The sequence below is a fragment of the Gluconobacter thailandicus F149-1 = NBRC 100600 genome (assembly GCF_000964465.1).
Lineage (GTDB): Bacteria > Pseudomonadota > Alphaproteobacteria > Acetobacterales > Acetobacteraceae > Gluconobacter > Gluconobacter thailandicus.
The window spans coordinates 114,651-172,148 of the sequence record NZ_BANH01000028.1; the positions used below are offsets into that span (position 1 = coordinate 114,651).

A 57,498-nucleotide genomic window follows, 5' to 3' on the forward strand; every position below is an offset into this window, starting at 1 on the left:
AAACAACCAGCCCGAGCGGAACGCCGACAACGAGACCAACACTCCAGAGAATGATCCTGCGGGCGCGCATCAGAAAGTCTCCCCAAGACCGATATAGAGTTCCCATTTGTCGCCATAAGCAGGGCGGTTCATTGGGAGAGCAACGTCAACACGGATAGGGCCGATCGGCGTGAAGTAACGAACGCCCGCACCATATCCGACACGGAGCGTTCCCTGCCCCGGCCGGGAGCCAGTGCCGACCTGACCGGCGTCCACGAAAGCCGCCACACCCAGATTCATTGGCAGCCGTTGGCGGAACTCGACCGTTCCTGCATCCAGAGACGTACCGCCAATGGCATATTTCGTGTTGCCATATTGCGGACCCACGCCCTGATACCGGAAGCCACGAACCGTCGCAGGTCCACCGGCATAAAGTCGCTGATCCGGGGGGATCTGGTAAGTGGATGCACCCTGAACCGATCCGACAGTGCCACGCACGGCAATGACGCTCTTGCCGGGTTTGGTCAGCCCAATCCGGGCAAGGTCAAAGTATGTGGAGACCTGCGCGGACAGGAGTGTGAAGAAGGATGTTCCGTTTTCCAGTGACACCGACGGAGAAGCAGACAGGGAGGCACGGATGCCGTGAGTCGCAGGGTCGATCGGGTTTGAAAGCTGGGTACTGTCATAGGTCGCGCTGAGTGGTGCGGACACGATGAAATAATTCCGTGTGTCGCCAAACTGCTGAATCTGCTCCTGCATTCCCATGAGACCGCCTGACACGTACCAGAATTTGCCCAGGCGTCGGCCAATACCCCCGCGGAGGATAAAGGCTGTCTGATGATAGGAATAAAGAAGCTGCCGCACCGCTTCCACACGCAGGCTCAGGTTCTGGTTCTTATGCAGGAAGTCTGGCTTGCTGAAATCGGCATAAACATCGTAGCCCAAGCCCTGCTGGGCTGAACCGCCGAGGCCTGTCAGCAGAGCTGTCAGCTTGAGCTGCTCGGCATTTCCGAGAAGGTTATGATGCGTCCAGGTCACACCGGCGCGCCCACCCAGATCGGTTGAATAGCCGGCCTGAACCGCGACGGTGCGCCTTTTGGCTTCCTTGAAATCGAAATCGACAGGCATGGCCTGGGAAACGCCGGGCACCAGGGTTTTACCCGGCCCAAGCGTTACGATTGGCGGCGCATTGTGCACCTGAACTGAAGAGAATACTCCGACGGCTGCAAGATCCTGTCGGGCAGCCTCAATCTTGGACGGCTGATACAGTTCGCCTTCCTTGATCGTCAGGCGCCGACGGAGGAACGACTGGTGCACGCGCTGCAATCCGTCCATCCCGACAGGGCCAATAACGACCTTGGGGCCTTTTCCGACCCGGAAGACCACATCCAGCGTATTATCATGAGGCTGAAGATAGGCGAGCGGCGTAGAGACATCCGCCACGGCATACCCTTCTTCCTGCAACTGTGTGAGCAGATTGCCCTGTGCCGCGAGCACATCCGAAGCAACGGCAGGTTGACCGGATTTGAGCTTGAACGCTTTCAGTTCGTCGGCAGTCAGTGCAACAGGTTCGCCTTGAGCAGCAGCGTCTCCGGTCGTTGCCGGGACGCCCATCTTGTCCGCTGTCTGCGCCTTGCTGGTCGCGGGAGCTGCACTGCCCTGTGGGGATGGCGCCTTTGCGGGAGCGTCAGACGGTTGAGCCGCTGTAGGTGGCGGCGTGGTCAGGGTGATCCTGCCAAGATGGAACTGCGGCCCTATCGTAGCCGATACCGTAATGCTGACCTTGCCGTCTTTGGGGAGCGCCTCCAGAGCGTCTGGCAGAGCCGGATCACGCCCGTCCAGTTCCTGATTCCCGACCTTGATACGAATTGTAACGGTACCCGCATAATAGCCCTGTGACTGTAATGCGGTATCCACACGGTCGTAATCCGCACGGATACGCCCCGCCAGCGCATAAGGCCCGACGGCGTGCGTCGTCTTCAGCGTCTGAAGCTGGGATGAAGCCTGTATGGCAGCATCAATCTCAGCATTCTTGGTTGGCTGGATAGTGACGGAATACGGAACGGTTTTTTCCGCCGCCTCACCACTGGAGGGAGCATCTGCCCATGCTTTATCGACATGACAGCAGGGTGCCATGGCTCCAAAAGCGAGGGAGAGAGAAACGACTGACGAGCGACGGCCTGGCTTCACCGGAGGTCCTGAAAATCCGTTTTGAGGGGTGATCGAACCGGAAAGGATCGAACCTTTGGAGCGGACCCGCAAAAGACGGCCGCATACCCTTCTGGCTGTATCCTGAACCTGCACGTCAAGTCCACCGTGGAACACCTTTTGTCACCATCGGTAAATACGCCTGTGAGACAAACAAGATTGTCTAGGCTCTCCGAAATCCGTATCACTCAGCACCCATGTCCCATCGTGATGCCCCTTCACCTTCCGGCCGTAGACGCCATAGCCGACCGATTATTGATGAAAGTGTCAATTTTCCGGCTGTTCAGGCAACAACGCAGTCTTCGGCCTTTAGTCGCCTGAGCTGTATCGGTCGTCTTGCGGCCGTTCTCATATGGGCGTTCTGGGCCGGGTGCCTGCAGACCATTTTTATCCGCATCCCGGGGCCTGCCAAGATCCGGCTGCCACGCTTTTTCTGGCGCACAATTGCCCGTATTCTCGGGTTGCAGCTTCGCGTTATCGGGCAAAGCGCTGGCGGAATCCGTACCGCAAAAGACGTTCAGCGAGGGGAGCAGCCGATCGTTTACGTCGCCAACCACTGTTCTTGGCTGGATATCATCGCCGTTGGGGGCGTGCTGCATACGGTGTTCGTAGCCAAGGGAGAAGTTGGCACCTGGCCGCTGATTGGCACAATCTCACGTCTCGGACGCACGATCTTCGTCAGCCGCAACCGCCAGAACACGGGCAAGGAGCTCCATGACATGGCGGACCGTCTCTGGGATGGAGACGATATCGTGCTTTTCCCGGAAGGGACGTCGTCAGATGGCAGTCGCGTCCTGCCGTTCCTGTCGTCTTTCTTTGCCGTGGCCAAGCCGGGCCGTCTTGAACAGGCAGGAATGCCGAAGCCCCCGCCGGTTCTGGTTCAGCCTGTCTCCATTGTGTATGACCGGCTTGAAGGCCTGCCTGTCGGGCGCAGTCGCAGATCCGTCTTTTCATGGTACGGGGATATGGATCTGACGCCGCATATCTGGTCATTTGGCCAATGGCGTTCGATGCGGGCAACGGTCCTGCTGCACCCGCCGCTCAATCCGGAAGATTTCAAGTCCCGGAAAGAGCTGGCCAACGCAACATACAAAGCGGTGCGTGATGGCGCGGCACAGCTTCGACAGGGGCTCGTACCCGACACTCAGGGCTGAACGCCTGATATCTTTTACAGTTCACAAGGTTTGTCTTGACTTGCCCGGGGCCGCGGCGTCACTTTTATCGTCAATAACGGGAGCACTTTTGCGTCCGTCCGGAGATGATGATGCCGCTTCAGGCCAGTCTGACATGCCGACATGACACCATGTTTGATCTCTCCCGCGTCTGGAAAGGCTTGACCGCACGGTCGCCTGCCCTGATGTGTGTGCCTGTTTCTGCCAACCCCGGATCGAGACCGTGACTTCCGAGACTTCTGCCGCCGCACCTACCCCCGCTGATCGTGCCCCCACTGATCATATCCGTCATGGGCTGCATGTCATTACATGGGGCTGCCAGATGAACGTCTATGACAGCGCCCGAATGGCCGATGTCCTGCGTCCGCTTGGCTATGGGCCGGTTGAGACCCCCGAAGAAGCGGATATGGTGATCCTCAACACCTGTCATATCCGCGAACGCGCTACGGAAAAGGTCTTTTCCGAGCTGGGGCGCCTTCGCAAGATCCGTGACGAGCGTATGGAAAACGGGCTGGACCGCAGCATCATCGCTGTTGCCGGGTGCGTTGCGCAGGCAGAGGGCGAGGAAATCCTTCGTCGTGCACCCTATGTTGATCTGGTGCTTGGTCCGCAGACCTATCATCGCCTGCCGGAAATGGTTGCGCGTGCAGCACGGGCTGGCGGTGCGGTCATCGAGACTGATTTCCCTGCCGAGCAGAAATTCGATTTCCTTCCCAATGAGGCCGCGCCGCAGTCCGCCGGGAATCTCACGGCTTTTCTTACCATTCAGGAAGGTTGCGACAAGTTCTGTTCCTTCTGTGTCGTACCTTACACGCGCGGCGCCGAAAGCAGCCGTTCGGTCGCATCCGTTATGGCCGAAGCACGGCGCATGGTGGAGGCTGGCGTACGGGAAATCACGCTGCTGGGTCAGAACGTCAACGCGTATCATGGCGATAACGGCCGGGGCGGCAGCGCCACGCTGGCGGAACTGGCTGAAGAACTGGCGCGCCTGCCGGGTCTGGACCGTATCCGGTACATGACCTCTCATCCGCGGGACGTTGACCAGACCCTGATCGACGCCCATCGCGACAATCAGGCCCTGATGCCATTCCTGCATCTGCCGGTTCAGAGCGGCTCAGACCGTATCCTGAAGGCGATGAACCGCGGACATACGGCAGATGAGTACCGTGAAAGCGTCCGTCGCCTCCGGGAAGCACGGCCGGATCTGGCATTGTCGTCTGACTTCATCGTGGGTCATCCGGGTGAAACGGATGAGGATTTCGAAGCCACGATGCAGCTTGTGCGCGATATTGGCTTCGCCATGGCCTACAGCTTCAAGTATTCCCCACGTCCCGGCACCCCTGCTGCAGGTCAGCCTTTTCAGGTGGCCGAAGACGTGAAGGACCGTCGCCTCGCCGAGCTTCAGGCGCTTCTGCGTGAACAGCAGGATGCGTTCAACGCGGATATGGTCGGGACGGTTCAGGATATCCTCATTACGGGAAAAGGCCGCAAGCCGGGTCAGCTTTCCGGTCGTTCTCCGTATCTCCAGCCTGTTCATTTCGAAGGGCCGGAACATCTGATTGGCACCATCGTCAAGGTTGCCATCACAACTCGCATGACCAACTCACTTGGTGGAACCCTCATCCGGGAGACAGCCTCCGCTTGCTGACAACACCCCCGACGCGCTCCGTCGCCACCACTGGTGGCACCGAAGGCAATCGCACCGTCGCATTGCGCTTCAATGACAACATTCTTCTCCAGAGACTTCTGGGAGATCACGACCGGCACCTCGCCCGACTTGAAGACGGGTTTGATGTCCGGCTGTCCTGCCGCGGCAACAAGATCGCCATTTCGGGAGAGACGGATGCCGTAGGTCGGGCACAGGCCGCCATTGTCGCGCTCTACAATCAGCTCGAACAGGGCGGCACCATCGACAGTTCGCAGGTTGACGGCGTCATCCGCCTCACGGCACTGCCGACCCGCCACCAGGAACGGCAGCGCGCTGCTGTCCCGCCGCCACCTCCGACACAACACTCCCAGAAGCAGCATCCCCGCCGGGACAACCACCATCGGACGGATGCCCGCTCCCCGCAGCAGGCGCCCCCTTCCTCCGCCCCCCTGACGGACCTCCCCGCCATTCGCACCAAACGGGGCGTGATCGCGCCGCGGTCTCATGGCCAGGCGGCGTATATGGAAATGCTGGCCCGCACTGATATGGTCTTCGGGATTGGTCCGGCTGGAACGGGCAAGACCTATCTTGCAGTCGCGCAGGGCGTCGCCATGCTGCTGGCCGGGCAGGTTGATCGCATCATTCTCTCCCGTCCGGCAGTGGAAGCCGGCGAGCGTCTGGGCTTCCTGCCGGGCGACATGCGGGAAAAGATCGACCCTTATCTGCGGCCGCTCTATGATGCCCTGAATGACATGATGCCGGGCGATCAGGTCGTGCGCCGGATGGGCACAGGTGAGATTGAAGTCGCACCACTGGCTTTCATGCGCGGCAGAACCCTCGCCCACTCTTTCGTCATTCTGGACGAAGCTCAGAACACGACACCGGCCCAGATGAAGATGTTCCTGACCCGTATGGGTGAAGGGACACGCATGGCTGTTACAGGCGACCTGAGCCAGATTGATCTGCCCAACGGGGTATCATCTGGGCTAAGGGAAGCCGTCGAGACCCTCGAAGGCATCAAGGGAATCGGTATTACACGCTTTACATCTGTTGATGTGGTGCGCCATCCGCTGGTCGCCCGTATCGTCGATGCCTATGAACAGAAAGCGCCTGCCCCCCTGGACAGTTTCAGGGATCGGCCGCGCCGGGAAAACAATGGAACCTCCAAGTCGTCACGCCGGTACTGACATCATAATCGAGGACGCCAGATGGCGCTCCTCGGTTCCTGATACAGAACGCGCGATCCGTCGTGCGCTCACCGCCGTCGCCCGTCAGGGCGGCCCGGATTTCAGCCGGTCTCCCGCTCCATCGATTCTTCTTTCGACGGACCGGATCGTAAAGCGGCTTAACGCCCGCTTCCGCAACAAGAACAAGCCCACGAATGTGCTCACCTTTGAGCCGGTCTCGCCCCTGCATGGCGGAGACATCATTCTGGGGTATGAGACCGTCCGGAAGGAAGCGGATGCTGCCCATCGCAGCATGCGTGCCCATCTGTCACATCTTGTGGTTCATGGTGCCCTGCATCTGGCAGGATACGATCATTATCAGCCCGGAGAAGCCCGGGACATGGAAGGCGTTGAAACGCGCACGATGCGTCAGCTAGGTTTTGGCGATCCGTGGCGGCAGGCAGGAAGACGGGCATGAGCGAAGATATTACTGACCGTTCAGACGACGGCAGGAAAAATTCCCGAGGCCTGTTCGGACTGTTCGGCCGCCGTGGTCGCGATCAGGGCCTGCGCGAATCCATTGCCACGCTCGTTCATGAAGCAGCACAGCCTTTTGAGGAAACGGGCGACGAGCCTGAGCTCGATCGGCAGGAACGTGCCCTCATCATGAACGTGCTGCGCCTGCGGGACATCACGGCGGATGACGTCATGATCCCGCGCGCAGACATCATCGCCATGCCGGAGAACATCTCCTTCAACGATGCTCTGGACCACATGCGCCGGGAAAATCATTCCCGGATGCCCGTGTATCGCGGGCAGCTCGACGATATTGCGGGCATGATCCATGTAAAGGATCTGGTCGCGTATGTGGACGATCCGGAGGCGTTCGATATCCGCCCGCTTCTGCGTCAGCCTTTGATGATTGCACCGACCATTCCGGTTCTGGATCTGCTTCTGCAGATGCGTCAGCGCCGGATGCACATGGCTCTCGTGATTGACGAATATGGCAGCATTGATGGCCTGGTCACGATAGAGGATCTGATCGAGACGATCGTGGGCGATATTTCGGACGAGCATGACGATCCGGTGACGACGCCATGGGTCGAGCGTGCGGACGGGTCTTTCGATATCGACGCGCGCCTCCCTGTTCGCCATCTTGAAGAACGGCTTGGTTCCGTTCTGACGGATGCCGAAAGAGAAGCGGAAATCGAGACGGTTGGTGGCCTCGTTTTCCGTCTGGCAGAGCATGTTCCGGCAAAGGATGAAGTCCTCACTCATGAAAGTGGGCTGGAATTCCGCGTTCTGGATGCCGATGCGCGCCATATCCGTGCCCTGCGAATGCGTGTTCCGGAAGGATGGGAAAAGAAGCCGCTTCCTGATACCGGACAACAGGATGATGAGCGCGGGTCTTGACGCCTGCGCCAGTTCAGCGTTGTGAGTAGGACACCCTGTCCGTAATGGAGACCCGTCCATGACCCTTGGCCGCCGCGCATTCCTGGTTGCGGGCCCTGCCTTTGTAGCAGTGACCTCTCTTTCTTCTGCCCATGCAGAAGAAACCGGCCTTCCTGCGGGGGACACCCGTATGGGGCCGCGCGTCCTCGGGTCACCTGAGGCGAAGGTTCAGGTGGACGAATGGTTCTCCATGACCTGCTCTCACTGTGCGCACTTCGCACAGACGGTCTTCCCACAGGTGAAGGCAAACCTGATTGATACTGACAAGATCCGGTATCGCTATCATGATTTCCCGCTGGATCAGATTGCGCTTCTAGCCGCCATGGTGGCGCGCTCTTTGCCCGCAGACCGCTATGCGCCTTTCGTGGATGATCTGCTCCGCACGCAGGATCAGTGGGCTTTCGCCCAGAACATTGATCCCATGCAGGAATTGAAGAAGCGTGCCGCCCTGGCGGGCATTTCGGCAACTGACTTCGACAAGATCAACGCTGATAATGCCCTGCGCGAGGCTATCGTGAACCGGCAGGACCGCGATGGTGCTTTCCTTCAGATCCACGGTACCCCTTATTTCCGCATCAATGACGCTCCGGCGCCGGATGTCGTTTCCAGCTATGATGCGTTCGCCAAAGCAGTTGCAAAGGCTTCCTGAATGACCCGTCCCATGATTTCCCGCCGCTTCATTCTCTCCGCAGCTCCGGCTCTTGCCGTGGCTGGTACGGCGGCCCGTGCGGCCGATGCGCCGCCAGCCCTTCCCGCCAATGACCCGCGCATGGGACCGCGCGTCATCGGCAACCCGAATGCCAAGGTGCTGGTGCAGGAATGGTTTTCCCTGACCTGCACACACTGCGCCCATTTTGGCACGGAAGAATTCCCGAAGATCAAGGAACAGCTCATTGATACGGGCAAGATCCGCTATCAGTTCCATGACTTCTGTGGTGACCGCGTCGGCCTGACGGCAGCCATGGTGGCACGCTCCCTGCCGGAAGAACGGTATGTCCCGTTCATCGAAGCGCTGCTCTCAAGCCAGATGCAGTGGGCCTTTGCTTCGGGTGGCGACCCGATGCAGCGCCTGCAGCAGATGTCGGCTCTGGCTGGCGTCTCAGCGGCGCAGTTCAAGAGCATCAGCGAAGACACGGCGTTCATGCAGGCCATGTTCAATCAGGTGCAGAAGGACGCTGATACATACAGCATTCAGGGCACGCCCTATTTCCGCTTCAACAACACGCATTACGATCAGGATCCGGAAACCTACGAAAAGTTTGCTGATCTGGTCGCCAAGGCGTCCTGATCGCTTTCCGGACGTTTCATAGACACCGATGTCAACCCACACCACGACGATCAGCCGCCTGACGATCGGCGGCTTTAAAAGCTTCGCCGATGAGGTGCGCGTTGACATCCTTCCGGGCCTGACGGGCATTATCGGCCCGAATGGCTGCGGCAAATCCAATGTCGTTGAAGGCCTGCGCTGGGCTATGGGTGAGACCTCTGCCCGCGCCCTTCGGGGTGGAGAGCTGGACGATCTGATCTTTGCCGGAACAGGCGCACGTTCCGCCCGGAACATCGCTCAGGTCACGCTCCATCTGACCGGCGCGAAGGGTCTTGCCCCTGCTCCGTTTCAGGATGCTGAAGACCTCGAAATCACGCGTCGTGCAGAGCGTGGCTCGGGCAGCGAATACCGCATTAACGGCCGCGTCATGCGTGCGCGTGACGTACAGACGCTTTTTGCTGATCTGGCGTCCGGTGCGCGCAGTTCCGCCATCGTCAGCCAGAACCGTGTCGGCCAGCTTATTGCTGCCAAGCCGGAAGAGCGCCGCCTTCTCTTGGAAGAAGCTGCTGGCATCACAGGCCTTCATGCTCGCCGCCATGATGCGGAACTGAAACTCCGTCAGACCGAGACCAACCTGTCCCGTGCGGAAGACCTTCGCCTTCAGATTGAAGAACGCCTTGGCAGTCTTGAAGAACAGACCGTCCAGGCGCGGAAATATCGTGAGATCTCGGAAAAGCTGCGTGAAGCCGAGGTTCAGCTTCATGCCCTCTTACACGCCCGCGCCAATCTTGCTGTGCAGCGCAGCAAGGATGATCTGGCGAAGGCCCGTGAATCTCTGCGCAAAGCTGAACAGGAAGCCGAGCACGCGACCCTTGCGGAGTTTGAAGCCCGCAAGGCTACGCCACAGGCCCGAGAAGAAACAGACCGTCTCCGCAGTGCTTTAGAGCGTCTGAAAGTCCAGTCCGAAACGGCACGGGTGGATGTCACGCGCGCCAGGGAAGCAGAGGCCGAAGCACTGGCGCGCTTCCAGCAGGCCGAAGCAGACCTTGCCAGAAGTACGGAACGGCTTTCACAGGATCAGGCTGCCCACGCAACTGCCCTCACTGATCTTGAGGCTCAGGAAAAGGAACACGCCCAGCTTCCTGAACAGCGCGCTCAGGCCACCGAAGAGCAGAACCAGCTCGCAACGCTCGAACGCACTCAGGCCGCGTCTCTGGAAGAAGCAATCCGTCTGCGAGATGCAGAAGCCATCCGCCGCGATGGGCTGAAAAGCGCTCTGGATGCTCTGACGACGCGACTTGATGCTGAGACAGGGGCTCTTCAGGCACTTGAAGCAGAACTGGCTGCGCTGGAGAAAGACCGGCCTGACGATGATGTTCTTGAGAACCTGCGCCAACAGGTTGATGTCGCCATCCGTGAGGCTGAGGATGCCAGACAGACTGAAGCAGACGCTCTTTCGAAGCTTCAGGATGCACGTCTGGCGATGGAACTCCAGAGCCGAACCCTCGCAGAAGGGCGGCAGCGCCTGAATGTTCTGGAAAAAGCCGAGGCAGATCTGAACCGCCGTCTTCAGGCCGCGACAGCTCGTCTGACTCAGGACCGGGCAGCCCATACCCAGACGGCCACCGCTCTTTTGACGGACGAGCGACGCGCCGAGCTTCAGACTCAGCGTGAAAAGACCCTTCAGGCATTGGAAGAGATTTCCGCTCGGGAACGTGCAGCGCGGCAGGCTCTGGATGAGGCCAATACCGCATGGCTGGAAGCACGCGCGAAGGCCGAGGAAGGCGTTCAGCGGCATAAGGGCCTTCTGCGCGCGAAAGAAAGCGCGCAGCAGGCGGCCACTCAGGCAGCCCAACGCGCGGAAACAGCTCTTCGGGACCGTGACACAACCGCGAAAGCGCTTGTTCCTGAGAGTGAGGTGGCAGTCCTGCGAAAGGCTGTTACGGATCTGGAAACGCGACTGAATGCCCTTCAGGATAATCTTTCTGAAGCCGAAAAAGCTCTTATTTCCGCATCTGAGGCAGAAAGCTCAAGCCGCGACACACTGAGCCACACCGAAAGCACGATCCTACGACTTCGCTCGGAATGTGAAGGGCTTGAACAGACCTTGGCGGCCATAGCCGCCCAACCGGACCCGCTTGAAGACAAGCTTGATATTCCTGCGGACCTGGCACGGGCCGTCGCTGCGGCATTGGCAGATGGGCTAGACGCTTCTCTTGCGCCTGAGACCGTAGCAGCCGACCGGCGATGGCGTGCACTCGCAACGATTGATAGTCCGCAGATTGACTCCTGCCCGCCCCTTTCCTCTCTGGTTGCAGCCCCTGAACCCGTTAGACGCTGTCTGGACGCGGTTTTTCTGTTGGATGACCCGGCCAGAGGGGCCGCCCTTCAAACGCATCTCCAGCCCGGTCAGGCGCTTGTCTGCCGGAATGGTGCTCTATGGAGATGGGATGGCTTCATTCGCTCCGGAGACGCGCCTGATGCCGGAGCGACCCGTCTGGAGCAAAGACAACGTCTGATGGAGGCGCGGGCCCTTCTGGCCGAACAAAACAAGGGGTTTCCGGCCGTCAAGAGTGCTTTCCAGGAGGCACAACGCACCCGGCTTGAAGCAGAACAGACCTTGCAGCGTCTCAGGTCGGAGCGTTCAGGGCTGGAACCTGAACTGAGCAAAGCCCGCACCCAGTTTTCGGCACGCGAACAGCAGGCTGCACTGGCAAAAAGTCGATGGGAAGAAGCAGAACGTCGTCTTGCAGACGCAGAAACTGCTGCAAAAAATACACGTCTGGACGCTGAAAAAGCGGCGGCAGACTATGACGCCCATCCTTCCCCGGCAGCCCTGACCGACGCAGCCGAACAGGCTGCTCAGATCGTGGAGGCAGCCCGAACGGCCCTCACGGCGCTTACGCGGGATCTTCAGACTGCCCGGACCGAGGCCGAACAGGCTGATCGTAGTTTGGATCAGGCCGTTCTGCGTCATGAGACGGCACAGATACGCCTTCAGGAACTGGAAGACGCTCTGAAACGGCTGGAGCGGGACATCGATGCTCTTCAAACTGAGCTCGAAGCTACAAAAACCGCTACAGACCGCCCGGACCTTCCGGATCTGGAGCGCCGTGAAGCCGCAGCCCGTCAGCAGCATCATGAGGCCCGGCAGAAACTCGAAACGGCCAGCAAAACCACGGCCAACCTTCGCCAGCGAGCCGATCAGCTTTCTTCCGAGTTACAGACTCTGGATCAGTCTGCCACGACCGCCCTCGCCCGGCGCACAGCTCTTGCTCCACGAGCGGCGGAACTGAGAGCACTCGTCGAGAAGCTCACGAAGGAGCATCAGGCACAGGAATCCGCTATTGCAGAACGTCCGGATCCCGCGCTGCTGGAACGGAAGGTCCTGGAGGGCACCACCGAACTGGAGGAAACGCGGAAGGCGCTTCAGACGGTCCGGGAGACCCTGTCTCATCTTGCCCTTGAAGATATGCGTCTGAACGGGAGCATCGCGGCCCTCAGAGGACGATTGTCCGACCTACAGGGACAGATTTCCTTGGCCACTCAATCCCACGCAGAATTGCAAGAGCGCCGGAACACACTGGAGGACGCCTGGAACAAAGCGGCTCATAGTCCAGTTCGCCTCGAAGCCGCACTGAAACAGCAGGATCTGGATCTTGAGAAGGCCCAGACAGCCTATGATGAAGCCCGCGCCAGAGATGAGGCCACCGATCAGGCAGGTCAGGCTGCGCAGGAACGTCGTCGGGACGCAGATCTGGCTCTCTCTTCCGCCCGCGAAGCCATTGCGCGCCTGACGGAACGCGCCGAGCAGGCGGTGGCTGCCCGTGAACGGTTGCTGACCGAAAGCGATCCACCGGAAGGTGGTGTTTATCCATCTGATCTGTCCGAGCAGGCCGAAACGTCCACCCGGCGTAGGCTCGCCCGCCTCACCCGTGAGCGGGACGATCTGGGAGCCGTCAATCTGCGGGCCGAGACAGAGTATCAGGACGCCAAGCAGACAGCCGAGACCATTGCCCGCGAGCATGAAGAGCTGACGGCAGCCATCAACCGACTGCGCGGCGGCATTGGAACCATCAATCGTGAAGGACGCGAAAGACTTCTGGCCGTCTTCACGGAAGTGGACCGGCATTTCCAGTCCTTGTTCTCACGGATGTTCGGAGGCGGTCGCGCGCATCTGGGTATGGTCGGGAGTGATGACCCACTGGAAGCCGGTCTGGAAATTTTTGCCCAGCCGCCGGGGAAAAAGCTCTCCACCCTTTCCCTGCTCTCTGGCGGTGAGCAGGCTTTGACGGCACTTTCCCTCATTTTTGCGACGTTCCGCTGTAATCCCGCACCAATCTGCGTGCTGGATGAAGTCGATGCGCCTTTGGACGATGCCAATGTGGAGCGTTTCTGTTCTCTGCTGGCGGACATGACCAAGGAAGCCGGAACGCGCTTCCTTGTCGTGACCCATCATCAGCTCACCATGGCCCATATGGACAGGCTCTATGGTGTCACAATGCAGGAACGTGGTGTAAGCCGGGTTTTGTCGGTTGATCTGGGGCGCGCCGCTGCCCTTGTCGAAGGCTAACGTCTTTTTTCTTCAATCGAAAATTGACGTTAAGGCGTTGAAGCCTTTTGATAGACAAAACGCCTTGAAAGATCGAACCCATTTTCGTCGAACCACCTCTCCCCGCCCCGATCATGACGCGAATCCGTGAACACGGTATTCGTGTGGTGGGAGACGTGCATGGTGATCTGAACGCTTTCCGGCATGCGACCGCGACCGAGCGGTTTGTCATCCAGCTGGGAGATCTGGTCGATCACGGGCCAGACAGTGCCGGCGTGATGGAGCTGATGCTCGACCTGCTGGAAACACATCGCGGGCTTTTTATTCTCGGCAATCATGACCGCAAGCTGGGACGAGCACTGGAAGGCCGCCGCCTCCGGCGTGATCCGCCCCTGGAAGAAACACTCCGGCAGTTTTCCCTGCCGGAATATGAAGGGCTTCAGCAGCGTACCTATGAGGCGATTGCGGCTGCTCCAACATGGCTGCGACTTGGCCGGGCGCTCTTCGTGCATGGAGGGTTCCATACCGCCATGTTGTCCGAAGCGCCTGTTCCGGGTCTGGGCGAAATGTCCGCGCCTCTCTCCCGCGCCCTTTTTGGTGAAACCACCGGCCGCATGCAGCCGGATGGATACCCTGAACGCCGCCTGACCTGGATCAACCGTATTCCCGAGGGAATGACGGTTTATGTCGGCCATGACCGCCGCTCTACTGATGGACGCCCCTGGCGCCGGATGGGGAGACTTGGCGGCACGGCTGTCTTTACGGATCTGGGTGCTGGAAAAGGCGGCCACCTTGCATGGATCGACATCAATGACTTCTGACAGCTCTTCCGCCCTCGCAGAACTTGAGCGCCTGCGTGCCAGCATCGACAATATCGACGCCGCCCTGATTCATATGCTGGCAGAGCGGTTCCGCTGCACCAAGGCAGTTGGCGAACTCAAGGCAAAATCCAGCCTCCCCGCCGCAGATCCTAACCGTGAAGCCCGGCAGATCGAACGCCTGCGCCAGCTTGCACGAGACGCTCATCTTGATCCGGATTTTGCTGAAAAATTCCTGGCTTTCGTCATCCGCGAGGTCATCCGTCATCACGAGGCCATTGCCGCTCAAACCAACGGTTCGCACTGATGTCTGAGCGCCTGCTTCTTATTCTGCGTCATGCGGAAGCAGGCCCTCATCTTTATTCAGGAGCGGGCGATATCGAACGCCCTCTTACCGCAGCAGGGCAGGAACAGGCTAGGCGAATAGGGCAGAAACTTACCCATCTAACCCTACCCCAGCCCTTGCAGGTCTTGTGCAGCCCCGCGCGCCGAACTCAGGAGACGGCCCTGGGCGTTCTCTCCGGCATGCCTGACACAGTTGCTCCAAAATTTGAAAACAGCCTCTACGGCGCGGATCTCGACACCTTGTACGGTTTCATTCATGGCACCGCAGATGACGTTCGGACATTACTCCTGATCGGCCATAATCCCGCTATTGGGGCACTGGCTTACGATCTTGCAGGGCCAGCCGTGCAGGACGAAGCCTTCGCATCCCTGAGAAGGGGCTATCAGCCTGCAACTTTAACTATCTTCAAAACAACGGAAGACTGGATCAATATCCGGCCTTCCACTGTGCAGGCCAGTCAGGTTCTTACACCCTGACTGACGACTTTCTCTGCTTTCAAGCGCAGAGAAGGCGAATGGTCTGTCTGGCAGGCTGAGCCTTCACATAAGGCCCGGCTGCAAGAACTTCGATTTCCAGAACACCCGTTTCGGCGGCTGAACGTGCTCCCAGTTCAAGAAGTGCGTTGCCGTTGGTCCAGCGGGCGCCAGATGCGTCTGCGCTGTACCAGCCGTCGATCTGATTTTCCGTGATCTTACGCATCACCTGTCCGTCCCAAAGACGGATCATACCGACCAGAACACCAAGCGAGCGGCGGTCATCCACATAAGGCCCGGTCACATCGCAGGGGCGAGATGCTCGTGACATCAGACGCACCACATCGACGCCGGCTGGAAGTGAGAACAGAACGCGCCCGTCAACATTCCGCATTGGAGCAATGCGCATCCCAGAGCGGGTTTCGAGATGCAGATCATGAAGACTGGTGGTCTCAACGACTGGCGTAACAGTCAACCCAAGAGCCTCCGAGCGACGAGCCAGGCGGGCATGGATCGGCTCTACAACCGCGCGATCCGTTACCAATGGCGCCGATGCATCATGCTCCCAGCTTTTTGCAGCCGTTGAGAGAACAGCAACATTTCCTGGTTGGGCGAAGCTGTTCCGATTTCCCGTGTCGAGATAGCTTTCGGTCATGAGACCATTGGCAACGATCACATCGTGATTGGCTGTCTCAACATGGTAATAGTCGTAAGCTGAAATATCTGTCGCATAAGCAATGCTGCCGCCATTCACGAGCATACGCACAGGAATGAAGGCACCATCCAGATAGAGGCAGTGCTCAGACGTCAGAAGCAGGTCTGTGTGAGGAACATTTTCGGACACGGCCCCAGCACGAATACGAACTGCATAACCTGCCTCGTCAGGATGCGGACCTTTACTGACCTGCGCTGTCTTACTGCCCACCCAGCTGACGCTTTCGGTCTGCTCTACACCGTCCCGAACGACAACAACGTCATCGCCAGCCCGCAGATTTTCAACGACCACTTCCCCAGCCGGCGTTTTGATCAGGCTTCCTCCAAGGAAACAGACCGGGCCAAGTGCAGCAATCGTTGAGCCATCCGTATCCCTCGTCAGGGTGACGCCATTGCTGCTGTAGTCACCCTGCATCCGTGTGGAATACACGACGTCTGCGCCGGATGTGACCTGAAGATAGTAGTTGCCGCCGCTGCTGACAAAGGACGCGCTCTCTCCCTGTGAGTAATCCAGGCCATTCAGATCAATCTGACCACCGGATGACAGGATGGTCTCATTCAGGGTTCCACCGCTTTCCAGCGTCAGCACGGCCCCCGAAGACACGACGGTCGTGTCCGCGACAGCCCCAGACGCAACATAGAACGAAGCGCCACTCCGGACTTCCGCATGATCGACCACAGAGCCTGAAAGAGCCGATAGCGTCGCCCCCGGGTTCAGCTGCGTGTGCGTCAGCTTCCCTCCGGAAGATACGATCTGTGCGCCGCCACTGCTGACAGCAACATAATAGGCGCGCCCGCCGTTCGTGATGCTCTGTAGCCCACCAGACAGAACAGTCGCGTTATAGGACGAGCCCGCTGAATCGACTGTGAATGTTCCGCCACTGGAGACAACAAGGAAGTGATCCTCACCGCTCTCAGAAACAGTGCCACCAGCTACAACCGTTACGTTACGGACGGTACCACCGTTTTCAACAGTCAGAGTGTTACCCTGTCCACGAATGGTGAGCCCGGAAACTGTCTGACCCGAAGAAACTATCTGAGACATGAAGATCCTGTTTGAAGGAAAAAGAAACCGCAGGCTTTCAAAACGCCAGGCGAGAAAGAGCGCGGGTTGTAGCCGAAACCCATTGAAGAACACAATATTATTAACAAATATTCTACACTGCGCGATTTCGTATTGGTTTTTAGCGTTTTACAGCTTTTTTAGAGCCTATATGCCGCCGTACGGAGGGTGTCTCTGGACATCGAAAACCCCTACACCCTAGACTTTGCTTCTTTCCGTCACTCTGCCAGGCAGGCGCTTTTTCCATGCAAGAACCAAAGTTCGAAACTGCTACCCTTCACGCTGGCGGCGCTTCCATGCAGACCCCTCTTCTGACGGGAACGATGGGGCCGGATGTCGTGGATCTGCGAGGCGCATCCCAAAAACTAGGCGTATTTTCATTTGATCCGGGCCTGGTTAGCACGGCAACGTGTACGAGTGGCATCACCTACATTGACGGGGATAAAGGCACACTTCTGCATCGTGGCTACCCGATCGAAGACCTTGCCCTCAACGCGAGCTTTACCGAAACCGCCTATCTGCTGATGTACGGAGAGCTGCCCACCACTCCGCAGTATCAGGCCTTTCAGGCCGATATGAACACGCATCGCCTGCTGAATGAGCAGATCCGGAATTTTTTCAATGGTTTCCGCCGTGACGCTCATCCGATGGCCATCCTCTGTGGCACGGTAGGAGCACTCTCAGCGTTCTATCATGACGGCCTGGATATTTCTCAAGCCGAAGACCGGGACCTCTCCGCCCGGCGCCTGATTGCGAAAGTACCGACCATCGCGGCCTGGGCCTACAAATATTCGATTGGAGAGCCGTTCATCTATCCGGATGAGGAAATGTCCTTCTCCGAAAACTTCCTACATATGCTCTTCGCCCGGCCCGGCAATCATTATCGCGTTAACCCGGTTCTGGCCCGCGCAATGGACCGCATTCTGCTTCTTCATGCCGATCATGAGCAGAATGCCTCGACCACCACGGTCCGCCTTGTGGGCTCGACAGGCGCCAATCCTTACGCCTGCATTTCTGCGGGCATTGCGGCTCTGTGGGGTCCGGCTCATGGCGGTGCAAATGAAGCGGCGCTGAACATGCTTCAGTCCATCGGAACACGTGACGGCATTCCTGCCTTCCTTGAAAAGGTCAAAGACCGGAATTCAGGCGTGCGTCTGATGGGCTTCGGGCACCGCGTATACAAGAATTTTGATCCACGGGCGAAGATCCTTCAGGCGACCTGCCATGAAGTCATTTCCGAACTGGGGCTGGAGCGTGATCCCCTGCTGGATCTCGCGAAGGAACTGGAACGCGTTGCGACAGAAGACGATTATTTCGTCAGCCGGAAGCTCTATCCGAATGTGGATTTCTATTCGGGACTGATCCTGAAGGCTCTCGGTATTCCGACAAGCATGTTCACCGTGCTGTTCGCTGTTGCGCGCACAGTGGGCTGGGTCAGCCAATGGAAGGAAATGATTGAAGACCCCGCAGCACGGATTACACGTCCGCGGCAGCTTTATGTTGGGGAAGCAACGCGGGAATTCGTCCCCATGAGTGAGCGGGGCTAAAAAGCCCTGCCCTACCTTACGGTCTGATCAGCAATCGCAGCCAGGGGTCTGACCCTTGGCTTTGCGAACAACGTGATGGTCAATCCATTCAGCCACGAGACGACGCGCTTCCGTAATGGACGACTCAGGGTGGTGGATACGGTACAATGTGGTGCATGCGGCAAAAGCCTGCATATCCGGCTGCCCGACTTCACGCAGTTCCTGATAGGCCGTGACAACTGCACGTTCGCATTTCCGGCCGATCCGGCTGGTTTCGATGCTCACTTTTAGTCCTGCTTCAGAAGAGGAAAAAACGGTCTTACTCCTTAGGGGGCAAGGCCTGACGACGCAAGCATAGATTGGGTTCCTCTATAACAGCAACAAGTGCGAACGAATTTGGCACTACCCATTGCGTCTTGTGGCCGGTAAACCACAGAAAACGACGTCAGTGGAGAGCAGCATGACACAACACGGAGAGAGCCCGATCGCGGGTCGCACCCAGTGGGACCGGGACGCAGCCCTGACCACGGCCCGCATCCTTCTCGAGATCAAAGCCGTCAACTTCCGCCCGGAAGAGCCTTACACCCTGACGTCAGGCTGGAAGTCACCCGTTTATATCGACTGCCGCAAAATCATTTTCTTCCCCCGCGCCCGGACCAAGATCATGGAACTGGCCGTCGAGAAGATCGGCCGCCACATCGGCTATGAAAGCATTGATGCGGTCGTTGGTGGCGAGACGGCTGGTATCCCGTTCGCCGCATGGATTGCAGACCGCATGATGACGCCGATGGCGTATGTCCGCAAAAAGCCGAAGGGCTTTGGTCGTAATGCACAGATCGAAGGCGATGTACCTGATGGCATGCGCACCCTGCTGGTCGAGGACCTGACGACGGACGGCGCATCCAAGATCCGATTCGCCAATGCGCTGCGTGATGCAGGCGCCATCGTGAACCATACCTTCGTCGTGTTCTTCTACGGTGTGTTCCCCGGCGCGCACAAAACGCTGGCAGACATGGACATCTCCCTGCACGCGCTGTGCACCTGGTGGGACGTTCTGGAAGCCTGTGCTGGCGGCGATTATTTCTCTGAAAAGGACAGCGCCGAAGTTCGCCGCTTCCTGGAAGATCCCTGTGGCTGGTCCCGCAAGCATGGCGGCGTTGGCAGCGCCGAAGAAGCGCTGGCACTCAAGGCCAAAGCAGAAGGCTGACGCCCGTGGGCTCTCCTGCCCTTCTACCCCGATGCCTTGTTTTTGACTCGGGCATCGGAGGGATGGGTGTCGTGCAGGCTCTGCGTGACATCCTTCCTGCCCTTACGATCGACTATCTGGCTGACACTGCGCTGTTTCCTTACGGAGAGCAGCCGGATGACCGCCTGACTGGCCGCATCGTCAGTCTGCTCGAAGCAGCCTGCCGCGACGTTCAGCCAGACGTCCTGGTCATTGCCTGCAATACGGCGAGCACCATTGCACTGCCTGCGCTTCGGGAACGTCTCTCCATTCCCGTAGTTGGATGTGTTCCACCCATCCGCTGGGCTGGACGTGTTTCCACAACCCGTACCGTTGGTCTGCTTTCCACGTCAGCAACAGCCCGGCGACCGTATGTTCTGGAATTGCAACGGCAGTTTGCTGCGGATTGTCGTTTGATCACCCACGGCGCGCGCGGACTGGCCGATCTGGCCGAACGCGCTTTTCTCGGCGATGACATTCCGGATGCAGACGTAGAGCATGAGCTCACCTGCCTGTTCGAGCAGCCTCATGGTGAGGACATTGATACGGTGGGGCTGGGCTGTACGCATTACACGTTTCTGATGCCCGCGTTTCAGCGTCTTGCGCGACCCAACCTGAACTGGCTCGATCCCGCACCAGCCGTTGCACGGCAGATCCGCACTGTTCTCGAAACCGTCGTTCCGTCGGCAACCAACACAGCCGCCGAGCTGCCCCGTTTCTTCATGACCAGCGCACCATTCAATGCGCTGCGCCTGGAAGCAGCCGTAAGTCGTTTAGGTTTTTCTGGATGGTCACTGTTCGGGCCGCTCGCTTTGACAGCCTGAAAGCATATTCTGCGTCAGCCCTGAGTTGGCTGACGCAGAATATGGTTTTTAGCGGGCCCGATTCACCGTGAACTGAACCGTTTCGATCAGAAGGCGGCGCAGTTCGCTATCCGGGAAAATGGACAGGGCTTCAACAGCTGCGTCGGCATAGACCTGCGCGCGGGCGATCGTCGTATTGATCGCACCCGTCTTTGCAATCAGGTTCAGAGCATGAGGCAGATCGTCCTCAGTCTGCTCCCCTTCTCCAATGACGCGCTCCCAGAAAATACGATCTTCCGGCGAGCCAGCCTCATAGGCGGCCAGGACCGGCAGGGTGATCTTGCCTTCACGCATGTCATCACCAACGGTCTTGCCCAAAACCTGCTGGTCTGCGGCATAATCCAGGGCATCATCAACAAGCTGGAACGCCATACCCAGATTGGTGCCAAACCGCTCCAGAGCTTCCTCTTCTGCTTCCGGACGCTCGGCCACGACAGCGCCGACACGGCAGGCAGCCGCAAACAGCGCAGCCGTCTTGCCGTGAATGACTTCAAGATAGCGTTCTACAGGCGTCGTAAGGTCGTTCTGCACGACCATCTGAAGGACTTCACCTTCAGCAATTGTCGCCGATGCATCCGACAGGATCGCCATGACCTTCAGGGAGCCGTCTGCTGTCATAAGCTGGAACGAGCGGGCGAACAGGAAGTCACCTACCAGCACGGACGCCTTGTTGCCGAACACGGCATTGGCCGAAGCCAGCCCCCGACGCAACGTGCTCTCATCCACGACATCATCATGCAGCAGTGTGGCGGTATGAATGAACTCAACGCAGGCGGCGAGCCCGACATGACGCTGATGGTCCGGACCCGGCTGATAACCGCACAGACGTGCGGAGGCCAGCGTCAGCAGCGGGCGAAGGCGCTTGCCTCCCGCCGCGACAAGATGGGCGCCAAGCTGCGGGATCAGGGGAACCGGACTTTCCATCCGGGCGATGATCGCCCGGTTGCAGGCCAGCATGTCTTCTTCAAGATAGGTAGAGAGTGCCGATAGCGCGCTCTCGCCTCCTGCACCCTGAACCACAGCTTTATCAACGGTCACGGCGGCATCCGGTGCGGCAGAATCCAAGGGTCTTTACTCCAGTTCCTGCATAACGCCCCGGGACTGCCCAGGACCATGCAGGCACGATATGATATGGCGTGTTCCCGTTCGTTCTTCCTGCGTGGAAAAGCGACCGGGGCATGTTCACGCCGGACGACAAATTGGAATGACCATATGAGCGGCAGCAGGAAGGCGGTCAACCCATTGCAGTCCCTTAAGACCTCCCTGAACAGCACTTCCCCCCTTTCTGAAAAAGAAAGAGACGGCACATTGCTGAATGGACGACTCCGCTACACGCAGTTCCGGCAGGGATATCGCACGGGCCTGGAACCGGTGCTGATGGCCGCAGCCATTCCTGCCAGAGCCGGGGAGACCGTTCTGGAAGCCGGATGTGGTGCGGGAGCCGGATTGCTCTGTCTTGCAGCCCGCGTTCCGGGCGTCAGCGGAATTGGCCTTGAAGCAGATACCGACACGGTGGAACTGGCCGCTCACAATTTCCTGAACAATCCGTTTTCAGACTCGCGAACCAGTCTTTCCGTCGTTCAGGCCACCCTTCCAGCCATTCCTTCAACCCTCCGCGCCCGAGCGCCGACAGCAAACGGGCGCTTTCACCATGTGATGGCCAATCCTCCCTGGCATAGCGCCCACGGCACGCCTTCACCGGATGAGCGACGGCGTCTGGCACTCAGCGCGGAAAACAGCGATCCACAGGCATGGATCCGTGCCCTGACCCGATGGGTCCTGCCCGGGGGGACACTGACGTTCATCATATCCGCAGCCATTGCGGACAGAGCGTGTCAGACACTTCTGGAAAACGGTTGCGGCTCAATCCAGCTGTATCCCTTCTGGCCCAAACAGGGACGGGAAGCGAAACTGGTTCTGATCCAGGCCATTCATGGCGGCAAGGGCATCTTTCGCCTGCGCCCGGGACTGATCCTGCATGAAGAGGATGGCCGCTTTACCGATGCGGCCGAACGGGTTCTGCGATTGGGAGAGGCGCTGCCCGGCAGCTAACCTCTCCCAACATGCAGATTATTCGAAGACGTTGCCTTCGAAAGCTTCTTCCCAGGTGCCGGACGTAGAGGCACGGGAATATTCCGTGGAGCGGTTTTCGAAGAAGTTCGCGTGCTCGACAGCATTCAGCATGTCATCGATCCAAGGCAGCGGATTTTCTTCCTCGCCGTAAACCGGATCAAGGCCAAGCTGCGTCAGGCGACGATCTGCGATGAAGCGAATGTAACGCTTGACGTCATTTGAAGACATTCCTTCAACCGGGCCCATTTCAAAGGCCAGATCAATGAACGCGTCTTCATGCTCAACGGTCGTACGGCAGATTTCCTTCAGTTCTTCGCGGAAATCTTCCGTCCACAGTTCCGGATTCTCACGGATGAACGTGCGGAACAGGCGGATCATCGACAGGCAGTGCAGCGTTTCATCACGCACTGACCAGGACACGATCTGCCCCATGCCCTTGAGCTTGTTGAAGCGCGGGAAGTTCAGCAGGATCGCAAACGATGCGAAGAGCTGAAGCCCTTCCATGAAGGCACCGAATGCCGCCATGGTCTTCGCGATTTCACGCTTGTTGTCGATGTTGAACGACTGCATGAAATCGTATTTGTCCTTCATCTCCTTGTACTTCAGGAAGGCCGAATACTCTGTTTCAGGCATCCCGATGGTGTCGAGAAGATGGGAATAGGCCGCGATGTGAATCGTCTCGATGTTCGAGAACGAAGACAGCATCATCAGCACTTCGGTTGGCTTGAAGACCTGGCTGTAATATTTCATGTACGCGGAATTCACTTCCACGTCGGCCTGTGTGAAGAAGCGGAAGATCTGCGTCACGAGATGCTGTTCGGCTTCCGTCAGCGTGCGGTGCCAGTCCTTCACGTCGTCAGCCAGAGGCACTTCTTCCGGGAGCCAGTGAACGCGCTGCTGGGTCAGCCAGGCGTCATAGGCCCAAGGGTAGCGAAACGGTTTGTAAACCGGGTTCGCGGTCATCAGGTCATAGTGCTCGGGTGCTGGAGTTGCTCCAGCAGTCGGGGTCGGGTTGCTCATGACCTTACTTTCCTCAAAGACACGTTTTCCCTGTGGCCGCCCTTCTCCGGTTCAGAGAAGCTGGACACATAAGAAATTCGTGTTTTTCAATACCTTAGTCAGTCTGGAGACCATCGCGTGGGTATGGCTATGCTCAACCCCGATCATCCAGAATCATTCTGGCGCAGATCATAACCTCCGACGCCTCATCAGTCGACAATCCATTCTTGTCCGAGACGAAAACGCGAGGGTTATGCAAGCCGCGCAACCCTCCCGGCGAAGCCTCCATGCCTCAGCAAAAGTGTTGCTTCTGGCCACGCTCTCACTTTCTTGCGCCCAGTCTTCTCCCTATCTGCATTTATCTGCCGGAATGGCTCGGATTTGTCCCCACCGATCCGATGATGACGACATCCCTGATAGTGCGAAACTCCACTGCAACGACAAAAGGATTGGTGCCGGGAAGTGATGCTACCGGGCTGGCCGGCACAGGTGAACGGCATCTCCATTGTTCCAGAAATGTGAAACGGACTGTTTACGTGCATCCCCCCTTTCCGCCGGAAACAGCCAGATTCATTTCATCGCGCCAGGCGCTACTTTGGGATGGATTGCTACAGCGCTCGGGCTGATCGGACTTTGGCTGGGCTTCCGCCAAACCGAGGGGCCTAAGGCGCTTTGAAGGCATAAAAAAGCCCGGCTCCTCAATCAAGGAACCGGGCCTTTCAGACTGGTATTACCGAACTGCCTTACTGGCAGGCGAGGCACTCTTCATAATCGCCACTGCTCATCTTGCCGCGTGGGGCGGTCTGCGCCGTGGCTTCGTACTTCTCGTCGTCCAGAATGTCACTCTTCACGGCAAGCGTGGAGACCGCATCGGCACGCTGCACCGACAGGGAGCGGCAGTAATACAGAGACTTCAGGCCCTTCTTCCAGGCCTGGAAGTGGATCTGGTGCAGGTCGCGCTTATGGACATCTGCCGGCAGGAACAGATTGACCGACTGGGCCTGGCAGATGAACGGTGCACGGTCTGCCGCATGTTCGACAACCCAGCGCTGATCCAGCTCAAAGGCTGTCTTGAAGACGTCTTTTTCATCCTGCGTCAGGAAGTCCAGATGCTGGACAGACCCTTTGCTCAGGGTGATGTCAGACCAGACCTTGTCCGTATTCTGACCGCGCTCTTCAAGGATCTTGGTCAGATGACGATTGCGAACCGAGAACGAGCCGGACAGCGTCTTCTGGAGGAAAACGTTGGCACTGATTGGCTCGATGCCCGGGCTGGCATTGCCTGTGATGATGGAAATGGATGCTGTCGGGGCAATCGCCAGCTTATGCGAGAAACGCTCCATGAAGCCGTATTCCTCGGCATCCGGGCATGGACCCCGCAGTTCCGCCAGCTTCTTTGAAGCCGCATCGGCCTGAGCACGGATATGCTGAAAGATCTTTTTGTTCCAGACCTTCGCCATCACGCTCTCGAACGGAATCATACGAGCCTGAAGGAAGGAATGGTATCCCATCACACCAAGACCAACGGACCGCTCACGGGCAGCTGCGTATTTGGCACGCGCCATGTCGTCCGGAGCACGGTCAATGAAATCCTGCAGGACGTTATCGAGGAACAGCATGACGTCCTCGATGAACTGAGGATCGTCTTTCCATTCGTCCCAGGTTTCCAGGTTCAGGGAAGACAGGCAGCAGACAGCCGTCCGATTCTTGCCGTGGTGATCGATGCCGGTCGGCAACGTGATCTCGGCGCAGAGGTTGGACGTCTTGACCTCAAGACCAGCCAGCTTGTGATGCTCCGGACGGGCCCGGTTCACATGATCCGAGTAGATGATGTACGGCTCGCCCTGCTCCATGCGGGCCGTCAGGATACGGATCCATAGGGCGCGGGCAGAGACCTTGCGGATAATGCTGTGATCCTTCGGGGAAAGGAGCGCCCATTCCTCGTCAGCTTCGACAGCGCGCATGAAAGCATCCGTAACCAGCACACCATGATGCAGGTTCAGGGCCTTACGGTTCGGATCGCCACCCGTCGGACGGCGCATTTCGGTGAATTCTTCGATTTCAGGGTGCCAGACCGGCAGGTACACGGCCGCAGATCCACGACGCAGGGACCCCTGCGAGATGGCCAGTGTCAGGCTGTCCATCACGCGGATAAACGGAATGACGCCGGACGTCTTGCCATTACGACCGATGTTCTCGCCGATCGAACGCAGATTACCCCAGTAGGACCCGATGCCGCCGCCCTTGGACGCCAGCCAGACGTTCTCGTTCCAGAGACCGACAATACCTTCAAGGCTGTCTTCCGCTTCGTTCAGGAAGCAGGAGATCGGCAAACCACGAGACGTTCCGCCATTGGACAGGATCGGCGTAGCGGGCATGAACCAGTGGCGGGAAATATAGTCATAAATGCGCTGGGCGTGGCCCTGATCTGCGCCGTAATAGGACGCAACGCGCGCAAACAGATCCTGATAATGCTCGCCGGGCAGAAGGTAACGATTGTCCAGCGTCGCCTTGCCAAAATCCGTCAGCAGGGAATCGCGCGAACGATCCACCCGCACCGCGTGATGCCCCGGAAGCTGCACGACATCGTCGAACATATCCGGGGTTTCGTCCCCTTCCCCAACAGCCGGCTCACCAACGGGATGGTCAACAGGCGGTAGCACGTCATGCGGGCGGTCGGCCGTATGTGGCGTGTCCATCGTCACGTCATGAAGTGTCATTGCGCTCTGCTCCGGCGGTCTGTTTTTTCGATTTGATGACCCTCCAATTCCACACTCGCCGTGCTCACTGCAAGCGAACTCTTCGCTTGCAAAATGGAAAGAGCTGTGAATTTGGAGTCATCCATATCTAGGGGCAAAAATGATCCACACCCCTATATATAGGGGCAATCGCAGAAAACCGCCGCAAGTTCCCATTCATCCCCAAGCAGCTTTCCCGGCGTGACATCACAACCACACGGACAGAGGATTTTAACCGCAACCGAAGACCGGCTCCTCACGTTGGAGAACCCGACCCCAAACATGCGGAGAGCGTCTCATGACCATCAACAAGAAAGCTTCGGCTCACTGGAGCGGAACCATCAAGGAAGGCAAAGGCACCATCTCGACACAGAGTGGCGCCCTTCAGGATCAGCCTTATGGTTTCAACACGCGATTCGAAGACAAGCCGGGCACCAACCCTGAAGAACTCCTCGGTGCGGCCCATGCGAGCTGCTTCACAATGGCGCTATCTCTGATTCTTGGTGATGCTGGTTTCACAGCCGACTCCCTCGATACGGAGTCGACAATTTCCCTGGATAAGGTTGGCGACGGCTTTTCCGTTACAAAGGCTCATCTGACGCTTCGTGGCGTGGTTCCGAACGCGACTGAGGCTGACTTTATCGATGCCGCCAACAAGGCCAAGATTGGCTGTCCGATGTCCAAGGTTCTCAATACGGAGATCACCCTGGACGCCAAACTCGCCAGCTAAAATTTGAAGGCTGGGATTAATTATCCCCAGCCACACTGCGCATGATTACGCAGCAGGTGGTCTGCAAGAACGCAGGCCATCATGGCTTCGGCCACAGGGACGGCACGGATACCGATACACGGATCGTGCCGTCCCTTGGTGCGAACCTCTACCGCGTCCCCTGCACTATTGATGCTGGGCACTGGCGTCAGGATCGAGCTGGTTGGTTTGATGGCGAAGCGAGCCACGATCGGTTGCCCTGTGGAGATGCCTCCAAGGATGCCACCTGCATGATTCGACGCAAACTGCGGCCCTGGTGCAATCGGGTCAGCATTTTGCTCTCCACGAAGCGCAGCCACGGCAAAACCATCACCGATCTCGACGCCCTTCACACCATTGATACCCATCAGGGCACCCGCCAGATCCGCGTCCAGCTTTCCATAAACCGGCGCACCAAGACCGGGAGGCAGACCTTCTGCAACAACCTCAACAGTTGCACCAATGGACGATCCATCCTTACGGACAGAGTCGAGCAGTTCTTCCCAAGGACCAACGCTCGCTGCATCGGGGCACCAAAGCGGATTACGCTCCACTTCATCCCAGTCCCAGCGAGACGGATCAATGGTCTGCCCGCCGATGCCTGTCAGGGCTGCGCGAATCTTCACGCCCTCCCCGATCAGCGTTTTCAGAAGCACACGCGCAACGGCACCCGCGGCGACACGCATGGCCGTTTCACGAGCGGACGAGCGACCGCCGCCTCGGTAATCACGGATGCCGTATTTCAGGTCATAAGCAATATCGGCATGGCCCGGACGATAGCTCTGGGCAATCTCACCATAATCTTTCGACCGCTGATCGGTGTTCTCGATCATCAGCGAGATGGGCGTTCCGGTCGTCTGGCCTTCAAACACCCCCGACAGGATCCGGACCTGATCCGGCTCCCGCCTCTGGGTCGTGAAGCGAGACTGCCCCGGCCGACGACGATCAAGCCAGGGCTGGATGTCCGCCTCGGACAGCTTCAGGCGGGGTGGACAGCCATCCACGACGCAGCCAATGGCTGGCCCGTGGCTCTCACCCCAGGTGGTGACGCGAAAGAGTTGCCCGAAGCTGTTGTCTGACATGTCAGTCCCCGGAGCTGACAGCAGCAATGTCGGGAGCTGCCGGGTTCTTCATGCCGACCGTATGGTAGCCGCAATCCACATGATGGATTTCGCCCGTCACACCGCTGGAGAGGTCAGAGAGCAGATACATGCCCGAACCGCCGACGTCCTTCAGTGTTACGTTACGCTCCATCGGGGCGTTAAGCTGGTTCCAGCGCAGGATGTAGCGGAAGTCGCTGATGCCGTTGGCGGCCAGCGTCATGATCGGGCCAGCGGAGATTCCGTTCACGCGGATATCGTCACGGCCAAGATCGGCAGCCATGTAGCGCACGGAGGCTTCAAGCGCCGCCTTGGCCACGCCCATGACGTTGTAGTGCGGCATAACGCGCTCGGCACCGAGATAGGTCATGCTCAGGAATGAGCCGCCAGCGTTCATCATAGCAGACGCGCGACGGGCGACGGACACGAAAGAATAGCAGGAAATGTCCATGGCCTGCAGGAAGGCATCACGCGGCGTGTCGATGTAGCGGCCGCGCAGGTACTGCTTGTCAGCAAAGGCGATGGCATGAAGTACGAAGTCGATCTTGCCCCACACCTTTTCGATTTCATCGAACGTGGCATCAATTGCGGCGTCATCGCTGACATCACAAGGCAGAACCAGATCAGAGCCAACGCTTTCCGCCAATGGACGAACGCGCTTGCCAAGAGCCTCACCCTGATAGGTGAAGGCCAGTTCCGCGCCCTGTGCAGCACAGGCGCTGGCAATGGCCCACGCGATGGAGTGCTTGTTGGCAACACCCATGATGACACCGCGCTTGCTCTTCATGAGGGTGCCGGTCACGGGAGCCGGAATGTTGTCTTCTGTTTCAGACATTGGATGTTTCCTGAATCGCGTTGGCGTATTAGCGCCGTGGTCGCACAAGAGATGCCAGCAAACAAGAGTAACACGACACTCAATGCCTCTTCGGCGGCAGTTTCCCGCCGTAGTGTGGATTTCAGGCCCATGAGACAGGTCAAGGCATGCGCTTTTTCCCGCTCTATATAGTGTCCTGGACACTATAATTCTGAGCTCTGGATTGGCAGGGTCTGTTCCGGGACCCGGACGGAACCGCTATAATTCCCGTTCTGCTCTTTCAGGGCCGTCCCCGCTGCTTCAGGAGACTTCCATGTCCACTCAGCCCCTCATTGACCTGACTGCCGACCCCTTTACCCTGTTCGCAGCGTGGATGTCAGACGCGGAAGCGTCCGAACCCAATGACCCCAACGCCATGGCTGTTGCGACATCTACGCCGGATGGGCGCCCGTCTGTTCGGATGTTGCTTCTCAAAGGCGCGGACGAACGCGGATTTGTTTTTTATACAAACGTGGAGAGCCGCAAGGGCGGCGATCTGCTCGCCAACCCGCACGTTGCCCTGCTGTTTCACTGGAAGTCCCTGCGCCGGCAGATCCGGATCGAAGGACCGGTCACGCAGGTGAGTGACGAAGAAGCGGATGCCTATTTCGCCAGCCGCTCGCCCATGTCACGCCTTGGAGCCATTGCGTCTGACCAGTCCCGTCCGCTGGATGACCGAAGCACTTTTGAAGAGCGCCTGAAGGCTGCAGAAGAAAAATATGGCACAGGCCCGATCCCCCGCCCGAACAACTGGACCGGCTTCCGCGTTGCCCCGGACGCCATCGAGTTCTGGCAGGACCGGCCTTTCCGCCTCCATGACCGGGCATTATGGACTCGTGATGGATCCGGATGGAACGTCACGCGTCTTTATCCGTAAAGACACAGAACACCCTTTTCCGCAGGTGGGGAGCCTCACACTATGCTTATCGAAATCAAGAACATCCTTCTCCCCCTCACCGGGGCCGACGACCTGGAGTCTGTCATGTCGGTCGCCCTGGACTTTGCCCGTCGTTTCAACGCGCATCTTTCCGCCGTCGTCGTCGGCTCTGACCCGACAGAAGTTGCAACGCTGGCTGGCGAGGGCATTTCTGCCGGCATGGTGACGGAAATGATCGATGCGGCCGCTACGGAAGCCCATCGCCGTGCCATCCGGATCCGGCACAGCTTCGATACCTTCGTGCACCAGAACGGCATCCGCCGCGTCGAAGCCTCCAAAATCGGCATGACGCTCGGAGAAGGTGTCAGCGCCAGCCTCGAAGTACTGGATGGAACCGAGCATGATGCCCTGACATGGCGTTCGCGTCTGGCGGACATGACGCTCGTGCCGAATCTGATTTCTGCCACGGATCCGCGTGCCTCCGAAACGCTGCACGCCATTCTCTTTGACAGTGGCCGTCCGCTCGTCATTGCGCCGCCGATTGTTCCCAAAACAGTTGGCAGCCGTATTGCCATTGCCTGGAACGGCACGCCGGAAGCGTCCCTCGCCCTGCGTTGCATTCTTCCCTGGGCCCATACGGCAGAAGCGGTGCAAGTGCTGACCTGTCAGGAATACCAGCGTCGTGGCCCGACGGGTGACGATGTGGTCCGTTATCTGCGGATGCATGGGATTTCTGCCACGACGCAGGCCTGCGATCCCATCAACAAGGATGTCGGTGCGGGTCTGCTCAAGGGAGCTGAAAACTTTGGCGCGGATATGCTCAGCATGGGCGCCTATTCTCATTCGCGCCTGCGCCAGATGATTCTTGGGGGTGTGACCCGTCATATTCTTGAGAACATGAAACTGACCGTTCTCATGAGCCGCTGACCGCAGATCATGCGTCTTTTTCCGGAGTTCTGCGTTGGAACCGTCATCTGACGTTTCACACAGACTTCCGGAAGGACGCTCCATGCTTTCCCGATTAGCCGCTCCGCTCTTCTGCCTTACCGCTCTTGCGACTGCACCCGCGCAGGCCATGGATACCGGTCTTTCAGCCGATATTTCCTCTTTTACACTTCAGGAACCAGCCGGTCGCCTGAGCCTGCACCTCGTCCCTTCCACGACGCTGGTTTCGGGCTACGGCAGTTCTTTCTACGGCCGCAATCCGCAGACCGGCAGCATCACCCTACAAACCGATGGTCTTCAGCCGCCTGTTCGCGGCACAATCGCGCCTGAGACATTGCTGCGTGAAAACTCAGCCTGGTACTTCCAGCAGACATCCTCCGACATGGAAGCGGCTTTGCACATCGACCGCTTTCCGGAGAACAGCCACATCACGATTGGTCGGCTTACCTCCCAGCAAGGCACCATTGCCGAGTTGAGAGTCGAAGGCGACCGGGTTCTGGCTATCGTAAACAACGGGACATCCACTCAGAATGTGGTCGCCGGAACCGTTTATCCGCACCAGACCGTCCGCTATGCCATGCACACAACGCCCAATGGCCTGCTCGTGATTTCCGTCAACGGAACGGCGAGTCATTTCTCGCTGCCTTCTGCCGCCACAACGCATGCCTTGTGGTTTGAAGCCGTCGCTGGTGAGCAGGGATTCCATCGACCAAGCCATTCAGATGCGGCACGCGTGACTTTCACAGGACTGCAGGTTCACCATCAGGCTGCCTGAGCTTCTGTCACAGAGTTTTGCGAGCCAGCCCGGACCATGCTACCCGACTGCCCATGATATCGCCTGCGCGCATGATCCGTATCTGGCTGGGTGCCAGCCTGCGTTCCACACGCTGGCAGGTAAGCGGTTCACGAGCCTCCCGGGACCTTCTGCAACAGCCGAATCAGGGAACGGTAGTCGCTTTCTGGCACCGCTCCCTTACCCTGGCTCCGGCCCTCTGGTTCTGGGCGACCGCTCACGAACCTCGCCTGAAACTCAGGGTTCTCATTTCCCGGAATGCTGACGGCCTCCTGATCGCCGATGCCGTGCGTCCCTGGGGAATTATCGGCATTCACGGGTCTTCTTCCAGCAAGGGCAAGGATAAAGGTGGGGCGGCCGTTATGCGGACCGCTCTTCGGGAACTGAAGAATGGTGCCTTCGTCGCCATTACGCCCGATGGACCGCGCGGCCCGGCCGAAGAAGTCCAGCCTGGCGCCGTAGCGCTTTCCCGTCTGGCAAACTGTGCCGTGGTACCCATGGGCCTGGCGTGTAATGGCATCCATCTCCCTTCATGGGACAGGATGCTGTTTCCATTGCCTTTCGGCAGAGGATCAATGGTCACGGGAGCACCACTTTTTCAGCCGGATGCGGAAACCCTGCGGAAAGCGCTCGATGCTGTCTCGCAACAGGCCGAAGACAATGTCCGGAAACAAAACCTGTCCGTGATGGACCGCCTTTGGGGAGCAGTTGGGACCTTGCTGGCCCCTTCCCTCACCATTATGCTGCGCATCCGCGTACACCGGGGGCGCGAGTTACCGCACCGACTGCGTGAACGCATGGGACTGGGTGGCGGTCTGAGGCCGAGCGGTTCACTGCTGTGGATTCATGCAGCGAGTGTCGGAGAAACGCTCTGCGCCCGTCCTTTGATGGACGACCTTCTGGAGCGACAGCCCGATCTGAAAATTCTTTTCACAACGGCAACCGTCACGGGAGCGGAAATTGTCGCCGCTCACCCGGAATTCGGAAAGCGTGTCCTGCATCGTTTCATCCCGCATGATGTCCCCCGCTGGTTCGGACGCTTCCTCAAGCGCTGGAAGCCGAATGGGGCCGTTTTTGTAGAAAGTGAACTCTGGCCGGGGATCATTACGGCCTGCTGCCGTCGGAACATTCCCACGATGGTGGTCAATGGTCGCCTGTCTGACCGTTCAGCCCGACGCTGGGCCAAGGCTGGCACCCTGACACGCCGGATGTTCTCACGCCTGACCTGGGTGGCGGCGCGCGGCCCAGAAGACGCTACGCATTTTCGCAGCCTTGGCGCCAGTCCGGTTTATGAAGATGGTGACCTCAAGCAGGATGCGGCTCCCCTGTCGTGTGATGAGCAGGAACTGAAGCGCCTGAAGGCCCGGATCGGCGATCGTCCGGTTTTCGTGGCGGCCTCCACCCATCCGGGCGAAGAAGAACTGGTTCTGGAAGCTGCCGCGATTGCGCGACAGAAACGTCCCAACCTTCTGACCATTCTTATTCCGCGTCATCCTTCCCGCGGGGAAGAACTGGCCCAGCGGTTCGGCTTTCCCCGCCGATCCCAAGGGCAGGACCCAAGCGCCACAATGCCTGTCTGGATAGCCGATACACTCGGAGAGCTGGGGCTGCTCTATCGTCTGACAGACAGTTGTTTCATCGGGAATTCCCTGACTGGCAAAGGCGGCGGACATAATCCGTTTGAACCTCTTCGTCTGGGGATCCCAACCGCGACTGGGCCGTTAATGGATAACTGGCGCGAAGCCATGATTCTGCTTCAGGATTATCTTCACATCGTCAGGGATGTCGCTACTCTGGCAGAGTGGATGAACGCACCACCCTCCACAGCCTCGACGGCGGGGCTTCAGCGCTCCGTGGTGTCAAGGCTGAGCCCTCGCATTCTGGAGACACTTGGACGATGAAGTTGCAGGCGCCGCGATTCTGGTCTGCTCCCCGGATAGGGCCTGCCGCGTTCCTGCTGCGTCCGTTCGGAACCATCGCGACTCGTCTGACACGCCGTCGCCTGAAAAAAACCGGGTTTCAAGCCCCAGTTCCTGTTCTGTGTTGTGGCAACATCACGGTAGGCGGGACAGGCAAGACACCCCTGACTCTCGATCTCGTCCAGCGCCTCATCGAGCGTGGACATCACCCTCATATTCTCAGCCGTGGCCATGGCGGACGCGAGCGTGGGCCACTGGAAGTCAATCCAGGGCGAGCCAGTGCACGGGATGTCGGGGATGAACCGCTACTCCTCGCTCGCGCTGCACCAACATGGATCGGGTCGGACCGTGGGCAGACCGCGCGTCTGGCGGTTGGCCAGGGTGCTGATTGCCTCGTCATGGATGATGGCTTCCAGAACCCCAGCCTGCACAAGGACATTTCCATTCTGGTTGTGGATGGGTCCGTGGGATTCGGGAATGCACAGGTCATGCCGGCAGGTCCGCTGCGTGAACCGGTTATGGATGCTCTGAAACGGGCTCAGGCCGTGGTCATCATTGGCGAAGACCGCCACAATCTGCTGCTGACCCTTCCTCCGTTCCTGTTCAAGACACAGGCCCGGCTTGTTCCTGGACCCGAAATCAGGAGTCTTCAGGGACGCCGCGTCGTTGCCTTTGCCGGCATCGGTCGGCCGGAAAAATTCTTTTCCATGCTGCAGGATGCAGGTGTCACGCCCGTGCGTTCCCTGCCTTTTCCAGATCATCACACCTATTCAAACAACGATATCCAGCGCCTTGAAACGCTGCGCCGGGAGTCCGGCACCACTCTCGTGACCACAGCCAAGGATGCGGTCAAACTTCCTCCTGCCTTTCGGGCGCAGGTCACGGTCGTCAATGTCGAGCTGCTCTGGGCAGACCCCAAGGCACCGGACCATATTCTGGATCTGCTTTTTCCCCTGTCATGACCTCTCTTTCATATCGGGCAGAAGCCCTGATCGTACGTATCCTGCTGGGCGGGCTCCGTATTCTGCCACCTTCCGTGGCCTCCACTCTCGGGGGGGCGGTAGCCCGCACTCTTGGGCCATTCCTGCCCGTTTCCAAAGTAGCAGACCGCAATCTTCAGATGATCATGCCGCAGATGACCCGCGAGGAACGGCGTAGAACCGTCCGGGACTGCTGGGAGAATCTGGGCCGAACCGTGTCGGAGTTTCCTCATGTCGGGCGCCTGAAACAGAATACGCCTTCTGGCCCCGGCTGGCAGGTTGAAGGTGCAGAACATCTTGAGGCAGCCAAAGCCACAGGACGACCGATCATTTTCTTTTCCGGCCATATCGGAAACTGGGAATTGATGCCGCCTGTCGTGGCCCGCTTTGGCATGCCATTCGCCTCCTTCTACCGGGCGGCCAGCAATCCCACCGTGGATTCCATCATTCATGTTCTGCGACGGGAAGCCATGGGGGCAGACGTTCCGATGTTCCCCAAAGGCTCCAGAGGTGCGCGCGCTGCCCTCAGGCACCTCTCAAAAGGAGGCCATCTCGGCGTACTGGGTGACCAGAAAATGAACGATGGCATCGAAGCCAAGCTGTTTGGTCGCCCCGCGATGACGGCTTCGGCCACCGCGGTGTTTGCCCTGCGACATAATGCGCTGATCGTGACCGGTCATGTGCGTCGCGATGGCCCGGCGAGACTCGTCCTTGTCGTGGATGAGCCCATTGACTTCCAGCCGACAGATGACCGTCAGGCGGACATCCTGGCTCTGACCCAGCGACTCAACGACCGTCTTCAGGAATGGATAGAGCAGCGACCCGGTTCCTGGCTCTTGCTTCATCGCCGCTGGAGCAAGGATCTGTATCGGAATATGACAACAACATGTTGAGCTATGCGTTTTTCGCATGGCAGATTTGCCACAGTGGGGAAAGTTTATGTCGCCAAAAGGGGTTTTGGCGTCATTTAAGATTGTGAAAGGCCCCGTTTGGATTTTAGCCTGACCTCATCGCAATCACCGGGCCCTTTCGCCCCGCTTTGATGAGGACTTTCCTGATGGCGCAGGCAACTCCCCTTCTCGACCTTTCACCCGCTTCCATGGGCTGCAATGTCGTGACCCTGAGACAGGGCGTGCTTCCTCGCCACCGCGAATATCTGTCCCGTTGGCTCGAAGCTGGAATGCGGATGGGTCTGTTCGATGCGGAGATCACTCCGGTCGATTCCGGTGTCACCAATTTTGATGGAACGACCCCGATTGAGCATGTTCTCGTCTGGGTCCGTGAAAATCCTGACCCGGCTTACATGCTGCGTCCACAAGGCATGCGCTGGGTTCTGATCGATCATCTGCGGAATCACGAGTTGGGCAGCTATGCCAGCTTTGAACTGGCTCTCCACACCATTCGTCCTGTCCTGCCGCTGGCAGAAACATACGCCGCCTGACAGAGTCTCAGGGGAGTTTCCCCTGATGCGCGGCCTCCTGGATTTTACACCGAGGCCTCGAATACAAAAAAACACGCGCTGATCGCCGCAGACGCGTGTTTCTTCTCCTGAAAAATAACGTGTCGTCTTAGCTTGGACGGGTAGCAATATCCCGCGATGCTGGAACGATAATACGGGCGCCGCCGCCACGCTGGATCTGGAAAATCGCCAGTGCGCGGGTCACATGGCCATCGGCACGCAGCCGGAACAGGCCGTCCACCCCCATGTAACCGTCCGCCCGCGTCAGAGCCTCCATTGTCGGACCGCCCTGCTTCATCAGGCTTCCGGCAAGAGCGGCTGCGTCATAGGCGAAATCCGTTACAGGAGACGGGGCCTGATGATAAACGGCCTTGTATTGCCCCACATATCCGTTGCGATCCTTCGCGTCCGGCGCGGCATACCAAGCGCCATGAAGAGCACTCAGCTTGCCATCAAACGCCTTCCAGAGTGCGGGGCCCATGATCTGAACCTGACTGGAATCAATGTGATCATCGCGTAGAGCTGTGATGATGTGACCGAGCTCCACACCGGTATCGGCCAGAACCAGGGCATCAAACGGCGGCGGCGGAACAGGAGGCGCTGCGACAGGCTGGGGGGGAGTTGCCTGAGCTGGATTGGCTGGAGCAGCCGAATCGGGGGCAGCGTCTGCGGTCGGATCCACGGCAGAAGGACCAGACGGGATTGTTGGCGCAGGAGCTGGAGGCTGGCGGTTTGCAATATCAGACAGGCCCTTCATGCCATCGTCGATATTTTGTGCATCCATTGTATGGAAAACGATCTGAGGATCTTTCAATCCGTCATCACTGCAAGCGCGTTGAAGACCTTCAGCCATGGCATGGCCGAGCGCATTGTCAGGCAGGAAAGCAGCAAACGTTTTGCGTCCTGTCGCACGGGCGGCATCCACCATACGGCGAACCTGCTGTTCCGGTGTAAGGCCCATGACCCAGACACCCGGCCGAGCCTGTGTCGAGTCGCTTGTGAATGCCAGAACAGGCTTTCCCGCCTGAACAGCCAATGGCGCGACAGCTGCTGTTTCCGTAGCCGTCAACGGTCCGAGAATCATCGCGTCTCCGCGGGACAGCGCATCATGAGCGGCCTGCGCAGCGCCACCGGCTGCGTTACTGTCATGAACGTCCAGCGCTGGGGAACCCTGTGCAGAAAGGGCGAGCTTGGCTGCGTCGCGCATACGACCACCAATGGCTCCGTAACGTCCCGTCAGCGGCAGAATCAGGCCGACTTCGTGTGCACCCGGGGCCTGACTGGCGCCCGGAATACCGCCAACGCCCGGGATCAGGGAGGAGCCTCCCCCCGAGCATGCCGTGAGCGTCAGAAAGGTTCCAGCGGCGAGGCCAGTGCTTACACCCTTGCGCAGACGGCTCATCGGTCCAGAATAGACCCTTGAGTTCGTCACCGAGGATGCAGATGTCCGAAAAGTCATGTTCCGCTGAAACTCCCTTGAGCGATACGGCTGAAATGTTAACGGCCGCCCCGCCATCGGAGCATGGCCCGAGAGTGGGGGGACAACTGATATTGGTTGCGACGCCAATCGGCAACCTGGCCGATATCAGCGAACGCGCGATCGAAACCTTACAGGGCGTTGAGGCGATTTTATGTGAAGATACGCGCGTGACGGCAAAATTGCTGCTATCACGCAATATCTCCACCCCAACCAGAACGCTGCACGATCATAACGAACAGGATCGTACCCCGTTTCTTGTAGAAAAACTTTCTGCGGGCGCGCGATACGCCGTCGTGTCAGATGCTGGCACCCCGCTCGTCTCAGATCCAGGATATCGACTGGTCCGGGCAGCAATTGCGGCTGGCATTCATGTCACGGCGATCCCGGGCCCGAATGCCGTTATCACCGCACTGACCCTCTCCGGGCTGCCGCCGCTGCCGTTCATGTTTCTGGGCTTCCCTGCCCCCCGCAGTGAAGCGCGCAAAACCGGTTTTGCTACACTCCGTGCTGCGGAACAGGCTGGTGTCCGCTCAACGCTCATCTGCTACGAAGGGCCACATCGTCTTGTCGAAACGCTGGAGGACCTGATTACTGTCTTCGGTCCCGATCGTGAGGCAGCCGTTGGCCGCGAACTGACGAAGCGTTTTGAAGAAATGGTGCGTGGAACACTGGCAGAGGTGCTGGCTCATTTCCAGACCACAGCTCCGCGCGGCGAAATCACGCTTCTGATTGGTCCGTCAGCGGAAGACGACAGTGGAGCGGATGATCTGGACACACATCTTCGCGAAGCGCTGGAAAGCCACTCCGTCAAGGATGCAGCCTCGCTGGTCGCAGGTATTATCAAGCTCCCCAAGCGCACGGTTTATGCCCGTGCACTGGAGCTCTCAAAAGAAATGAAGAGCTGACTGATCAGTCTTCGGATTTTGGAAGCGTGAACAGAGACTGGGACACGCTTCCACCCGTCTTCACATCAGACAGGGCGATACGCGTCGTGCGGCCTTGTGCGTCCACGACTTCCCACCCCAGCAGAGCCAGCGGCGTTTCCGAGAAAACAAGAGTCAGATTGCCCTCACCTGGATTGTCGGTTTTCTCAACCTGAAGATGGATCTGGCCGCCTTTACGCTCAAAGCCGGTCACCGTCACATCGCCGGACAATTTCAGATCAGGGCGAAGCAGAAGACCCAATGGCGTACGGTCTAGAGGGATAGCAGTAACCTGCCCGACGCTACGGTCCTGAAAGATGACTTTGCCTTCGTTGGCCACCAGCAGAAGAGGACTCGGGCTGTCGTAATCGAAGCGCATACGCCCCGGACGATCCAGCGTGGCCGTCCCACCGACGGTCTTACCGTCAGGAGCGATCTGCTGGAACCGGGCCTGAAGGACCGTGATCTGACCCAGCGTATCCTGAATACGCGCCACCCACCCCTGATCGACTGGACGGAGCTGTACGGGGACAGCCTGCGCCAGAGCAGGAAGAGGCAGAGCTGCGACGGATACGAAAGCGCTCGCTAATGCGGCGCGGAAGAAAAGACGGTTCATCATCCCTCTGGAACTACCGATCGGCGGGACGGGTTGCAAAAGTCCCGCCTCCCTCGATGCATAACGCGTTCCCACAAAAACCGGAATGTTGGCTTTCGGCCTCGCCTCAGATAGCGGCTTCGCGGAACAGCGGCTTCACACTGCCACCCCATGCGCCTTCGTAGAGCGCCAGCCAGTACTCGGCCTGATTCGGGCCACCATCCGCGATGAGGTGTAGAGGATCAAGGAACTGCGCCTCGTTGCGGACACGTGCGCGCAAGCCCTGCTCGGCGAGTGCCACAACGCGCTTGGCCAGAGCCTTCAGCCCCCCGGGGAACTCAGCCTGCATACCTTTCGCTGGCACTTCAGCCCGAAGCTGCTGATAAACTTCCCACTGCTGTTCCAGAACCAGCTTTTCAGCGGCTTCCAGCGTCGCTGCATCATAGAACAGACCAACCCAGAGCGCAGACTGCGCGACCATCATTTCAGGTCGGCCAGCGTCTGCCCCGCGCATTTCAAGGAACTGCTTGAGGCGCACATCCGGGAAAACCGTCGTCAGATGATCCTCAAAGTCCCCGATCGTGGGCGTCAGACCTTCCAGACCCGGCTGTGGCTCACCATTCAGCCAGCGACGGAATGAACAACCGCTGACATCCAGATTTTTTCCATCCCGCGCTACGAAATACATGGGCACATCCAGCGCCCAGTCCACGTATTTCTCGAAACCAAAGTCTTCCCCGAAGAACAGCGAAGGCTGACCCGCCCGCTGGTTGTCGGTGTCCGTCCATATCCGGGCTCGGTTGGACAGGAACCCGTTTGCCTTGCCTTCCACGAATGGCGAATTGGCAAACAGAGCTGTCGCCAAAGGCTGTAGGGCGAGAGACACACGCATCTTGCGGGCCATGTCGGCTTCATCGCCAAAGTCCAGATTGACCTGCACGGTGCAGGTCCGCGTCATCATGTCCAGGCCAAGACTGCCGACCTTCGGCATGTAGTTCCGCATGATGGCGTAGCGGCTCTTGGGCATCCATGGCATGGAATCGCGGCTCCACAGCGGCTGGAACCCGAATGGCAGGAAGCCAATTCCAAGTTCGGCAGCCGGACCGCGAATCAGGTCAAAATGCTCCTGCATTTCAACCTGTGTTTCCTGTAGCGATACCACGGGAGCGCCCGAAAGCTCGAACTGCCCCGCAGGCTCCAGGGAAATCGACCGGCCTTTCTGGCTGTTCTGGCCAGCCAGACCGATCAGGGCTTCGCCGTCATGAATCGGGGTCCAGTCCGGCCCTTTCAGCTTCTGAAGAAGAGCGCCAATACCCTTGGGCTCGTAGGGAGGAGCCGAAAGCGGCTCACGCCCGTCATCCTGTCCCGGTAGCACAAACCCGAACTTTTCATGTTCAGTACCAATCTTCCACTCAGACTGCGGCTTGGAGCCACGCTCCAGAACCTCGACGAGCTGCGCCCGATTCTCGATCGCTGCGCTGTTAGACGTGCCGGGATTGGACATGGCGGTTTTGCCTCGGTTTGAAATCGTTGTTCGATATTGATTGAACTTGTAGCAGTTCAGACGGTCCTGTCACCCTCAGGCGCCACGTCTGAGTGCCAGACGGGCCAGCCCCGCACAGACAGCCGTTTCAGCCCGCAGGACGAGCGGCCCCAGGGAGAGGGCATGCACAGCGGGATGACGCTGAAGCATCGAAACCTCGGCGTCGGAAAAGCCGCCTTCCGGCCCGATCAGTAGAGCCGCCGCCTTCTCGGGACCCTTTTCACCGGGTCGCCGCTCCAGTGCGGCAAAAAGCGGTTTGTCGTTCGGCCAGGTGGACAGAACGGTTTTCAGGGGCTCGAGCGGCAGGATTTCGGGAATATCCAGACGCTCGCATTGCTCGGCTGCTTCGCTGGCAATCAGGGTCAGACGATCCAGATTCAGGCGATGGGTATTGGTCCGCTCCGTAATGACAGGTCGGAAGCAGGTCACACCTAGTTCGGTTCCCATCCGAATGACGAGCTCGGTCGCATCGCGTTTCAGCGGCGCAAACAGAAGCTCTACCCCTTCCGTCGCCTGGGGAGGACGCTCCATTGTTCCGAAAACGATTGTCCCGCGGTCTTTCCGTAGGGTCTGGATTGTTGCTGCCCATTCCCCGTCCCGCGCATTGAAGACGCGAACAGCGTCTCCTGGCCCCTGTCGCATGACATTGCCCAGATAATGGGCCTGACCGGCGGGGAGCGGAAGTTCAAGCCCTTCAGAGAAGGTGACATCCGGCACTTCAAGATAAAGACGGGGATCAGATCGGCTCATCCTTCCCGGATAGCGCGCAACAGCCATTGACGGAAGCGCCTCTGCCCCGCATCAGGGGCTTTGATGAGTAAAACCCGCCCCCATACCGATATCAGCCTGACAGGCTGGACCGGCCGCCTGCCTGAGCCCTGGCGGTCCTACGCGCTTCTGGCCCGGCTGGATCGCCCGGTCGGAACGTGGCTGCTCTTCCTCCCGGGCGTGTGGGGGCTTTTCCTTGCACCGGATGCATCACTCGGACTCCGCGTCCTTTACACGGCACTCTTCGCATTCGGCTCCCTTGTCATGCGCTCTGCCGGATGTGTCGTAAATGACATCTGGGACCGCGATATTGATGCCAAGGTCGCCCGGACTGCCGGCCGCCCATTGGCCAGTGGCGCGCTCTCCCTGAAGCAGGGGCTCAAGCTACTTGCGTTCCTGCTCTTCTGTGGTCTGTGTGTTCTGCTGTGCCTGCCCGTCGCCTGCTGGATCCTGGCTCCCTTCGCACTGGTACTTGTGGGTCTATATCCTGCAGCAAAGCGGGTCACATGGTGGCCTCAGCTTGTCATGGGTTTCACCTTCGGTTTTGGTGCCCCAATGGGCTATGCCGCCGCAGGTGGACGCCTCGACGGGAACGGTGCTCTGCTTTATGGGGCCGTCATCCTCTGGCAGCTTGGCTTCGATACCATCTACGGCTTTCAGGACATGGATGATGACGCGCGCATCGGCGTGCGTTCAACGTCCCGCCTCATGGAAAAGCGTGCGAAACCCTTTATCGCCACCTGTTATAGCCTGATGCTGCTGGCTCTGGGGCTGGTCGCCATCCATACCCATCTGCATCTCGGCTTCTGGCTATTCTTCGCAATCGCAGGTCTGCTGCTTCTTCAGCAGGCCCGCACACTTGACCCCTATGACGCACCGAACTGCCTGCGTCAGTTCAAGCAGAACGTCCCCATCGGTTTCCTTCTGGCTCTTGCCTTTATCTGCGGAAGACTTTGAACATTATGTCAGTCAGACTGCAGGACCCCGCGGCATTCATCCGCGAAAACACGGCAGTCGAAAGCGCCGGACTTGTTCCGGAAATTGCTCTGCATCTGGCCACAGACATCACGCCAATCTGGCAGGCCAGCGAGGCTTTTCTCGAAGCGCATGGCATTGAACCTCCCTTCTGGGCTTTCGCGTGGCCCGATAGCCAGCTTATCGCACGTTATATTCTGGATAATCCCGAACGTGTCCGGGGCAAGCGGGTTCTGGATGTTGCATGTGGATGCGGTCTGGCCGCCATCGCTGCGGCAAAAGCCGGAGCGTCTGTTGCGGAGGCCAACGATATTGATCCGATGGCTTTGGAAGTCACAGCACTCAATGCCACGCTCAACGCGGTCAACGTGAAGCTTCTTGCTGGAGATCTCGTCGGTTCAAAGCCTGACTGTGATCTGCTGGTTATCGGGGATGTCTGTTACAACGAGGCCATGGCCGCCCGGATCATGCCGTGGCTGCTGGAGTGCGCTCAATATTGCGAAGTCTGGCTCTGTGATCCGGGACGGCACTATGCGCCCAAGCTGGATCTGGACATCCTGATTCAACAGAACGTCCAGACCACTCAGGAGCTGGAAAGTGCCGACCAGCGCACGACGACGCTGTTCAGTCTACGAGGTATTTCCGCCCAAGACTGATTGCAGCCCCCGTCAATGCTGCAATCGTCGCGCCCCCAAGGCAGATAAAGGCAGGATGGGGGAAGATCGTGAAAAGAGCTGCCACAAGCAGAGCGCCAGTCGTCTGACCGCCAAGGCGCGCAACTGATAGCATGCCACTGGCCCCACCTTCCCGTCCCGCAGGGGCAGACACCATGATGGCACGGTTGTTGGGAGGCTGGAAAAGCCCAAAACCACAGCCGGCCAACAGCGTTCGCCACGCAATCGCAGCATTGCTAGCGTCGAGTGGAAGCAGCCAGAGCAATAGGAAGCCAAAAGAGGTCAAAAGCAGCCCCAGGGAAGACAGGACAGACGCCGGAAAGCGATCAGCCATTTTCCCAACCACGAACGACATCACCGCCACCCCGACAGCCCAGGGCGCAATCAGAAGCCCGATCGTGGAATCGCCGCGATGAAAGGCTGACGCCAAGGTGAAGGGCATGGCGACAATGTAAAGGTTGGAGGCCACAAAGCCGAGAAAGCCAACGAGGCAGGCCAACAGGAACGGACGCCGCGCCAGAAGATCCACGGGAACAATCGGCTCCCGGCGCCCCTTCTGATACCGGAGCAGTAGCCACCAGCAGATCAAGCCAGCACCTGTCAGCAACAATCCCGGCAGGAAATCTCCGTGCATCAGACCATCGAGACCGATCCCGAGCAGCGCAAAAGACGCCACGGTCAGGATTGAGCCGGGAATATCAGCCTGTATTTCGCTTCGTGGCGTCTGCGGCAAGGCAAAATGCGCCATGACAAGGGCGGCAAGGGCAAGAGGCAGGTTGATCCAGAAAATCCATGGCCACGTTGCAACGGAAAGGACAATCGAACCAATCGTCGGCCCAAGAGCCACGCCGATGCCAACGAACAGCCCGTTCAGGGCAATGCCCTTGCCAAGTTCTGCGTGCGGATAAATGAACCGCACGAGCGCGATGTTCACGCTCATGATACACGCACCGCCGACACCCTGAAGCGCGCGGGCCAGTGTCAGTTCCAGCAGGTTCTGGGAAAGCGCGCAGCCAACGGACGTGATGAGGAACAGGAAGATGCCAATCTGGCTCATGCGGGCAAAGCCCACTCTCGCGCCGAAAGATGCGAGAGGCAGCAGGCATGACAGATTGGCGAGCTGATAGGCGTTCACCACCCAGATTGCCCTGGACGACGGTGCGTTCAGGTCGTGGGCGATAGAGGGAAGCGCCACATTTGCAATGGCGTAATCCAGAACGGAAAGGAGCAGTCCAAGAAGAACGGCTGACATGGCTTTGACACGCTGGGCTCCGTAAAGCCCAGCGTGTCGTTGTGGATCGGAGGCGAGATCACTCTCTCCAGCCGTAGCGGCTTTCATCACGATTAACGTCCCAGATCCTTCAGTTTCTTACCGGCGAAAAGATTGGCTTCCAGTGTCTCAAGGGAGACACCTTTCGTTTCCGGAACCATCATGAGCGTGACAAGCACGAAAAGTCCATTGAACGCAGCAAACATAATAAAGGTGGATGCTGCCCCCATTGCCACGATGACCATCGGAAAAGTCTTGGAAATTAGCCAGTTTGCCCCCCAGTTTGTGACAGTGGAGCAGCCAATTCCAAAATCACGTCCCCGCGTTGGCTGAACTTCAGAACACAGGGTCCAGACCAGCGGTCCCTCACCAATTGCGAATCCGGCAACGAACAGCAGGACAAATCCGCACAGGGCAATCTGGGCCTCAAAGCTCGATGCCCCTACTTCCAGCAGTACGCCGACGCCCAGCAATGCGAGACCGGCAATAACGCAACTCAGGATGAGAAGCGGGCGACGTCCCCACTTGTCCACGCAGGCAATGGCCACACCCGTCAGAATCATGTTCGTCAGACCAACAAGTGTGGTGGCCCAGATAGAGGCATTGACGCCGAAATGAGCGGCCTGAAACACGCGCGGCGCATAATACAGCAGCGCATTGATCCCGGTCAGTTGCTGCATGACCTGAAGAAGCATACCCAGATAAACAGAGCGGCGGAAATTGGGATTGCTGCGGAACAGACCAAACCCGGCATCACTGCTTTTGTTCAGACGCGCCTGAATATCGGCCAGTTCAGCCTCTGCCACTTCTTCATCAGACCGCAGACTGTTGAGCACGCGACGCGCATGATCCTTGCGCCCCTGCATCATGAGCCAGCGTGGACTGTGCGGAAGGATCAGAACGATTCCAAGGAACAGCGTCGCTGGGACAGCCATAATCCCGAGCATCCAGCGCCAGTGCTGGCCGCTTGCAAGCAGACTGTCTGACACAAACGCCAGAAAAATGCCGAGTGTGACCATCAACTGGTAGAACGAGATCATGGACCCACGAGCGGATTCAACGGTAATCTCGGAAATGTAGAGCGGTGCCGCGAATGCAGCGAGCCCGACGGCGAGCCCCAGGAAAACGCGCCCGACAATCAAAACCAGCGGAGACGGCGCCAGAGCACACAGCAGGGTCCCAAGCAGGAAGAGGATTGCTGCCATAAGCATGGCGCCTGTGCGACCATACTGACTGGAAACGCGACCGGCGATGAGGGAACCAAACGCGGCGCCGGCCATCATGGAGGAGACGATCCACCCTTGCAGAGCATCGCTTGCATGGAAATCTGTAGCGATAAAGGGCAATGCGCCTGCGACGACGCCCGTATCAAGACCGAACATCAGACCGGCAAGTGCCGCCATGATTCCCAGTGCCGTGGCACGTGCCGTGCTGCGTTGAAGCTCCCCCGAAACGTCCTCACTGCGAACCGCAGCAATCCCGACCATAATTCCTATTCCTCATCCTTAACTCAGGCCTGACTGATGGCTGGCAGCCTTTCTAGGGCCGAATACCAACCATCGCCAGTCTGTGGAGAGGGATTAGATATACGAAAACAGGGAGTTTTATAGTCCAGTTTCGCCATTCTGTTCCGGTATGCGTACGATGCATAACGGAACAGAAATGGAAATCACTTATCTGCGTAAGGATTCTTCGTGCCGCGCAGCTGGATACGGATGGGCACGCCAGGCATGTGGAATGTCTCTCGCAGACCATTCACCAGATACCGCTTGTAGGCATCCGGCAGCATCTCTGCTCGTGTTCCAAACAGGAGGAATGTTGGTGGACGCGCCTTGACCTGCGTCATGTAACGCAGCTTGAGGCGGCGACCATCGACCAGTGGTGGCTGATGGCGATCCAGCATTTCCTCAAACCAGCGGTTCAGTTCACCCGTCGTGACGCGCGAATTCCAGATTTCGTAAGCCTTGCGCACGGCTGGTAGCAGACGATGAACACCTGCCCCCGTCAGCGCAGAGAACGTCACCACGGGAATGCCACGGACCTGAGCAAGGGACGTCTCGATCCGGTCGGAAATAGCCTTGCGGGTCGCAACGCGATCTTCGACAGCATCCCATTTGTTCAGCGCCAGAACGCAGGCACGGCCTTCTTTCTCAATCAGGCGGGCAATCTGCAGGTCCTGCTCATGAACACCAAGCGTCGCATCAATGGTCAATACAACCACCTCTGCCATCTTCAGCGCTTCAATAGACGCGGAAACTGACATGCGCTCAAGATGCTGCTCAACGCGGGCACGTTTGCGCATTCCAGCTGTATCGACGAGACGGATCGGGCCGTGTTCATCATGCAGGTCCACGGAAATCGAGTCACGGGTCAAACCGGCTTCCGGGCCGGTAATCATACGTTCCTCGCCCAGCAGGCAGTTCAGAAGCGTTGATTTTCCTGCATTCGGACGACCAACAATCGCAAGATGCAGCGGACCAGGCGGACGTTCTTCCTGCTCTTCGGCTTCTTCCGGCCCTTCATCACGGCGACGACGACGTTCCTGACGGGGTGCGTCAGGAAGGCGATCAACAATCTCGCCCATAAGATCACTGATGCCTTCGCCGTGCTCGGCAGAGAGAGCCAGCGGCGTACCAAGGCCGAGGGAATAGGCTTCCAGAGCCGCATCCGTACCTGCCTGCCCTTCCGCCTTGTTCGCAATCAGCATGACCGGGCGGTTCTGACGACGTAGCCAATTGGCAAAATGGGCATCAGTCGGCGTGATACCGGCACGGGCATCAATGCAAAACAGAACCAGATCCGCCATGGAGACAGCGGATTCGGACGAAGCCCGCATACGGCCAAACAGCGTATCCGGAGCGGCTTCTTCAAGACCGGCCGTATCAATGATGCGGATGCGACGACCACGCATGAGGGCTTCGCCCTCCTTGCGGTCGCGGGTTACGCCCGGCTGATCGGACACAAGCGCCTGACGGCGCCCGACAAGCCGGTTGAAAAGAGTGGATTTCCCGACATTCGGGCGCCCGGCGATAACTACGATGGGCAGGTTCTCAGAGGTCATTTATTCAGCCATAGGCCCGCAGAACAGCATCCTGGGACAGTGTCAGAACCAGACCGTCACAGACGATTGGCTGAACCTGGCATGGCGCCGTGGTTTTACGGGTCGATTCAATTTTGCCAGTTACGGCATCAACAATCACCATGCCTTCCTGAGGCAGGGTAGAGAAACAGAGCAGCTTGCCGTTCACCAGAAGAGGACCGACCCACTGGACGGCCTCCTTCTGCACTTCCTGACGGCGGAAGCGACGAAGCTGTGTAATCCAGCGCACGTGACCCGACAAGCGATCAAGGCAGGCGAGCTGCTGATCCGTGGAGAGGACAAACATCCAGTCTCCACAGATTGTCAGGGGCGTCTGCCCACTAACTTCACGCTCCCACAAGCGACGGCCGGACCGCATATCCACGGCCACGAGAACGCGGGACATAGAGATGGCGTAAGCCGTACCGTCCTTGATGACGGGGGCGCCACGGATGCAAGAAAAGTCCAGCATGGCGCCCATGCCATTGGCACCGCCAAGGCTGTCGCTCCAGACCATCTCACCAGACGTTGCACGCAGGGCAACAAGGTCACCGCTGCCAAAACCTGCAAGAACCACGCCATCGACGATAGCGGGCGCGGCCTGACCAAAAACGACAGTGTCCGCACCGGTCGCCTGATACGTCCAGACCTGCCGGCCCGTCGCAGCTTCCAGCGCAAACAGGCGCTCATCAATTGTTCCGAAAACGACCAGCCCATCGGCAATGGTCGGAGCGGAACGACCCGGAGTACCAAGATCGACCGTCCACTTGATTTTGCCCGTGGCTGCCTCGACGGCAAGCGCCTGAGCCACACCGTCCACGATGTAAAGCGTGTCACCATCCAGAGCGACACCGCCACCGATATTGGTGGAACGGGACTTGCGTGGCGCTGGCTGATGCGACCAGAGTTGCTTCATGCCCGGCCACGTCCATGCCTTCACGACGCCCTGGGCATCTGTTGTGAAGATCCGACCATTTCCGATCACCGGCGGTGACTGAATCGCACCGCGGCTGTTCGGCATGATGGCGACCATGGACAGGAAGCTCGTCGGGTTGACCTCGGCGCCGATCGAACGGCTCCATTTGAGGTTGGCTCCGCTGCCAATGGCGTTGACCGAAACATGATCCGGTGTGCGGTCAGGCTGAAGCCATTCCGTTACGGCCTGCGGCGCCGAGAGGCTGATGGGCGTATGATCTTCCGGGTCAACGGTCAGACCAGCGCCGGTAGACAGCACGTCAATACGATGCCCGGCCAGCATGGGCTTCTCATCGTCATTGAAGAGGCTGCACCCACCCAGTGCTGTCAGGGCAGCACCGGAGCACGCGACCTGCAACAGAGAGCGACGGTTCACGGTCGAGGAAGATCGGTCAGGGCGGCGCATCAACCAGCGTCTCCAAAGGTTTCAAGCAGGGCCTGTGCACGGGCACGAACCCCTTCAGGGGCAGCGGCATTACCACTGATCTGCGTCAGAAGACGCTGGGCTTCTTTCTGCTGATCGGCGGTTGCGCCCGATCGCAGATCCAGCCCGGCCAGACCTTCCTGCGCCAGTACTCCCCAGGCCCCGCCATTCTGGGCAAGTCCTTCATAACCGGGACGCAGCGTCTTCGGGTCTGCCGTATTGGTCTGGGCGTTCAGGACCATGTAACGCGCCATGTCCTTCAAAGCAGGTTCAGCAGCAGAATCGGCCGCGACGCTATTCCAGGCTTTCAACGCAGATGCCGTATCGTGATCCTGCATCTTAAGGTCAGCCAGACGCAGTGCGGCATAGGAGCGCACACCGGCGGGACCATGATCGGCCAGATCCTGGAAAGTGGCTTCAGCCTGCTGCGTGACAGACTTGTCATGCTTGGGATCAGCCAGCGTTTCGAGTGCCGTGAAATACCGGGCGGAAGCCGCACCCTGCGCCGCCTTGCGGGCATGAGTCTGCCATTCCCAGACACCACCGCCGATCGCGCCCACGACGACGACACCTGCCACGACAGCACCCCATCGACGTGCAGCTGCCCGTAAGCGCTGAAGCCGAATTTCCTCGTTCACCTCTGTGATGAAATCGTCCGCCACCTGGTCCCCTGTTGGATCGGTTTTGTAAAGTTCTGGCGGAACCATACAGGTGCCGCACGTTTGCGGCAAACGCTTCGCTTGAGAAGCTGTTACCGAAAGAAATTCAGGACCGCTTTAGGGCTTCCTTAACCCCTGCCAGACGATCTTCTCCGGCATGAAGAAACCAGCCCTGCTGCTGCCATCCGCCCTGATGCTTTGCGCTCTCGGCGGATGTGCCCCGGACCGTATTGCATCTGCCATCACCGGCAAGGACTGCAACACGGCCTATCTCTATGATGACGAAAGCTTCTGCTCCCGCCCCGTCGGACCGCCCCCTCCCCAGCCTTATTGTACGACCAGCTTTGAAGGGACAGACTGCTGGGCCAGACCGGATCTGATGCCTAACGTAGCCCGCCAGACCTATGAAGGCCCGACGGGTCTGACGCCCCTGCAAAATCAGACGCGTATGGGCCAGTAACGTTTTTTAGTGATGTCCAAGCTTGCGCCCAGCGGCTGTTAGTTCAGCGGACAGCTTCTGGAACGACCCGGCAATGCGGGACTGCACAGCCGCACTCGCCGTATGAATATGCGAGATCTTGGCGCTCGCTTCCTGACTGATGGCGGTTTCTTCGCGATTGGCCTGCCCTGACACGCAGGCGTTATAGGCCCGGGCATCTTTTTCGTAAGCCGTCACGCGGTCCACGCTCTCGTTGTACTGGGCGACGGTCCCGGCCTTGACCGTGGGTGCCGTTGGCTCGGCACCACATTTAGGCGCACTCCAGCCGGAGTCGGCAGCCATGGCTGTGCCAGCAGCAAGCGCGGACAGAAGAGACAGGCCGCAAAGCGCGGCGACGGGACGAATCATAAAGCTCCCTTTCATGGTCGAAGCGTCGCGCGCCCTACGCCCCGATCAAGGCGCAAATTTGGCAAAACGTCCCGTTGCATTTCCAATGACTTCATCATCCTGCATCACGACCGTTCCACGTACGATGGTTGCCATTGGCCAACCTGTCACCTGAGTGCCATCAAAAGGCGTCCAGCCGGCCGGAGACGCGATCCAGTCGTTCGTGATTTCGCGCTGCGCCTTCATGTCCACGAGCGTGAAATCCGCGTCGAAACCGACAGCCATCCGCCCCTTTGTCTGAAGTCCGTAAACACGTGCCGGACCGGCAGCCATCAGATCGACAAGGCGGGGCAGACTCAGACGACCAGCATTCACATGATCGAGCATGACCGGCACGATTGTCTGAACGCCCGTCAGACCGGCGGGGCAGTTCGGCCATGGACGCGTCTTGGCCTCAAGCGGATGCGGTGCATGATCGGACGAGACGACATCCACGCGACCATCCTGAATGGCCTTCCAGCTTGCTTCGTAGTGATACCGATCCCGAAGCGGCGGATTCATGACTGCGAGACCACCCAGCTTCTCGTAACACTCCGGGCCAACCTGCGTGAGATGATTGACCAGAACCTCAACGGTCGCCACGTCCCTGAATCCCGCCATATACTCCAGTTCTTCCGCCGTGGAAGTATGGAGAATATGGGCCGGGCGCCCCGTCTTGCGGGCAATCGCCATAATCCGGCGGGTGCCGAGAAAAGCGCATTCCACATCCCGCCAGATGCTGTGCGTGGCGTAGGGCTGCCCTTCATGGAACATCGGCTTGCGTTCCTGAAGACGGTATTCGTCTTCAGAATGAAAGCAGACACGACGATGACCGGAGCGCATGACCGCTTCGATGCCCTCATCGTCTTCAATCATCAGATTGCCGGTTGAAGAGCCCGCAAAGACCTTGATTGCGCAGACGCCCGGCTGCTGCTCCAGCATGGCGAGATCTGGCGTATTGTCGCGGGTTGCGCCGATATACATGCCAACGTCCACATGGGCGACCTTGCTGATGTGCTCGCGCTTCCAGTCCAGCATCGCCTTGTCCGTGACGCTCGGGGATGTGTTGGGCATGTCAAACACGGTCGTCACACCACCAAGAGCCGCAGCGCGCGTCCCGGTTTCGAGCGTTTCAACAGCCGCATTTCCCGGATCGCGCAGATGCACATGGCTGTCGATCAGACCAGGAAGAACATGCAGACCGGTCGCATCAATCACACGGTCGGCGTCATCGTTTTTCGAGACGGACAATGAAGCGATGCGACCATCACGGACGCCCAGATCAGCCTCGGCCTCACCCCATGGAAATACGCAGCGGCCGCCCCGGATAATCAGATCGTAATGCATGGTCTCTCCTTAATTCAGTCTGATGAAAATCGCGCTCAACAGGCGCGGGACAGCGTTTCAAAAACATCCGCGTCTGCCGGGATGCCTTCGATATGATGACGGTGCCACAGCGCATAGAACAGCAGCGTCCAGGCTCGTCGGGCATGTCCGCGCTGTCTGGCCGTGGAGAAAAGGCGCTCAACCCGATGGGGTGGCATGAAGGCCTGAATGCAGGCCTGCTGCGCCACGAGCGGAGCCAGTCGTTTTGACTGCCCCTCAATCCATACTCCGACCGGAACGGTAAAACCCTGTTTGGGCGCGAACGGGCGAGCCTGCGGCAATGCATCCTGAAGCCAGCGCCGCAGAAGCCACTTGCCGCATCCATCACGGACCTTGAACCGATCCGGCAAAGACCAGATCGCCTTGGCTACGACGGGGTCCAGCAAAGGCGTGCGACCTTCAGCGGAATGCGCCATCAGGCAACGGTCCAGCTTGAGTAGAAGATCGTTCGGCAACCATTCGGCAGTATCGAGGGCCTGCACGGCAGGCAATCCGGTCAGACGCTGGGAAAGTTCCATGGCAGCTAAACCTGACCGCCACTGTCTCCCCCGCCCCGGAAGGCTGCGGCCGAATGTTCCTGAGCGCCAGGGCGTTCTTCCGCCCCGCCACCACGGTTTCAGTGCACGGCGATAGCGGCCATATCCGGCGAATAACTCGTCCCCGCCTTCGCCACTCAGAATCACCGTGACATCCTTGCGAGCCTCCTGCGCGAGGAACCACGTTGGAATGATGGCGTAATCCGCAGCCGGATCGTCCATACAGGCCACGATGGCCGGGAGATGCTCCCAGACCATGGCTTCCGTAACGGTCAGGACGTGGTGATCGGCTCCAACAGAAGCCGCCAGAGCCGCAGCATCACTGGCTTCATCTGCTTTTCCGCTGTCAAAACGGGCGGTCCAAGTTTTGGGATGGGGCAGACCCAGCTTATGGGCGGCGGCAAGAATGGTAGAACTGTCGATCCCGCCAGACAGGAACAACCCGAGGGGCACATCAGCCCGCAAATGGGCGTGAACGCTATCCATCAGGGCAGTATCCAGTCGACGGAGGGCCTGATCATCCGTCAGATCGGCCGGGATTGGCGTCGTCGCCTCCTTGAGAACATGCCTGCGACGGGATTCCACGATGCGACCATCCACAATTCGCAGGGTCTCCCCCGGAAGCAGACGCCGGATGCCCGGAAAGATCGTTTTCTGGCCCGTCGTAAACTGGAGTTGCAACAGTTCGTCCCGCGCCTTTCCCCTTGCACGACGGATACCAAAACCACCAGCCAGAAGCGCCTGTGCCTCGGAGGCAAACGCTATTCCACCCTCATATTCCGCGATATACAGCGGCTTGATCCCAAACGGATCGCGGGACAGCACCATTTCATGCTGGCCCTGCTCGTTCTCCACCGCCGCAATCGCATACATGCCCCGAAGATCGTGCGTGTAGCCGGTGCCATCCCTCAGCCAGAGATAGAGCGGCGGTTCGCAGTCACTGCCTGTCTTGAAATAATTGGCCGGAAAACCTTCCCGAATGTCGGGATCATTATAGATCTCACCATTGGCGATCAGGGCCGCACTGCCGACCCGAAAAGGCTGCGTTCCCCCTACAATATCGACGATAGACAGCCGCCGATGCCTGAGGGCAGCTCCCGCAAAGTCGAGACGTCCCTCCCCATCTGGACCACGATGGAAGATGGCGGCCGACATGCGCTCCAGCGCCGCCTGATCTGGCGAATGGCCCGGAAGGCAGGAAAGTCCGGCAATCCCGCACATCAGGACAATCCCCCGTCCAGAAACTCGGACCATTTTGTCATGACAACGCTTTCGGCAAACTCGCGCTCGAACCGGGCACGACCGTTCAGCCGCAAACTCCCTGCCAGCGCCGTATCGTCCAGAATGGCTCCAATCTGACTGGCAAAAGCATCGGCGTCTTCAACAGGAGCAAGAAGACCATCTTGCGTTCCGGCAAGAATTTCCTGTGGCCCCTGAATGGCGCTTCCAACAACCGGGACGCCTGCGGACAGCCCTTCAATGACGACATTTCCAAGCGGCTCGATCCGGGATGGACAAACCATAACGTCACAGGCTCTCAGCCAGGGACCACTCTCAGCCACCCAGCCCGGCAAGTGCACACGATCCGAAAGCCCCTCCTTCCGGATCAGGTCTTCAAGCGCGGCGCGTTCCGGCCCTTCCCCACCGATCACGAGATGCACGCCGGGAAGGCGCGTCATGGCCCGAATCAAGACGTCAAAGGCCTTGTTTTCATGCAGCCTTCCGAGCGCCAGCACGAAAGGCGCGTCTGAGGGCAGAAACTCCGGACGGGCCGACTGAACCGAAGCGAAATCAGTCGCAAAATTCGGTACGTAATGCACGCGATCTGCAGGCCAACCCTGAGTTTTCATCCACTCCGCCAGACCACGCGTATTGCCGATCAGATGCTCGCAGCGCCGGTAGTTGGACAAATCGTAATAGCCACCCAGACGCCCGGCCGTTCGCCACGGCCCTGATGGTAGCTTCCGGGCCGCTCGGCTCATCCAGGCGACGACGACATCCGGCTGAAATTCAAGCAAACTCTTCTGAAGGCGAGGCTTGGTGCCAACATCCAGCATCCCCCCAAACCGGAAGGTATGTGTCTCCACATTGGCAGCACGGAGGCGGCCTTCGCGCCCGGCATCGTGCCGGATCAGCGCCCGAACGGGACGTTGATCTGCCGTCTGGGCCATGGAGAGACGTTCGAAGAACAGTTCCGCACCGCCTCGCGCAGACCCGGCCATGACATGTGCCACTCTGGCTTTTCGCCCTGAAGGAGAAGACGGTGCCACAGGCGACGGCTGGGAAGAAACGCTCATGGCTTCTCTATCGGCCATGCAGCGCGGCGCTTCAAGGTCAGGTTCGGAAGGCTTCGGCTTTTCCATTCAAAATCGCCCGAGCAACATCCAGCACCTCCGAAGCAGACAGCCCCATCAGAGCCGCCTCTCCCTCAGTTCCTGGAGCCGAGAGCGCGAAGGCATTTTCTCCTGAGGGCGCATATTCGGACATGCGGGACGGTCCGAACAAACCAAGCGTTGGTGTCCCCGCCGCAGCAGCGAGGTGCATGAGACCGGAGTCATTTCCGACAAAGAGTGCGCACCGCCGAAGCAACGCCGCAACCTCACCTAACTCCCGGTTCCCACCCAGATCCAGCGCGTCCGGGAGGGCTTCCAGAACTGGCTTTGCCCGTTCTTTTTCCGCATCCCCCGGCCCATAGAACAAAACGGGCCGTAGATCCTGCGCTTTCAGGCCTTCCGCCAGAGCAGCAAACCGTTCTGGCGGCCAGATCTTGCCATCCCAGTTCGCGGTTGGCCCAAGAGCGAGCCATTTTCCATCCGGCAGAAGAGCGCGGGCCGACCTCTCCTGTTCATCGGATACCCACACCCGCGGCTTGGGGGCCTGATTTCGACCAAGCGCCTGACCAAGTTGCTCGACCTTGCGTCCATCCCGACGCCCACCGCGAACAATCAGTCGGCGGCGCGTTCGCAAGGTCAGGCTCAATAGCGAGCCGCGCAGATCAACCACCAGAAACCAGCGCGTCCGCACACATTGCCGCCAAAGATCGAGCCAATGGCGATCATGGCGGCGCTTTTCCATTGTGATGACGCGTTCACATCGGGGATCAGGCTCGAACAGTCCGGCAGCGACCGGGCCGCAGACAACCGTGAAAAGCGCGGAAGGGTAACGCGCCTGCAACGCACTCAGAACCCCTGTCGAAATGACGGCATCGCCCAGCCGGTTAGACGTAATGAACAGGATTTTCATCAGTCGCGGCGCCACACCGGCTCCTTGAGGCCGTCCACGAAAGCCGTATGTGCCGCCAGTTCTTCCGCGCTGGGGGGAGCCATTTTTCGTGGGGAACGATTGGCCAGAAAGTCAGCCGCACCTGTGATATTGCGGTTCCGCGACGGGCCGGCCAGACCAAGCCCACGCTGACGGCCACCCATCAGTTCCACGTACACTTCCGCCAGAAGTTGGCAGTCCAGCAGAGCGTTATGGGTGCCACGCTGGGACAGGTCGATGTTGAAGCGCCGGCACAACGCATCGAGGCTGGCAGGCATACCTGGATACTTTTTGCGCGCCATTTCCACGGTATCAATAGCCCGACTGACGTAATCCAGCGGCGCGCGGCCGCATTTTTCAAGCTCGGCGTTGACGAATTTGAAGTCGAAGCGCGCATTGTGCGCGATCATCGGGGAATCGCCGATAAATTCCAGGAACCCGTCTGCGATTTCGGCAAACTTTGGCGCGCCCTCCAGATCCTCGATCCGAAAACCATGCACTTTTGTGGCCTCGGCAGGAATGTCCCGCTCGGGATGCACCATGACGTGATAATAATTGGTGGTCGGCAGATCATCGATCAGTTCGATGGCGGCGATTTCAATGATGCGATCGCCCTGATCCGGGTCAAAGCCTGTGGTTTCCGTATCGAACAGGATCGAGCGTTTCATGGAGCCTCGCGCAGACGGTGCAGAAGAGCGCGAACCTGCCGGGCAGCAGATCCGCGGGAAAGGCCGGTTCGTATCACGATGTGCGCCCGGCGTCTGCGCTCATGGTCCGGCATCTGTCTGGCCAAAAGCGAGCGCGCCTGCTCTTCGGTCATGCGTGCTGCCCCTCGTCCGCGCTGCCGGATGCGGCTCAGACGCGTCGTTATGGGAGCCTGCACCACCACCACCACATCGCAGTTCCGATCTTCACCGATTTCCATCAGGAGCGGAATATCCAGAACGCAGAACGGTTCTTTGCGGGCACGGCATTGCCGCAGGAACCGCGCACGTTCGGCACGAACCAGCGGGTGCATGACCCCTTCCAGCTGTTTCAGAGCCAGCTTATCCCCGACGACCGCCTGACGCAGAGCATGTCGCTCCAGTTGACCATCCCTGACAGTTCCGGGGAAAAGGCGCGCAATTTCGGGGAGGGCTTTTCCTCCCGGTGCCTGTAGAGCGCGAACGGCCGCGTCGGCATCAAAGACAGGCACACCAGCCCGGCGGAACAGGGCAGCAACCGTACTCTTTCCCGCGGCCATCCCGCCTGTCAGGCCAATAATCTTCATGGATCAGCGCAGGCTGGCAGCCAGCAGGTTGAACGTGGCCTCATCCGCTTCCGGATCAACGCCAAACCAGGCCCGGAAGCCGGCCCGCGCCTGATGGATGAGCATTCCCAGTCCATCGACCGTACGTAGACCTTCTTTCTGGGCGGCTTTCAGAAGCGGCGTGTCGCGTGGGGTGTAAACGATGTCCGTCACGCACAGATTAACCCCGGCCTGACGCAGCAGCGGTTTCCAGTCGATATCGGCTTTGCCGTTCATGCCGAGCGATGTTGCGTTGACCAGCAGGGAACATCCCGAAAGCAGACTTGGCCAGTCGTGCCATTCGACCGCTTCACCGCCCTTAAGGGCCTCAACCATGGCTTCGGCACGTTCCATTGTCCGGTTCGCCACGATGACCTCACATCCGCGATCAAGCAGAGCCGCAGCAACAGCACGAGCCGCCCCACCCGCGCCAAGGATCAACGCCCGGCCTGACAGTTTAACGTCATGAGCCGTCAGATTATCGCAGAAACCCGTTCCGTCCGTGCAATCCCCGATGATCTGACCATTCTCGAAGCGAACGGTGTTTACTGCCCCGGCTCGCCTGGCCGTCTCCGTCAGACGGTCACAGGCCCTCATGGCCGCTTCCTTGTGAGGAATCGTGACATTGACACCCTGGAATCCGGCGGCGGCCAGACCTTTCAGGGCAGCCTCAAAATTCTCGGGACGCGTTGGCAGTGGGACATATGCGCCATTGACACCATGAACACGACACCAGTGATTGTGCAGTAGCGGAGAGCGTGAGTGCTCGACCGGCCAACCCATGACGCCAGCAAGTTTGGTATGTCCGTCAATCATGCAGCCAGTCTCTCCCAGACCTGAG

The 57,498-nt window shown here is 58.9% G+C and carries 54 protein-coding genes (2 of these 54 running past the window's edge); 27 read left to right on the forward strand and 27 right to left on the reverse strand.

Annotated elements, in window-relative coordinates:
* Positions 1 to 70 carry the beginning of a translocation/assembly module TamB domain-containing protein gene (locus tag B7444_RS09740; RefSeq protein ID WP_007282249.1) on the reverse strand. 4,070 nt of this gene lie to the left of the window's left edge, so 70 of the gene's 4,140 nt are visible here — the first part of the coding sequence; the start codon lies at positions 68 to 70; its stop codon lies beyond the left edge, outside the window.
* Positions 70 to 2,169: an autotransporter assembly complex protein TamA gene (locus B7444_RS09745; protein WP_035730089.1), complete on the reverse strand. Its 2,100-nt coding sequence runs from the start codon at positions 2,167 to 2,169 to the stop codon at positions 70 to 72. Before B7444_RS09745 ends, B7444_RS09740 begins: the two co-directional genes overlap by 1 nt.
* 215 nt (positions 2,170 to 2,384) lie before the next feature.
* On the opposite strand from B7444_RS09745, the gene B7444_RS09750 reads away from it, so the two are divergent.
* From B7444_RS09750 to B7444_RS09800, 11 genes are all read left to right on the forward strand, one after another.
* Entirely contained in the window at positions 2,385 to 3,341 is a 957-nt protein-coding gene (locus B7444_RS09750) for a lysophospholipid acyltransferase family protein (protein WP_007282251.1), read from the forward strand.
* A gap of 241 nt (positions 3,342 to 3,582) precedes the next feature.
* The gene (gene miaB, locus B7444_RS09755) at positions 3,583 to 5,007 is read left to right on the forward strand and encodes a tRNA (N6-isopentenyl adenosine(37)-C2)-methylthiotransferase MiaB (RefSeq protein ID WP_016737754.1); all 1,425 of its coding nucleotides are present in this window, start codon (positions 3,583 to 3,585) and stop codon (positions 5,005 to 5,007) included.
* Entirely contained in the window at positions 5,001 to 6,194 is a 1,194-nt protein-coding gene (locus B7444_RS09760; protein ID WP_007282254.1) for a PhoH family protein, read from the forward strand. Before miaB ends, B7444_RS09760 begins: the two co-directional genes overlap by 7 nt.
* Complete coding sequence (gene ybeY / locus B7444_RS09765) at positions 6,163 to 6,651, forward strand: rRNA maturation RNase YbeY (RefSeq protein WP_007282255.1); 489 nt, start codon at positions 6,163 to 6,165, stop codon at positions 6,649 to 6,651. Before B7444_RS09760 ends, ybeY begins: the two co-directional genes overlap by 32 nt.
* Positions 6,648 to 7,586, forward strand: coding sequence for a hemolysin family protein (locus tag B7444_RS09770; protein WP_016737752.1), 939 nt, complete (start codon positions 6,648 to 6,650; stop codon positions 7,584 to 7,586). The genes ybeY and B7444_RS09770 overlap by 4 nt, the downstream gene beginning before the upstream one ends.
* Before the next feature lie 58 nt (positions 7,587 to 7,644).
* On the forward strand, positions 7,645 to 8,274 hold the full coding sequence (locus B7444_RS09775) for a thioredoxin domain-containing protein (RefSeq protein WP_007282257.1): 630 nt from the start codon (positions 7,645 to 7,647) through the stop codon (positions 8,272 to 8,274).
* Positions 8,275 to 8,913, forward strand: coding sequence for a thioredoxin domain-containing protein (locus tag B7444_RS09780; RefSeq protein ID WP_007282258.1), 639 nt, complete (start codon positions 8,275 to 8,277; stop codon positions 8,911 to 8,913).
* Positions 8,914 to 8,941: 28 nt separating this feature from the next.
* On the forward strand, positions 8,942 to 13,465 hold the full coding sequence (locus B7444_RS09785; RefSeq protein ID WP_048855157.1) for an AAA family ATPase: 4,524 nt from the start codon (positions 8,942 to 8,944) through the stop codon (positions 13,463 to 13,465).
* A gap of 113 nt (positions 13,466 to 13,578) precedes the next feature.
* Positions 13,579 to 14,265 carry a metallophosphoesterase gene (locus B7444_RS09790; protein ID WP_007282261.1) on the forward strand — a complete coding sequence of 229 codons (687 nt, stop codon included), beginning with the start codon at positions 13,579 to 13,581 and terminating at the stop codon, positions 14,263 to 14,265.
* The gene (locus tag B7444_RS09795; protein WP_007282262.1) at positions 14,255 to 14,569 is read left to right on the forward strand and encodes a chorismate mutase; all 315 of its coding nucleotides are present in this window, start codon (positions 14,255 to 14,257) and stop codon (positions 14,567 to 14,569) included. Before B7444_RS09790 ends, B7444_RS09795 begins: the two co-directional genes overlap by 11 nt.
* Positions 14,569 to 15,084: a SixA phosphatase family protein gene (locus B7444_RS09800; RefSeq protein WP_007282263.1), complete on the forward strand. Its 516-nt coding sequence runs from the start codon at positions 14,569 to 14,571 to the stop codon at positions 15,082 to 15,084. The genes B7444_RS09795 and B7444_RS09800 overlap by 1 nt, the downstream gene beginning before the upstream one ends.
* A 19-nt stretch (positions 15,085 to 15,103) precedes the next feature.
* Here B7444_RS09800 and B7444_RS09805 read toward each other — a convergent pair whose 3' ends face one another.
* Positions 15,104 to 16,840 (reverse strand): Hint domain-containing protein, encoded by a 1,737-nt coding sequence (locus B7444_RS09805; protein WP_231502917.1) that lies wholly within the window; start codon positions 16,838 to 16,840, stop codon positions 15,104 to 15,106.
* Between the two features lie 263 nt (positions 16,841 to 17,103).
* Here B7444_RS09805 and B7444_RS09810 point away from each other — a divergent pair, with 263 nt between their 5' ends.
* Positions 17,104 to 18,405, forward strand: coding sequence for a citrate synthase (locus B7444_RS09810; protein WP_007282265.1), 1,302 nt, complete (start codon positions 17,104 to 17,106; stop codon positions 18,403 to 18,405).
* Positions 18,406 to 18,432: 27 nt separating this feature from the next.
* Here B7444_RS09810 and B7444_RS09815 read toward each other — a convergent pair whose 3' ends face one another.
* Complete coding sequence (locus B7444_RS09815) at positions 18,433 to 18,669, reverse strand: hypothetical protein (RefSeq protein ID WP_007282266.1); 237 nt, start codon at positions 18,667 to 18,669, stop codon at positions 18,433 to 18,435.
* Positions 18,670 to 18,844: 175 nt separating this feature from the next.
* Between B7444_RS09815 and B7444_RS09820 the strand changes: the two genes are divergently transcribed.
* The gene (locus B7444_RS09820; protein WP_016737749.1) at positions 18,845 to 19,591 is read left to right on the forward strand and encodes an orotate phosphoribosyltransferase; all 747 of its coding nucleotides are present in this window, start codon (positions 18,845 to 18,847) and stop codon (positions 19,589 to 19,591) included.
* A 62-nt stretch (positions 19,592 to 19,653) separates the two neighbouring features.
* A complete protein-coding gene (locus tag B7444_RS09825; protein ID WP_007282268.1) occupies positions 19,654 to 20,433 on the forward strand; it encodes a glutamate racemase in 780 nt (259 codons plus the stop codon).
* A gap of 48 nt (positions 20,434 to 20,481) precedes the next feature.
* Here B7444_RS09825 and B7444_RS09830 read toward each other — a convergent pair whose 3' ends face one another.
* A complete protein-coding gene (locus B7444_RS09830) occupies positions 20,482 to 21,537 on the reverse strand; it encodes a polyprenyl synthetase family protein (protein ID WP_007282269.1) in 1,056 nt (351 codons plus the stop codon).
* Between the two features lie 48 nt (positions 21,538 to 21,585).
* On the opposite strand from B7444_RS09830, the gene B7444_RS09835 reads away from it, so the two are divergent.
* Positions 21,586 to 22,524, forward strand: coding sequence for a tRNA1(Val) (adenine(37)-N6)-methyltransferase (locus tag B7444_RS09835; protein ID WP_007282270.1), 939 nt, complete (start codon positions 21,586 to 21,588; stop codon positions 22,522 to 22,524).
* 18 nt (positions 22,525 to 22,542) lie between these two features.
* On the opposite strand, the gene B7444_RS09840 is transcribed toward B7444_RS09835, so the two are convergent.
* Both B7444_RS09840 and B7444_RS09850 read right to left on the reverse strand, forming a co-directional pair.
* On the reverse strand, positions 22,543 to 23,565 hold the full coding sequence (locus B7444_RS09840; RefSeq protein WP_007282271.1) for a ribonucleotide-diphosphate reductase subunit beta: 1,023 nt from the start codon (positions 23,563 to 23,565) through the stop codon (positions 22,543 to 22,545).
* A 722-nt stretch (positions 23,566 to 24,287) separates the two neighbouring features.
* Complete coding sequence (locus B7444_RS09850) at positions 24,288 to 26,141, reverse strand: ribonucleoside-diphosphate reductase subunit alpha (protein ID WP_231502919.1); 1,854 nt, start codon at positions 26,139 to 26,141, stop codon at positions 24,288 to 24,290.
* Between the two features lie 439 nt (positions 26,142 to 26,580).
* Between B7444_RS09850 and B7444_RS09855 the strand changes: the two genes are divergently transcribed.
* Entirely contained in the window at positions 26,581 to 27,012 is a 432-nt protein-coding gene (locus tag B7444_RS09855) for an OsmC family protein (protein ID WP_007282275.1), read from the forward strand.
* Positions 27,013 to 27,032: 20 nt separating this feature from the next.
* On the opposite strand, the gene aroC is transcribed toward B7444_RS09855, so the two are convergent.
* Complete coding sequence (gene aroC / locus B7444_RS09860; protein WP_007282276.1) at positions 27,033 to 28,112, reverse strand: chorismate synthase; 1,080 nt, start codon at positions 28,110 to 28,112, stop codon at positions 27,033 to 27,035.
* 1 nt (position 28,113) lies between these two features.
* On the reverse strand, positions 28,114 to 28,965 hold the full coding sequence (gene fabI, locus B7444_RS09865; RefSeq protein WP_007282277.1) for an enoyl-ACP reductase FabI: 852 nt from the start codon (positions 28,963 to 28,965) through the stop codon (positions 28,114 to 28,116).
* A gap of 292 nt (positions 28,966 to 29,257) precedes the next feature.
* Here fabI and pdxH point away from each other — a divergent pair, with 292 nt between their 5' ends.
* The 7 genes from pdxH (at position 29,258) to B7444_RS09900 (ending at position 35,938) form a co-directional block, all read left to right on the forward strand.
* The gene (pdxH, locus tag B7444_RS09870; protein ID WP_186810554.1) at positions 29,258 to 29,860 is read left to right on the forward strand and encodes a pyridoxamine 5'-phosphate oxidase; all 603 of its coding nucleotides are present in this window, start codon (positions 29,258 to 29,260) and stop codon (positions 29,858 to 29,860) included.
* A gap of 105 nt (positions 29,861 to 29,965) precedes the next feature.
* The gene (locus B7444_RS09875; protein WP_224777834.1) at positions 29,966 to 30,787 is read left to right on the forward strand and encodes a universal stress protein; all 822 of its coding nucleotides are present in this window, start codon (positions 29,966 to 29,968) and stop codon (positions 30,785 to 30,787) included.
* 82 nt (positions 30,788 to 30,869) lie between these two features.
* Complete coding sequence (locus B7444_RS09880) at positions 30,870 to 31,580, forward strand: polysaccharide lyase family 7 protein (RefSeq protein ID WP_007282280.1); 711 nt, start codon at positions 30,870 to 30,872, stop codon at positions 31,578 to 31,580.
* Positions 31,581 to 31,651: 71 nt separating this feature from the next.
* Positions 31,652 to 33,499, forward strand: coding sequence for a glycosyltransferase N-terminal domain-containing protein (locus tag B7444_RS09885; protein ID WP_231502915.1), 1,848 nt, complete (start codon positions 31,652 to 31,654; stop codon positions 33,497 to 33,499).
* 2 nt (positions 33,500 to 33,501) lie between these two features.
* Complete coding sequence (gene lpxK, locus B7444_RS09890) at positions 33,502 to 34,479, forward strand: tetraacyldisaccharide 4'-kinase (RefSeq protein ID WP_371859456.1); 978 nt, start codon at positions 33,502 to 33,504, stop codon at positions 34,477 to 34,479.
* Positions 34,476 to 35,390, forward strand: coding sequence for a lysophospholipid acyltransferase family protein (locus B7444_RS09895; RefSeq protein WP_007282283.1), 915 nt, complete (start codon positions 34,476 to 34,478; stop codon positions 35,388 to 35,390). Before lpxK ends, B7444_RS09895 begins: the two co-directional genes overlap by 4 nt.
* Before the next feature lie 164 nt (positions 35,391 to 35,554).
* On the forward strand, positions 35,555 to 35,938 hold the full coding sequence (locus B7444_RS09900; protein WP_016737746.1) for a hypothetical protein: 384 nt from the start codon (positions 35,555 to 35,557) through the stop codon (positions 35,936 to 35,938).
* Positions 35,939 to 36,065: 127 nt separating this feature from the next.
* Here B7444_RS09900 and B7444_RS09905 read toward each other — a convergent pair whose 3' ends face one another.
* The gene (locus B7444_RS09905; RefSeq protein WP_007282285.1) at positions 36,066 to 37,358 is read right to left on the reverse strand and encodes a penicillin-binding protein activator; all 1,293 of its coding nucleotides are present in this window, start codon (positions 37,356 to 37,358) and stop codon (positions 36,066 to 36,068) included.
* A 149-nt stretch (positions 37,359 to 37,507) separates the two neighbouring features.
* Here B7444_RS09905 and rsmI point away from each other — a divergent pair, with 149 nt between their 5' ends.
* Positions 37,508 to 38,341, forward strand: coding sequence for a 16S rRNA (cytidine(1402)-2'-O)-methyltransferase (rsmI, locus tag B7444_RS09910; protein ID WP_007282286.1), 834 nt, complete (start codon positions 37,508 to 37,510; stop codon positions 38,339 to 38,341).
* A gap of 4 nt (positions 38,342 to 38,345) precedes the next feature.
* Here the strand turns inward: rsmI and B7444_RS09915 are convergent, their stop codons facing one another.
* The 3 genes from B7444_RS09915 to B7444_RS09925 all read right to left on the reverse strand — a co-directional run bounded on the left by B7444_RS09915 (position 38,346) and on the right by B7444_RS09925 (position 41,274).
* Positions 38,346 to 38,978 carry a LolA family protein gene (locus B7444_RS09915; protein WP_007282287.1) on the reverse strand — a complete coding sequence of 211 codons (633 nt, stop codon included), beginning with the start codon at positions 38,976 to 38,978 and terminating at the stop codon, positions 38,346 to 38,348.
* Positions 38,979 to 39,081: 103 nt separating this feature from the next.
* Positions 39,082 to 40,458, reverse strand: coding sequence for a glutamate--cysteine ligase (locus B7444_RS09920; RefSeq protein WP_007282288.1), 1,377 nt, complete (start codon positions 40,456 to 40,458; stop codon positions 39,082 to 39,084).
* Between the two features lie 75 nt (positions 40,459 to 40,533).
* Positions 40,534 to 41,274: a 16S rRNA (uracil(1498)-N(3))-methyltransferase gene (locus B7444_RS09925; RefSeq protein WP_007282289.1), complete on the reverse strand. Its 741-nt coding sequence runs from the start codon at positions 41,272 to 41,274 to the stop codon at positions 40,534 to 40,536.
* A 36-nt stretch (positions 41,275 to 41,310) separates the two neighbouring features.
* Here B7444_RS09925 and ubiA point away from each other — a divergent pair, with 36 nt between their 5' ends.
* Both ubiA and B7444_RS09935 read left to right on the forward strand, forming a co-directional pair.
* On the forward strand, positions 41,311 to 42,222 hold the full coding sequence (gene ubiA, locus B7444_RS09930; protein ID WP_007282290.1) for a 4-hydroxybenzoate octaprenyltransferase: 912 nt from the start codon (positions 41,311 to 41,313) through the stop codon (positions 42,220 to 42,222).
* A 5-nt stretch (positions 42,223 to 42,227) separates the two neighbouring features.
* On the forward strand, positions 42,228 to 42,896 hold the full coding sequence (locus B7444_RS09935) for a class I SAM-dependent methyltransferase (RefSeq protein ID WP_007282291.1): 669 nt from the start codon (positions 42,228 to 42,230) through the stop codon (positions 42,894 to 42,896).
* Here the strand turns inward: B7444_RS09935 and B7444_RS09940 are convergent.
* From B7444_RS09940 to B7444_RS09960, 5 genes are all read right to left on the reverse strand, one after another.
* Positions 42,865 to 44,253, reverse strand: a complete 1,389-nt coding sequence (locus tag B7444_RS09940) for an MFS transporter (protein ID WP_048855158.1) — start codon at positions 44,251 to 44,253, stop codon at positions 42,865 to 42,867. The two genes, B7444_RS09935 and B7444_RS09940, sit on opposite strands and share 32 nt — an antisense overlap.
* A gap of 5 nt (positions 44,254 to 44,258) precedes the next feature.
* Complete coding sequence (locus B7444_RS09945; protein WP_007282293.1) at positions 44,259 to 45,671, reverse strand: sugar porter family MFS transporter; 1,413 nt, start codon at positions 45,669 to 45,671, stop codon at positions 44,259 to 44,261.
* 182 nt (positions 45,672 to 45,853) lie between these two features.
* On the reverse strand, positions 45,854 to 47,245 hold the full coding sequence (gene der / locus B7444_RS09950) for a ribosome biogenesis GTPase Der (RefSeq protein ID WP_007282294.1): 1,392 nt from the start codon (positions 47,243 to 47,245) through the stop codon (positions 45,854 to 45,856).
* Between the two features lie 4 nt (positions 47,246 to 47,249).
* Complete coding sequence (locus B7444_RS09955) at positions 47,250 to 48,644, reverse strand: PQQ-binding-like beta-propeller repeat protein (protein ID WP_007282295.1); 1,395 nt, start codon at positions 48,642 to 48,644, stop codon at positions 47,250 to 47,252.
* On the reverse strand, positions 48,644 to 49,324 hold the full coding sequence (locus B7444_RS09960; protein ID WP_231502914.1) for a tetratricopeptide repeat protein: 681 nt from the start codon (positions 49,322 to 49,324) through the stop codon (positions 48,644 to 48,646). Before B7444_RS09960 ends, B7444_RS09955 begins: the two co-directional genes overlap by 1 nt.
* A 154-nt stretch (positions 49,325 to 49,478) precedes the next feature.
* Between B7444_RS09960 and B7444_RS09965 the strand changes: the two genes are divergently transcribed.
* Positions 49,479 to 49,781 carry a hypothetical protein gene (locus B7444_RS09965; RefSeq protein ID WP_007282297.1) on the forward strand — a complete coding sequence of 101 codons (303 nt, stop codon included), beginning with the start codon at positions 49,479 to 49,481 and terminating at the stop codon, positions 49,779 to 49,781.
* 6 nt (positions 49,782 to 49,787) lie between these two features.
* On the opposite strand, the gene B7444_RS09970 is transcribed toward B7444_RS09965, so the two are convergent.
* The 9 genes in view from B7444_RS09970 to B7444_RS10010 are tightly spaced (at most 45 nt apart) and all read right to left on the reverse strand, a layout consistent with a single transcriptional unit that may run on beyond the window.
* Positions 49,788 to 50,168, reverse strand: coding sequence for a hypothetical protein (locus tag B7444_RS09970; RefSeq protein ID WP_007282298.1), 381 nt, complete (start codon positions 50,166 to 50,168; stop codon positions 49,788 to 49,790).
* 45 nt (positions 50,169 to 50,213) lie between these two features.
* Entirely contained in the window at positions 50,214 to 51,533 is a 1,320-nt protein-coding gene (locus tag B7444_RS09975; RefSeq protein WP_007282299.1) for a dihydroorotase, read from the reverse strand.
* Between the two features lie 35 nt (positions 51,534 to 51,568).
* Complete coding sequence (gene asnB, locus B7444_RS09980) at positions 51,569 to 53,329, reverse strand: asparagine synthase (glutamine-hydrolyzing) (protein WP_007282300.1); 1,761 nt, start codon at positions 53,327 to 53,329, stop codon at positions 51,569 to 51,571.
* The gene (locus B7444_RS09985) at positions 53,329 to 54,471 is read right to left on the reverse strand and encodes a glycosyltransferase (protein WP_007282301.1); all 1,143 of its coding nucleotides are present in this window, start codon (positions 54,469 to 54,471) and stop codon (positions 53,329 to 53,331) included. The genes asnB and B7444_RS09985 overlap by 1 nt, the downstream gene beginning before the upstream one ends.
* A complete protein-coding gene (locus B7444_RS09990) occupies positions 54,443 to 55,351 on the reverse strand; it encodes a glycosyltransferase family 9 protein (RefSeq protein WP_007282302.1) in 909 nt (302 codons plus the stop codon). Before B7444_RS09990 ends, B7444_RS09985 begins: the two co-directional genes overlap by 29 nt.
* A complete protein-coding gene (gene dnaQ / locus B7444_RS09995; RefSeq protein ID WP_007282303.1) occupies positions 55,351 to 56,037 on the reverse strand; it encodes a DNA polymerase III subunit epsilon in 687 nt (228 codons plus the stop codon). Before dnaQ ends, B7444_RS09990 begins: the two co-directional genes overlap by 1 nt.
* Positions 56,034 to 56,639, reverse strand: coding sequence for a dephospho-CoA kinase (gene coaE, locus B7444_RS10000; RefSeq protein WP_007282304.1), 606 nt, complete (start codon positions 56,637 to 56,639; stop codon positions 56,034 to 56,036). The genes dnaQ and coaE overlap by 4 nt, the downstream gene beginning before the upstream one ends.
* Positions 56,640 to 56,642: 3 nt before the next feature.
* Positions 56,643 to 57,473, reverse strand: a complete 831-nt coding sequence (locus tag B7444_RS10005) for a shikimate dehydrogenase (protein WP_007282305.1) — start codon at positions 57,471 to 57,473, stop codon at positions 56,643 to 56,645.
* Positions 57,470 to 57,498 carry the 3' end of an N-formylglutamate amidohydrolase gene (locus B7444_RS10010; protein ID WP_007282306.1) on the reverse strand. The gene runs 736 nt beyond the window's last position, so 29 of the gene's 765 nt are visible here — the last part of the coding sequence; its start codon lies off the right edge, out of view; its stop codon occupies positions 57,470 to 57,472. Before B7444_RS10010 ends, B7444_RS10005 begins: the two co-directional genes overlap by 4 nt.

Coding starts and splice junctions, on each gene's coding strand:
- B7444_RS09875 (WP_224777834.1), top strand. CDS start 29,966: ATGTCGGTCGCCCTGGACTTTGCCCGTCGTTTCAACGCGCATCTTTCC.
- B7444_RS09800 (WP_007282263.1), top strand. CDS start 14,569: ATGTCTGAGCGCCTGCTTCTTATTCTGCGTCATGCGGAAGCAGGCCCT.
- B7444_RS09810 (WP_007282265.1), top strand. CDS start 17,104: ATGCAAGAACCAAAGTTCGAAACTGCTACCCTTCACGCTGGCGGCGCT.
- B7444_RS09820 (WP_016737749.1), top strand. CDS start 18,845: ATGACACAACACGGAGAGAGCCCGATCGCGGGTCGCACCCAGTGGGAC.
- B7444_RS10005 (WP_007282305.1), bottom strand. CDS start 57,473: ATGATTGACGGACATACCAAACTTGCTGGCGTCATGGGTTGGCCGGTC.
- B7444_RS09840 (WP_007282271.1), bottom strand. CDS start 23,565: ATGAGCAACCCGACCCCGACTGCTGGAGCAACTCCAGCACCCGAGCAC.
- ubiA (WP_007282290.1), top strand. CDS start 41,311: ATGAGTAAAACCCGCCCCCATACCGATATCAGCCTGACAGGCTGGACC.
- B7444_RS09750 (WP_007282251.1), top strand. CDS start 2,385: ATGTCCCATCGTGATGCCCCTTCACCTTCCGGCCGTAGACGCCATAGC.
- B7444_RS09835 (WP_007282270.1), top strand. CDS start 21,586: ATGCAGGCACGATATGATATGGCGTGTTCCCGTTCGTTCTTCCTGCGT.
- B7444_RS09985 (WP_007282301.1), bottom strand. CDS start 54,471: ATGGAAAAGCCGAAGCCTTCCGAACCTGACCTTGAAGCGCCGCGCTGC.
- B7444_RS09850 (WP_231502919.1), bottom strand. CDS start 26,141: ATGTTCGACGATGTCGTGCAGCTTCCGGGGCATCACGCGGTGCGGGTG.
- B7444_RS09770 (WP_016737752.1), top strand. CDS start 6,648: ATGAGCGAAGATATTACTGACCGTTCAGACGACGGCAGGAAAAATTCC.
- B7444_RS09940 (WP_048855158.1), bottom strand. CDS start 44,253: ATGAAAGCCGCTACGGCTGGAGAGAGTGATCTCGCCTCCGATCCACAA.
- B7444_RS09825 (WP_007282268.1), top strand. CDS start 19,654: ATGGGTGTCGTGCAGGCTCTGCGTGACATCCTTCCTGCCCTTACGATC.
- B7444_RS09795 (WP_007282262.1), top strand. CDS start 14,255: ATGACTTCTGACAGCTCTTCCGCCCTCGCAGAACTTGAGCGCCTGCGT.
- B7444_RS09935 (WP_007282291.1), top strand. CDS start 42,228: ATGTCAGTCAGACTGCAGGACCCCGCGGCATTCATCCGCGAAAACACG.
- asnB (WP_007282300.1), bottom strand. CDS start 53,329: ATGTGCGGGATTGCCGGACTTTCCTGCCTTCCGGGCCATTCGCCAGAT.
- B7444_RS09970 (WP_007282298.1), bottom strand. CDS start 50,168: ATGATTCGTCCCGTCGCCGCGCTTTGCGGCCTGTCTCTTCTGTCCGCG.
- B7444_RS09805 (WP_231502917.1), bottom strand. CDS start 16,840: ATGTCTCAGATAGTTTCTTCGGGTCAGACAGTTTCCGGGCTCACCATT.
- B7444_RS09920 (WP_007282288.1), bottom strand. CDS start 40,458: ATGTCCAATCCCGGCACGTCTAACAGCGCAGCGATCGAGAATCGGGCG.
- pdxH (WP_186810554.1), top strand. CDS start 29,258: ATGTCCACTCAGCCCCTCATTGACCTGACTGCCGACCCCTTTACCCTG.
- der (WP_007282294.1), bottom strand. CDS start 47,245: ATGACCTCTGAGAACCTGCCCATCGTAGTTATCGCCGGGCGCCCGAAT.
- B7444_RS09775 (WP_007282257.1), top strand. CDS start 7,645: ATGACCCTTGGCCGCCGCGCATTCCTGGTTGCGGGCCCTGCCTTTGTA.
- dnaQ (WP_007282303.1), bottom strand. CDS start 56,037: ATGAAACGCTCGATCCTGTTCGATACGGAAACCACAGGCTTTGACCCG.
- coaE (WP_007282304.1), bottom strand. CDS start 56,639: ATGAAGATTATTGGCCTGACAGGCGGGATGGCCGCGGGAAAGAGTACG.
- B7444_RS09915 (WP_007282287.1), bottom strand. CDS start 38,978: ATGATGAACCGTCTTTTCTTCCGCGCCGCATTAGCGAGCGCTTTCGTA.
- B7444_RS09855 (WP_007282275.1), top strand. CDS start 26,581: ATGACCATCAACAAGAAAGCTTCGGCTCACTGGAGCGGAACCATCAAG.
- B7444_RS09975 (WP_007282299.1), bottom strand. CDS start 51,533: ATGCATTACGATCTGATTATCCGGGGCGGCCGCTGCGTATTTCCATGG.
- B7444_RS09790 (WP_007282261.1), top strand. CDS start 13,579: ATGACGCGAATCCGTGAACACGGTATTCGTGTGGTGGGAGACGTGCAT.
- B7444_RS09880 (WP_007282280.1), top strand. CDS start 30,870: ATGCTTTCCCGATTAGCCGCTCCGCTCTTCTGCCTTACCGCTCTTGCG.
- B7444_RS09895 (WP_007282283.1), top strand. CDS start 34,476: ATGACCTCTCTTTCATATCGGGCAGAAGCCCTGATCGTACGTATCCTG.
- B7444_RS09955 (WP_007282295.1), bottom strand. CDS start 48,644: ATGCGCCGCCCTGACCGATCTTCCTCGACCGTGAACCGTCGCTCTCTG.
- B7444_RS09885 (WP_231502915.1), top strand. CDS start 31,652: ATGATCCGTATCTGGCTGGGTGCCAGCCTGCGTTCCACACGCTGGCAG.
- B7444_RS09780 (WP_007282258.1), top strand. CDS start 8,275: ATGACCCGTCCCATGATTTCCCGCCGCTTCATTCTCTCCGCAGCTCCG.
- B7444_RS09905 (WP_007282285.1), bottom strand. CDS start 37,358: ATGAGCCGTCTGCGCAAGGGTGTAAGCACTGGCCTCGCCGCTGGAACC.
- B7444_RS09925 (WP_007282289.1), bottom strand. CDS start 41,274: ATGGCTGTTGCGCGCTATCCGGGAAGGATGAGCCGATCTGATCCCCGT.
- B7444_RS09785 (WP_048855157.1), top strand. CDS start 8,942: ATGTCAACCCACACCACGACGATCAGCCGCCTGACGATCGGCGGCTTT.
- B7444_RS09945 (WP_007282293.1), bottom strand. CDS start 45,671: ATGGTCGGGATTGCTGCGGTTCGCAGTGAGGACGTTTCGGGGGAGCTT.
- B7444_RS09900 (WP_016737746.1), top strand. CDS start 35,555: ATGGCGCAGGCAACTCCCCTTCTCGACCTTTCACCCGCTTCCATGGGC.
- aroC (WP_007282276.1), bottom strand. CDS start 28,112: ATGTCAGACAACAGCTTCGGGCAACTCTTTCGCGTCACCACCTGGGGT.
- B7444_RS09990 (WP_007282302.1), bottom strand. CDS start 55,351: ATGAAAATCCTGTTCATTACGTCTAACCGGCTGGGCGATGCCGTCATT.
- B7444_RS09965 (WP_007282297.1), top strand. CDS start 49,479: ATGAAGAAACCAGCCCTGCTGCTGCCATCCGCCCTGATGCTTTGCGCT.
- fabI (WP_007282277.1), bottom strand. CDS start 28,965: ATGTCTGAAACAGAAGACAACATTCCGGCTCCCGTGACCGGCACCCTC.
- ybeY (WP_007282255.1), top strand. CDS start 6,163: ATGGAACCTCCAAGTCGTCACGCCGGTACTGACATCATAATCGAGGAC.